This is a genomic window from Pseudomonas reactans (assembly GCF_013387025.1).
In the GTDB taxonomy this organism is placed as follows: domain Bacteria; phylum Pseudomonadota; class Gammaproteobacteria; order Pseudomonadales; family Pseudomonadaceae; genus Aquipseudomonas; species Aquipseudomonas reactans.
Map to the genome: position 1 here is coordinate 57,297 of NZ_JACAQP010000018.1, position 55,509 is coordinate 112,805.

The 55,509-nt window shown below is 61.1% G+C and carries 59 protein-coding genes (2 of these 59 running past the window's edge); 14 read left to right on the forward strand and 45 right to left on the reverse strand.

Features of this window, described 5'->3' with window-relative positions:
- From HX793_RS19135 to HX793_RS19150, 4 genes are all read right to left on the reverse strand, one after another.
- On the reverse strand, positions 1–96 hold the 5' end (the start) of the coding sequence (locus HX793_RS19135; RefSeq protein ID WP_177097453.1) for an alpha/beta hydrolase. Its footprint begins 624 nt before the window's first position; only the first 96 of its 720 coding nucleotides appear in the window; the start codon lies at positions 94–96; its stop codon lies beyond the left edge, outside the window.
- Positions 97–107: 11 nt separating this feature from the next.
- Entirely contained in the window at positions 108–863 is a 756-nt protein-coding gene (gene cobF, locus HX793_RS19140) for a precorrin-6A synthase (deacetylating) (RefSeq protein ID WP_177052211.1), read from the reverse strand.
- A gap of 45 nt (positions 864–908) precedes the next feature.
- A complete protein-coding gene (locus HX793_RS19145) occupies positions 909–1,463 on the reverse strand; it encodes a histidine phosphatase family protein (protein WP_177052209.1) in 555 nt (184 codons plus the stop codon).
- A 132-nt stretch (positions 1,464–1,595) separates the two neighbouring features.
- Positions 1,596–2,504, reverse strand: coding sequence for a LysR family transcriptional regulator (locus tag HX793_RS19150; RefSeq protein WP_177052207.1), 909 nt, complete (start codon positions 2,502–2,504; stop codon positions 1,596–1,598).
- A gap of 205 nt (positions 2,505–2,709) precedes the next feature.
- Between HX793_RS19150 and HX793_RS19155 the strand changes: the two genes are divergently transcribed.
- Positions 2,710–3,108 carry a helix-turn-helix domain-containing protein gene (locus tag HX793_RS19155; RefSeq protein WP_016977268.1) on the forward strand — a complete coding sequence of 133 codons (399 nt, stop codon included), beginning with the start codon at positions 2,710–2,712 and terminating at the stop codon, positions 3,106–3,108.
- Between the two features lie 58 nt (positions 3,109–3,166).
- The gene (locus HX793_RS19160; protein ID WP_177052205.1) at positions 3,167–5,929 is read left to right on the forward strand and encodes an ATP-binding protein; all 2,763 of its coding nucleotides are present in this window, start codon (positions 3,167–3,169) and stop codon (positions 5,927–5,929) included.
- On the opposite strand, the gene HX793_RS19165 is transcribed toward HX793_RS19160, so the two are convergent.
- Together HX793_RS19165 and HX793_RS19170 are read right to left on the reverse strand one after the other, a co-directional pair.
- Entirely contained in the window at positions 5,876–7,399 is a 1,524-nt protein-coding gene (locus HX793_RS19165; RefSeq protein ID WP_177097455.1) for an ATP-binding protein, read from the reverse strand. The two genes, HX793_RS19160 and HX793_RS19165, sit on opposite strands and share 54 nt — an antisense overlap.
- Positions 7,400–7,494: 95 nt before the next feature.
- A complete protein-coding gene (locus HX793_RS19170; protein WP_177052202.1) occupies positions 7,495–8,445 on the reverse strand; it encodes a GlxA family transcriptional regulator in 951 nt (316 codons plus the stop codon).
- Between the two features lie 180 nt (positions 8,446–8,625).
- Between HX793_RS19170 and HX793_RS19175 the strand changes: the two genes are divergently transcribed.
- The gene (locus tag HX793_RS19175) at positions 8,626–9,348 is read left to right on the forward strand and encodes a pirin family protein (RefSeq protein WP_095015706.1); all 723 of its coding nucleotides are present in this window, start codon (positions 8,626–8,628) and stop codon (positions 9,346–9,348) included.
- Positions 9,349–9,493: 145 nt separating this feature from the next.
- A complete protein-coding gene (locus HX793_RS19180; protein WP_028616658.1) occupies positions 9,494–9,880 on the forward strand; it encodes a hypothetical protein in 387 nt (128 codons plus the stop codon).
- A gap of 61 nt (positions 9,881–9,941) precedes the next feature.
- Here HX793_RS19180 and HX793_RS19185 read toward each other — a convergent pair whose 3' ends face one another.
- Positions 9,942–10,946, reverse strand: a complete 1,005-nt coding sequence (locus HX793_RS19185) for a quinone oxidoreductase family protein (protein WP_177052200.1) — start codon at positions 10,944–10,946, stop codon at positions 9,942–9,944.
- A 101-nt stretch (positions 10,947–11,047) separates the two neighbouring features.
- Here HX793_RS19185 and HX793_RS19190 point away from each other — a divergent pair, with 101 nt between their 5' ends.
- Positions 11,048–11,911 carry a LysR family transcriptional regulator gene (locus HX793_RS19190; RefSeq protein WP_177097457.1) on the forward strand — a complete coding sequence of 288 codons (864 nt, stop codon included), beginning with the start codon at positions 11,048–11,050 and terminating at the stop codon, positions 11,909–11,911.
- Positions 11,912–12,088: 177 nt separating this feature from the next.
- Here HX793_RS19190 and HX793_RS19195 read toward each other — a convergent pair whose 3' ends face one another.
- The 6 genes from HX793_RS19195 to HX793_RS19220 all read right to left on the reverse strand — a co-directional run bounded on the left by HX793_RS19195 (position 12,089) and on the right by HX793_RS19220 (position 18,614).
- Positions 12,089–13,441, reverse strand: coding sequence for a Fic family protein (locus HX793_RS19195; protein WP_177052196.1), 1,353 nt, complete (start codon positions 13,439–13,441; stop codon positions 12,089–12,091).
- A 73-nt stretch (positions 13,442–13,514) separates the two neighbouring features.
- A complete protein-coding gene (locus HX793_RS19200; RefSeq protein WP_177096844.1) occupies positions 13,515–14,303 on the reverse strand; it encodes an ABC transporter ATP-binding protein in 789 nt (262 codons plus the stop codon).
- The gene (locus HX793_RS19205; RefSeq protein ID WP_177052192.1) at positions 14,297–15,286 is read right to left on the reverse strand and encodes an ABC transporter permease; all 990 of its coding nucleotides are present in this window, start codon (positions 15,284–15,286) and stop codon (positions 14,297–14,299) included. Before HX793_RS19205 ends, HX793_RS19200 begins: the two co-directional genes overlap by 7 nt.
- Entirely contained in the window at positions 15,273–16,331 is a 1,059-nt protein-coding gene (locus HX793_RS19210; RefSeq protein ID WP_095015700.1) for an ABC transporter substrate-binding protein, read from the reverse strand. Before HX793_RS19210 ends, HX793_RS19205 begins: the two co-directional genes overlap by 14 nt.
- Before the next feature lie 22 nt (positions 16,332–16,353).
- Complete coding sequence (locus tag HX793_RS19215; protein ID WP_177096843.1) at positions 16,354–17,679, reverse strand: LLM class flavin-dependent oxidoreductase; 1,326 nt, start codon at positions 17,677–17,679, stop codon at positions 16,354–16,356.
- Entirely contained in the window at positions 17,676–18,614 is a 939-nt protein-coding gene (locus HX793_RS19220; protein WP_177096840.1) for an aliphatic sulfonate ABC transporter substrate-binding protein, read from the reverse strand. The genes HX793_RS19215 and HX793_RS19220 overlap by 4 nt, the downstream gene beginning before the upstream one ends.
- Positions 18,615–18,859: 245 nt before the next feature.
- On the opposite strand from HX793_RS19220, the gene HX793_RS19225 reads away from it, so the two are divergent.
- Positions 18,860–19,804 carry an aliphatic sulfonate ABC transporter substrate-binding protein gene (locus HX793_RS19225; RefSeq protein ID WP_177062287.1) on the forward strand — a complete coding sequence of 315 codons (945 nt, stop codon included), beginning with the start codon at positions 18,860–18,862 and terminating at the stop codon, positions 19,802–19,804.
- A gap of 28 nt (positions 19,805–19,832) precedes the next feature.
- On the opposite strand, the gene aqpZ is transcribed toward HX793_RS19225, so the two are convergent.
- From aqpZ to HX793_RS19245, 4 genes are all read right to left on the reverse strand, one after another.
- Entirely contained in the window at positions 19,833–20,540 is a 708-nt protein-coding gene (gene aqpZ / locus HX793_RS19230) for an aquaporin Z (protein ID WP_177052185.1), read from the reverse strand.
- 90 nt (positions 20,541–20,630) lie between these two features.
- Positions 20,631–21,815 carry a sugar transporter gene (locus HX793_RS19235; protein ID WP_177060555.1) on the reverse strand — a complete coding sequence of 395 codons (1,185 nt, stop codon included), beginning with the start codon at positions 21,813–21,815 and terminating at the stop codon, positions 20,631–20,633.
- Between the two features lie 122 nt (positions 21,816–21,937).
- Positions 21,938–22,297 (reverse strand): type 1 fimbrial protein, encoded by a 360-nt coding sequence (locus HX793_RS19240; protein ID WP_177060553.1) that lies wholly within the window; start codon positions 22,295–22,297, stop codon positions 21,938–21,940.
- Between the two features lie 86 nt (positions 22,298–22,383).
- Positions 22,384–23,382: a bile acid:sodium symporter family protein gene (locus tag HX793_RS19245; RefSeq protein WP_012724877.1), complete on the reverse strand. Its 999-nt coding sequence runs from the start codon at positions 23,380–23,382 to the stop codon at positions 22,384–22,386.
- 86 nt (positions 23,383–23,468) lie between these two features.
- Between HX793_RS19245 and HX793_RS19250 the strand changes: the two genes are divergently transcribed.
- Complete coding sequence (locus HX793_RS19250; protein WP_177060551.1) at positions 23,469–24,257, forward strand: AraC family transcriptional regulator; 789 nt, start codon at positions 23,469–23,471, stop codon at positions 24,255–24,257.
- Here the strand turns inward: HX793_RS19250 and HX793_RS19255 are convergent.
- The 7 genes from HX793_RS19255 to HX793_RS19285 form a co-directional block, all read right to left on the reverse strand.
- Positions 24,254–25,489 (reverse strand): Zn-dependent hydrolase, encoded by a 1,236-nt coding sequence (locus tag HX793_RS19255; RefSeq protein WP_177052178.1) that lies wholly within the window; start codon positions 25,487–25,489, stop codon positions 24,254–24,256. The two genes, HX793_RS19250 and HX793_RS19255, sit on opposite strands and share 4 nt — an antisense overlap.
- Positions 25,482–25,964 (reverse strand): L-2-amino-thiazoline-4-carboxylic acid hydrolase, encoded by a 483-nt coding sequence (locus HX793_RS19260; RefSeq protein WP_016977290.1) that lies wholly within the window; start codon positions 25,962–25,964, stop codon positions 25,482–25,484. The genes HX793_RS19255 and HX793_RS19260 overlap by 8 nt, the downstream gene beginning before the upstream one ends.
- Positions 25,965–26,081: 117 nt before the next feature.
- Positions 26,082–27,221 (reverse strand): branched-chain amino acid ABC transporter substrate-binding protein, encoded by a 1,140-nt coding sequence (locus tag HX793_RS19265; protein ID WP_095015688.1) that lies wholly within the window; start codon positions 27,219–27,221, stop codon positions 26,082–26,084.
- 63 nt (positions 27,222–27,284) lie between these two features.
- Entirely contained in the window at positions 27,285–27,989 is a 705-nt protein-coding gene (locus HX793_RS19270) for an ABC transporter ATP-binding protein (protein ID WP_438810855.1), read from the reverse strand.
- A gap of 4 nt (positions 27,990–27,993) precedes the next feature.
- Entirely contained in the window at positions 27,994–28,767 is a 774-nt protein-coding gene (locus HX793_RS19275) for an ABC transporter ATP-binding protein (RefSeq protein ID WP_177096838.1), read from the reverse strand.
- On the reverse strand, positions 28,764–29,849 hold the full coding sequence (locus HX793_RS19280) for an ABC transporter permease subunit (protein WP_177052167.1): 1,086 nt from the start codon (positions 29,847–29,849) through the stop codon (positions 28,764–28,766). Before HX793_RS19280 ends, HX793_RS19275 begins: the two co-directional genes overlap by 4 nt.
- Positions 29,846–30,793, reverse strand: a complete 948-nt coding sequence (locus tag HX793_RS19285; protein WP_177052165.1) for a branched-chain amino acid ABC transporter permease — start codon at positions 30,791–30,793, stop codon at positions 29,846–29,848. The genes HX793_RS19280 and HX793_RS19285 overlap by 4 nt, the downstream gene beginning before the upstream one ends.
- Positions 30,794–30,965: 172 nt before the next feature.
- Between HX793_RS19285 and HX793_RS19290 the strand changes: the two genes are divergently transcribed.
- A complete protein-coding gene (locus tag HX793_RS19290) occupies positions 30,966–31,862 on the forward strand; it encodes a LysR substrate-binding domain-containing protein (protein WP_177052163.1) in 897 nt (298 codons plus the stop codon).
- Positions 31,863–31,982: 120 nt separating this feature from the next.
- On the opposite strand, the gene HX793_RS19295 is transcribed toward HX793_RS19290, so the two are convergent.
- The gene (locus HX793_RS19295; protein ID WP_177096836.1) at positions 31,983–32,984 is read right to left on the reverse strand and encodes an ABC transporter substrate-binding protein; all 1,002 of its coding nucleotides are present in this window, start codon (positions 32,982–32,984) and stop codon (positions 31,983–31,985) included.
- 164 nt (positions 32,985–33,148) lie between these two features.
- Between HX793_RS19295 and HX793_RS19300 the strand changes: the two genes are divergently transcribed.
- Complete coding sequence (locus HX793_RS19300; RefSeq protein WP_177052159.1) at positions 33,149–33,577, forward strand: hypothetical protein; 429 nt, start codon at positions 33,149–33,151, stop codon at positions 33,575–33,577.
- On the opposite strand, the gene HX793_RS19305 is transcribed toward HX793_RS19300, so the two are convergent.
- Complete coding sequence (locus HX793_RS19305; RefSeq protein WP_177052157.1) at positions 33,578–34,327, reverse strand: SDR family NAD(P)-dependent oxidoreductase; 750 nt, start codon at positions 34,325–34,327, stop codon at positions 33,578–33,580. It lies immediately after the preceding gene.
- Between the two features lie 147 nt (positions 34,328–34,474).
- On the opposite strand from HX793_RS19305, the gene HX793_RS19310 reads away from it, so the two are divergent.
- The gene (locus HX793_RS19310; RefSeq protein WP_177060541.1) at positions 34,475–35,341 is read left to right on the forward strand and encodes an AraC family transcriptional regulator; all 867 of its coding nucleotides are present in this window, start codon (positions 34,475–34,477) and stop codon (positions 35,339–35,341) included.
- Here the strand turns inward: HX793_RS19310 and HX793_RS19315 are convergent.
- Genes HX793_RS19315 through HX793_RS19330 form a run of 4 tightly spaced genes read right to left on the reverse strand, consistent with a single transcriptional unit; the run spans position 35,338 to position 37,939 of the window.
- On the reverse strand, positions 35,338–35,802 hold the full coding sequence (locus HX793_RS19315; RefSeq protein WP_177060539.1) for a nuclear transport factor 2 family protein: 465 nt from the start codon (positions 35,800–35,802) through the stop codon (positions 35,338–35,340). The two genes, HX793_RS19310 and HX793_RS19315, sit on opposite strands and share 4 nt — an antisense overlap.
- Before the next feature lie 19 nt (positions 35,803–35,821).
- Entirely contained in the window at positions 35,822–36,781 is a 960-nt protein-coding gene (locus tag HX793_RS19320; RefSeq protein ID WP_177052151.1) for a saccharopine dehydrogenase family protein, read from the reverse strand.
- The gene (locus tag HX793_RS19325; RefSeq protein ID WP_177060537.1) at positions 36,778–37,179 is read right to left on the reverse strand and encodes a VOC family protein; all 402 of its coding nucleotides are present in this window, start codon (positions 37,177–37,179) and stop codon (positions 36,778–36,780) included. The genes HX793_RS19320 and HX793_RS19325 overlap by 4 nt, the downstream gene beginning before the upstream one ends.
- Before the next feature lie 16 nt (positions 37,180–37,195).
- On the reverse strand, positions 37,196–37,939 hold the full coding sequence (locus tag HX793_RS19330) for an SDR family NAD(P)-dependent oxidoreductase (RefSeq protein ID WP_177060535.1): 744 nt from the start codon (positions 37,937–37,939) through the stop codon (positions 37,196–37,198).
- A 138-nt stretch (positions 37,940–38,077) separates the two neighbouring features.
- Here HX793_RS19330 and HX793_RS19335 point away from each other — a divergent pair, with 138 nt between their 5' ends.
- Positions 38,078–38,962, forward strand: a complete 885-nt coding sequence (locus HX793_RS19335) for an AraC family transcriptional regulator (RefSeq protein WP_025999803.1) — start codon at positions 38,078–38,080, stop codon at positions 38,960–38,962.
- A 56-nt stretch (positions 38,963–39,018) separates the two neighbouring features.
- Here the strand turns inward: HX793_RS19335 and HX793_RS19340 are convergent, their stop codons facing one another.
- From HX793_RS19340 to HX793_RS19370, 7 genes are all read right to left on the reverse strand, one after another.
- Complete coding sequence (locus HX793_RS19340; RefSeq protein ID WP_016977308.1) at positions 39,019–40,761, reverse strand: ABC transporter substrate-binding protein; 1,743 nt, start codon at positions 40,759–40,761, stop codon at positions 39,019–39,021.
- Positions 40,762–40,920: 159 nt separating this feature from the next.
- Entirely contained in the window at positions 40,921–41,193 is a 273-nt protein-coding gene (locus HX793_RS19345) for a DUF2160 domain-containing protein (RefSeq protein WP_016977309.1), read from the reverse strand.
- A gap of 10 nt (positions 41,194–41,203) precedes the next feature.
- The gene (locus HX793_RS19350; RefSeq protein ID WP_177096834.1) at positions 41,204–42,004 is read right to left on the reverse strand and encodes a carbohydrate ABC transporter permease; all 801 of its coding nucleotides are present in this window, start codon (positions 42,002–42,004) and stop codon (positions 41,204–41,206) included.
- A 10-nt stretch (positions 42,005–42,014) separates the two neighbouring features.
- Positions 42,015–42,881: a carbohydrate ABC transporter permease gene (locus HX793_RS19355; RefSeq protein WP_010209674.1), complete on the reverse strand. Its 867-nt coding sequence runs from the start codon at positions 42,879–42,881 to the stop codon at positions 42,015–42,017.
- Entirely contained in the window at positions 42,878–43,975 is a 1,098-nt protein-coding gene (locus HX793_RS19360; RefSeq protein ID WP_177096832.1) for an ABC transporter ATP-binding protein, read from the reverse strand. The genes HX793_RS19355 and HX793_RS19360 overlap by 4 nt, the downstream gene beginning before the upstream one ends.
- Positions 43,975–45,069 carry an ABC transporter ATP-binding protein gene (locus tag HX793_RS19365; RefSeq protein WP_177096830.1) on the reverse strand — a complete coding sequence of 365 codons (1,095 nt, stop codon included), beginning with the start codon at positions 45,067–45,069 and terminating at the stop codon, positions 43,975–43,977. Before HX793_RS19365 ends, HX793_RS19360 begins: the two co-directional genes overlap by 1 nt.
- Positions 45,070–45,212: 143 nt before the next feature.
- A complete protein-coding gene (locus HX793_RS19370; RefSeq protein ID WP_177052009.1) occupies positions 45,213–45,416 on the reverse strand; it encodes a hypothetical protein in 204 nt (67 codons plus the stop codon).
- Here HX793_RS19370 and HX793_RS19375 point away from each other — a divergent pair.
- Positions 45,415–47,232, forward strand: coding sequence for a sigma-54-dependent Fis family transcriptional regulator (locus HX793_RS19375; RefSeq protein ID WP_177096828.1), 1,818 nt, complete (start codon positions 45,415–45,417; stop codon positions 47,230–47,232). The two genes, HX793_RS19370 and HX793_RS19375, sit on opposite strands and share 2 nt — an antisense overlap.
- Here the strand turns inward: HX793_RS19375 and HX793_RS19380 are convergent.
- From HX793_RS19380 to HX793_RS19410, 7 genes are all read right to left on the reverse strand, one after another.
- Positions 47,229–48,161, reverse strand: coding sequence for a FecR family protein (locus tag HX793_RS19380; RefSeq protein WP_177096826.1), 933 nt, complete (start codon positions 48,159–48,161; stop codon positions 47,229–47,231). The genes HX793_RS19375 and HX793_RS19380 overlap by 4 nt on opposite strands.
- Entirely contained in the window at positions 48,158–48,700 is a 543-nt protein-coding gene (locus tag HX793_RS19385) for a sigma-70 family RNA polymerase sigma factor (RefSeq protein WP_177096824.1), read from the reverse strand. Before HX793_RS19385 ends, HX793_RS19380 begins: the two co-directional genes overlap by 4 nt.
- A gap of 75 nt (positions 48,701–48,775) precedes the next feature.
- Positions 48,776–50,893: a TonB-dependent receptor family protein gene (locus tag HX793_RS19390; protein ID WP_177096822.1), complete on the reverse strand. Its 2,118-nt coding sequence runs from the start codon at positions 50,891–50,893 to the stop codon at positions 48,776–48,778.
- 116 nt (positions 50,894–51,009) lie between these two features.
- On the reverse strand, positions 51,010–51,273 hold the full coding sequence (locus tag HX793_RS19395) for a hypothetical protein (protein WP_025999805.1): 264 nt from the start codon (positions 51,271–51,273) through the stop codon (positions 51,010–51,012).
- Positions 51,274–51,407: 134 nt separating this feature from the next.
- A complete protein-coding gene (locus tag HX793_RS19400) occupies positions 51,408–52,121 on the reverse strand; it encodes a hypothetical protein (protein ID WP_177096820.1) in 714 nt (237 codons plus the stop codon).
- A gap of 421 nt (positions 52,122–52,542) precedes the next feature.
- A complete protein-coding gene (locus HX793_RS19405) occupies positions 52,543–52,860 on the reverse strand; it encodes a hypothetical protein (protein WP_177096846.1) in 318 nt (105 codons plus the stop codon).
- A gap of 5 nt (positions 52,861–52,865) precedes the next feature.
- Positions 52,866–53,027: a hypothetical protein gene (locus HX793_RS19410; RefSeq protein WP_016977319.1), complete on the reverse strand. Its 162-nt coding sequence runs from the start codon at positions 53,025–53,027 to the stop codon at positions 52,866–52,868.
- Between the two features lie 193 nt (positions 53,028–53,220).
- On the opposite strand from HX793_RS19410, the gene HX793_RS19415 reads away from it, so the two are divergent.
- Together HX793_RS19415 and HX793_RS19420 are read left to right on the forward strand one after the other, a co-directional pair.
- Positions 53,221–54,084 (forward strand): sensor domain-containing diguanylate cyclase, encoded by an 864-nt coding sequence (locus HX793_RS19415; protein ID WP_177052138.1) that lies wholly within the window; start codon positions 53,221–53,223, stop codon positions 54,082–54,084.
- 134 nt (positions 54,085–54,218) lie between these two features.
- Positions 54,219–54,962, forward strand: coding sequence for a haloacid dehalogenase type II (locus HX793_RS19420; protein WP_177052136.1), 744 nt, complete (start codon positions 54,219–54,221; stop codon positions 54,960–54,962).
- 17 nt (positions 54,963–54,979) lie between these two features.
- Here HX793_RS19420 and HX793_RS19425 read toward each other — a convergent pair whose 3' ends face one another.
- Positions 54,980–55,509, reverse strand: partial view of a PucR family transcriptional regulator gene (locus HX793_RS19425; RefSeq protein ID WP_016977322.1) — the end only. It continues 1,036 nt past the right edge of the window; the window shows 530 of its 1,566 coding nt (coding positions 1,037–1,566); its start codon lies beyond the right edge, outside the window; the stop codon is at positions 54,980–54,982.

Consider the following 55,509-nt stretch of genomic DNA (forward strand, 5'->3'; position numbering starts at 1 on the left):
TTCCAGGTACGACAGCGGCAAGTCAGTGTGTAACCTATCGTCGGCATGGGCAGTGCCGACGACCAACGTCAGCGCCAGGACAAACAGTTTGAGCATGGGGCATCACCTCAGGGCTTGCGTAACAGATAAGTGTCCATGATCCAGCCATTTTCCAGGCGTGCCGCCTTGCGCACCCGTTCGATTTCGTCCGCGACTTCGCTGACGTTGCCGCTGATCAGGATCTCATCCGGTGTGCCCAGGTAGGCGCCCCAATAGATCTCCAAGTCTTGGTCCGCCACGCTGCGGTAGGAGTCTTCGGCGTCGAGCATTACGACCAACGTGTCGGCATCACTCGCCTGCCCCGCCGCCAAACGGCGCCCGGTGGTGATCTCAACAGACTTGCCGATGCGATTCAGTGGCACTTTGTGTTGGGCCGCCAGGGCCTGCACGCTGGTGATGCCAGGGATCACTTCGAACTCGAACTCACTGCGGCCGCTGGCGAGGATCGCCTGCAGGATGCGAATGGTGCTGTCGTACAGCGCAGGATCACCCCAGGCGAGGAAAGCGCCCACTTCACCGTCAGCCATTTCTTCGTTGATCATGCGTTCGAAGGTCTGCTGCTTGTCGCGGTTGAGGTCCTGCACGGCGGTGGTGTAGTCAACCTCGCCACGCACACGCTCGGGGCAATCGGCCTCGACGAAGCGGTAGCCGGGCTCGGTGATGTAGGTCTCGCAGATCTCACGACGCAGGTCGATCAACTTGTCTTTGCTCTGGCCCTTGTCCATCAGGAAAAACACGTCGGTGCGGTTGAGCGCCTTCACGGCCTGCATCGTGATGTAGTCAGGGTTGCCGGCGCCAATGCCGATGATCAGGATGCGTTTCATGGGTTGCTCTCATTGCGGGGCGTGGATTTTGCCATGTTCAGGCGGCTAGGCGTGAGTTTCCAGGCGCAGGCGCCAGACGTTGTTGAAACGCAGCTCAGTGGCGGACAGCGGTTCGACATCGATCCGGTAGAACATCGACAGCGGAAACTGCATGACGTGCCACATCGCGGCACGGATCACAAAGGGATGGGTGATGGCCACGACATGACCGGGCTGGGTTTCAAGGGTTTTCATCCACTCACCTACCCGCAGGCAGATCTGCTCCACCGATTCGCCACCGTGGGGCGCGTACGTGGCGTCGGTGAGCCACGTATTCAACGCGTCACGCTCCAACTGACCGATGTCCTGGCCCTTCCACTGCCCGAAATCAGCATCGCGCAACGCAGCGTCGATCACCGCGTCATCGCCGAACAAGCCTGCCGTCTGCCGCGTCCTGGCCTCGGGCCCACACAATAGTCGCCGGGTTTTCTTGTAGCGCTCAGCCAGCGACAACGCCGAGCCTCGCCAATCCATCGCCACCGCCTCGTCATCGGGAAAACGCCCCTGTTTTTGCAGAGGCGTGACGGCGTGGCAAATGAGTGTCAAACGAGTGGTGTGCATTGCAGCGTGCTTGAGACCAAAAGATAAGGCCCCAAGACTGGCGCAGTTATCGCTGAGGTGCAACGCCTTGTGCCAGATTGAGCACCTGGTAACCCAAGCCTGGATGCGCCGCATCCAACGCTATGTACCGAGTCAAACCACCCGCGCCATATGCTCCCCAATCCGTGCCCGTAACCACCGCTCCGCCGGATCATTGTCGTGCACACCACTCCACACCATCGACAACTGCGCCTCCTCGATCGCAAACGGCGGATCCTCTGCCCGCAAAGAGGTGCCTTCGGTCAACGCACACGCCGCATAATCCGGCACCGTCGCGATAATCTGTGTGCCGGCGAGCAACGCCCGCAACCCACTGAACTGCGGTACCGCCAACACCACCCGCCGCGCCCGGCCGATCCGCGCCAAATCCAGATCGATATTGCCACTCAAGTCCCCCGAGAACGACACCATTGCATGAGGGCGTTCACAGTAATCATCCAGCGTGAGCGGCTCGACACCACCATCCCCACGCAAGACCTTGCACGGAATGTCCCGCAGCTTCTTGCGCTTGGCATTCGCCGGCAACTCAGTGGTGTAACTCACCCCCACCGAAATCTCGCCACTGGCCAGCAATGACGACATCAACAGGTAATTAGCTCGGCGTACGACCACGACGATCCCCGGCGCCTCCTCACGCAATTGACTGAGCAACGGCGGAAACAGACCAAACTCGGCATCGTCCGAGAGGCCAATGCGAAACACCGCACAGCTGCTGGAAGGGTCGAAATCCTTGGCACGACTGACCGCACCGGAAATGATGTCCATGGCCGGTTGCAACTCCTTGAGTATCGCCACGGCACGTGGCGTGGGCTCCATGCCCCGCCCATTGCGCAACAGCAACGGGTCGTCGAACAGGTCGCGCAGACGCCCCAACGCCGCGCTCACCGCCGGTTGGCCCATGAAGAGTTTTTCGGCGACCCGGGTCAGGTTCTTCTCGAACATCAGTGCTTCGAAAATCACCAGCAGGTTCATGTCGACGCGGCGCAGGTCGTTGCGGTTCATGGGAAACATCCAAACGGTTGGCAAGCGCACAGATAAGCATGCAAAACCCGACCGTCATTGCATGCCTGTGCTGTCTTTTCCACCTCGGCACCTGGCGAAATTAACAACGATTAACTCGTCAGCCGGACGGTCCGGCAACAAGATTGGCCCCGTCTACACTGCATCCATCCACCGGGAACGCTCCCATCGACTGCGGATATTTGTCATGGCCCGACTCGAGCAATATGCCCCTCGTTTGTCCGCCACCGGAGGCCTGTGCCCTCGGCGCGAGCGTATCGCCAAGCAACTGATCCTGGCCAATCTCGGCGAAAGCCTGGCCATTGCCGACCTGGCGCAGGCCTGCGCGTTGTCGCGCAGCCATTTTTCCCGGGCCTTCAAGTGCACCACCGGGTTGTCGCCACAGGAGTGGATCCGTCAACAACGTATCCAGCGCGCCAAGGAACTGATCACCGGCTCGTCCCTGAGTCTGACGCAAATCAGCCTGGAATGCGGTTTTTGCGACCAGGCGCACTTTTGCCACATGTTCACCCGCAGCGAAGGCGTCAACCCGATGACCTGGCGAAATCACCACTCGCGCCACAAGCCTCAAGTGATCGCAGCCTAGTGGTCGGTGCGTACCTGGAATATGCTGGGCGCTCCCCTCTTTCCGAGCACGGCCACCCATGAGCGACCCCGGCGACCAGGCCGTGCACTTCGGCCCCTATCGCATCCACCCGCGCCAACGCCTGGTGCTGGAGGCGGGTCGCCCTTTGCGCCTGGGACGGCGCGCGGTGGAGATCCTGCTGATCCTGCTGGAGCAGGCCGGCAATGTGGTGAGCAAGCAGGAATTGATCGCCCGCGTCTGGCCCAAAAGCGTGGTGGAAGACGGCAACCTGCGGGTGCATATGGCCGCGTTGCGCAAGGCTCTGGGCGATGGCCAGGCCGGGCAGCGCTATATCGTGACCGTGGCCCAGCGCGGCTACAGTTTTGTTGCGCCACTGAGCATCGAACCGATGACGCCGCCCACCGAAGGTGCCCCACAACGTCCCTGCCACAACCTGCCGTTGCGGCGTACGCGGATGATCGGCCGCCAGGCCTTGATCGACAGCCTGGTGCAGCAACTGCCGGAACAACGCTTCATCACCCTGACCGGCGCCGGCGGCATCGGCAAGACCACTGTCGCGCTGCGGGTGGCGGAATTGTTGATCGGCCATTACCGCGACGGCATCCGGCTGTTCGACCTGGCGCCGTTGAGCGCGCCATCGATGATCCTGCCCAACCTGGCTGGCCTGCTCGACGTCACTTATGCCGAGCACGAACCCTTGGCGACCTTTGCGCGCAGCCTGCAGGAACGCCAGTTGCTGCTGGTGATCGACAACTGTGAGCACCTGCTCGACGACATCGCCCTGATCAGCGAAACCCTGCTGCGCCATGCGCCCAGGCTGCACATCCTGGCCACCAGTCGCGAGGCATTGCGCGCCGAAGGCGAATCCGTGCAGCGCCTGGAGCCCCTGGCCTGCCCGCCCGTCACCGGCAATCGCGCCCAGGCGCTGGGCTACCCGGCCCTGCAATTGTTGATCGAGCGGGCCATGTCCCATCAGGACAGCTTTGAGCTGAGCGAAGCCGAACTGCCGCTAGCGATTGATATCTGCCAGCGCCTGGACGGCATTCCGTTGGCGATCGAGTTGGTGGCGGCGCAGATCGAGCGCTTTGGCTTGCCAGGGCTATTGGTGCAGATGGAGGATAACTTCCGCCTGCTGACCCGTGGCCGGCGCAACGCCCTGCCCCGCCATCAAACCTTGCGCGCCACGCTGGACTGGAGCTTTGAGCTGCTGACCGGCTGCGAACAGATCTGCCTGCGTCGCCTGGCGGTGTTTCGCGGCGGTTTCAGCCTGGCCAGTGCGGCGGCGGTGATTGCCGGGGAACAGGTAGCACCCGCCGAAGTGCTGGGCTCAATCACTCAATTGGTCGCCAAATCCTTGCTCAATGTCGAGGCCGGTGATGACGAGATGGTGTATCGCCTGCTGGACATCACCCGTACCTACGCCCTGGAAAAGCTCAGCGTCGCCCAAGAGCTTGACGCCACCCGCGAACGCCATGCCGAGCGTTGCCTGGCGCTAATGGAACAGGCACGCGACGATTGGGATTCGGTCGCCACCCAACCCTGGATCGACCGTTACGCGCCGCTGCGTGAAGATATCCGCGCAGCCCTCGACTGGGGGCTCGCGCAGGCAGGCGAACACCTGCTGGCGATCCGCTTGACCGTCAGCGCAATGCCGCTGTGGCAAGAGTTGTCGTTGCTCAGGGAACACCGCTTGTACGTGAACAAGGCGCTGGCGTTGATGGACCAGGCCGCATCGCCCTGCCCCCGTTTGTCGATGCAACTGCAATTGGCGCTGGGCAGCCTGTCCTATCACGCCATGGGCGGGGCCCCGCAGACCATTGCCGCGTTCGTCCGTGCACGGCACCTGGCCGAAGCACGCGAGGATGTCGCGGGGCAACTGCGCGCGGTCTCCGGGCATATGGCGGTGAACCTGTGTGCAGGCCAGTATCGTCAGGCGCTGGTGCAAAGCGTGCAGTTTGATCGCCTCGACCCACGCACCGACCCGCAACTGGATATCAGCGCCCAGCGTCTGCGGGTGCTGGCCCAGCATTACAACGGCAACCAGGCACTCGCCCGGCACAATGCCGAGCAAGTGATCCAACGCATGGCGCACAGCGGCCACCTCAACCGATTTGCCCACGGCATCGGTGTGCAATACGACCAGAGCGTTGCCTCTCTCACGGTGCTGGCGCGAATCCTGTGGTTGCAAGGCTTTCCCGAGCAAGCCTGGCGCACCGCCAACCAAGCGTTGGAACTGGCGCAGCAGATCAATCATGGCACCTCCATCTGCTACACCCTGGCGTTGGCAGGCGTGGTCATCGCCCGTTACAACGGTGACGAAGACACCGCCCAGACCCTGCAGGCACTGCTGTTGGAACATGCCCACAAGCATTCGGTGCAGTTGTTCAAGACGTGGGCAGGTCACTACGCGGGAATCCTTGGGCACAAGGACCTGCAAGGCCTGGGGTTGATTGAGGATATCCTGGTCACGCTGGGTTCCCATGCACTGGACGAGCCTGGGTTCGAACGCGCCCGCGCGGGCGACGCGGGTTGGTGCACCCCGGAGATCCTGCGGATACGCGCCGAAAGCATGACCGATGCCCGTGCGGCCGAAGCACTGTTGCTGGAGGCCCTGGGCCTGGCTCACCAGCAAGGTGCGCTGGCCTGGGAGTTGCGCTGTGCGACGTCGTTGGCACGGCTGTGGCAGGCGCAAGGCCGTGTGCGGCCGGCCCGCGATCTGCTGAGTTCGGTCTACACGCGGTTCACGGAGGGCTTTGCCACCCAGGACCTAGTCCGCGTACGCGGCCTGCTCGACGAGTTGCAGGACAAACGGCCGGCCTGAAAACGGTCCCAGGTAATGCCCATAGCCTTGCTGCAAACGCGCGACCTGCATCGGGTCGCGCAACTGCGCCAACGCATAGCTGCGCACGCAATTGAGCAAGCGGTAGCGGGCATTGCCGGGCCCGGGTTCGAGGGTCAGCAGCGAAGTGCTCACCAGACGCCCCAGCAGGTAGGCCAAGTCGGCATATTCCAGCTCGGTGCCAGCGACCAGTTCGCTCAAGGTGGGCAAGGTGACCGCCATCTTGAACAAGCCCAATTGCAGGAACAGCCAGCGCTCCGGCAGGCTCAGGCGCTGGTAGCTCCAGTCCAGGGCGGCGCTCAGGGATTGATGACGTTCCACCGCCGTACGCCGGCCCCGGCTCAGCACTTGCACGCCTTTGCACAGTTGCTGCTGCAATCCACGCACGCCAAGGGCATCCACTTGAGCGGCCGCCAGCTCCAGGGCCAGGGGAATGCCATCCAGGCGTCGACAGATGTCACGCAGAGGGGCCAAGTCTTGCGGTCGCAGCACAAAGCCTTGCTGAGCAGCACGTACTCGGGCGACGAACACTTGCACCGCGGGGTAAACCATCGCTTCTTCGACACGACTCAACGCCGATGGCGCAGGCACCGCCAGCCGAGGCACGCGTTGTACCCATTCGCCGGGGACTTGCAGGGCTTCACGGCTGCTGATCAGCACACTCACTTGGGGCGCCGCTTCGCGTAGCACGCGCACCAGGTGACGGCAGGCACCGAGCAGCAGGTCGGCACCGTCGAGCACCAGCAACAACTGGCGGCCCGCCAATTGCCGCCCCAGTTCAGCGGCATTGGCGCAGGGTTCAAGGTGCAGCACCGAAGCCAGGTGGCGCAGCATGCTCATCGGCGCTTCCACCGTGGCCAGGTCGACCCACCACACGCCGTCCCGATAACGCGGCAACACTCGCTCAGCCAACGCCAGGGCCAGGCTGCTCTTGCCCACGCCGGCACACCCAGTGAGCGTCATCAGGCGTTGACCGGACAGGCGTCGCACCAGCACACCCAACAGTTCATCACAGCCCATCACCGGGCTAAGGCGTACGGCGAGGTTATGCCGGGGTAACGTGGCTGGCACAACGCCGTGCACAGGGGCGGCGAAACAGTAGCCACGCTGCGGATCGTTGAGAATGAAGCGCTGCCCGTCAAGGGCGCGACGCAGTGCAGCGATGTGCACCCGCAGGTTGTTTTCTTCCACCACGCTGTTCGGCCAGACGCGCTCGATCAAGGTGGCCTTGCTGATGTACTGCCCAGCCGCTTCAAGCAGCACAGTAAGGATATCCAGCGCCCGCCCGCCCAGAGGCACCGGCCAGCCTGCCTTGCTGACCAGACGCTGTTGTCGGTGAAAGACATAGGCGCCGAAGCGCACCGTGCCATCAGCGTCAATCGCCTGAGGGTTGTTCATCTGTGTAAAAGCGCTGAAACACCCGACCTTGGGCGTTCGCGCATCCTTTTCCATGGGCTTGCCGCTATCTTGCCAGTTGGCGATGACAGGACAATGCTGGCACGGGGAGCGATACGGACATTCGGGTGCGTCAGACGGACATTCTGTCGTTAACTGAACTGCTGTCGGTATTGGGTCGGGTTGAGGCCCAGTTTTTCGCTGAACAGAAAGCGCATGTGCCGCACGCTGCCAAAGCCCGCGTGGAACGCCACGGTCTTGAGCGGCAAGTCGGTGGTTTCCAGCAATTGCCGGGCGCGGTCGATGCGCGCGCCCTGCAGGAATGCCATGGGTGTCATCTGCACATCCTTGGCAAACAACCGCGCGAAGTGGCGCGCGCTCATGCCGGCCAGTTCGGCCATGGACTCGATGGTGAACGGCTGATCGAGATGCTCCAGCACATGCTTCTGCACGCGGGTGATCGCCGTTTCCTGAGGCGCCACCGCCGCCGTCATCGGACTGAATTGGGCCTGGCCGCCCTGGCGTTTCATCACCACCAGCAACACCTTGGCCACTTCGACGGCGACCTGCTTGCCGTGGTCCTGGGCCACCACCGACAGCGCCAGGTCGATACCGGCGGTGACGCCACCCGAAGTGATCAGCCGCCCGTCCTGCAAATAGATACGGTCGGTTTCCACAACAGCCTTGGGGAACGCCTTGATCAGCCGCTCGGTGTAGTGCCAGTGGGTGGTCACGCGGTGACCATCCAAAAGCCCTGCATACCCGAGTACAAAGGCGCCGGTGCAGATGGAACCAACGCGCCGTGCCCGTGGCGCTGCGGCCCTGAGCCAGGGTAACAGCGCGGGGTGGCATTCGTTGTAGGCACCAGGGCCGCCGGGCACCAGCAGCAGGTCGTAGGCATCCTGGGCCTGGTCCAGCAGCAAGTCGGTGTGTACCGCGACACCATTGGAGGCGCGCAACGCGCCAGGCTCGGTGCCAAGGGTAAGGATCTGATAGTGATCCGCCGCTGGCAGGTAGCGGTTGGCAATGGAAAACACTTCGAGCGGCCCGGCCATGTCGAGCAGGAGGAAGTCCGGAAACAGCGGCATGGCCACGGTTTTCATAGCGAGAAAAGTCCATCGAGAAGGAATGCGGCCGCCATTATTACACGTTCACAACTGTCAACCTAAAGGAGACAGTTATTCAGATTCCAGCTTATTAATGAATCATTCATTAACCATTAACCTTCTTCTCAACGCCGGAGCACTGCATGCCGCAGCCCGCTCCCACTTGAGGACAAGACCATGCTGACCCTTCGCAAAGCTTCCGAACGCGGCGCCGCCAATCACGGTTGGTTGAAGTCGTTTCACACCTTCTCGTTCGCCAACTACTGGAACCCGAAAGAACAAGGCTTTTCCGACCTGCTGGTGATCAACGATGACCGTGTTGCAGCCGGTAAAGGCTTTGGCCAACACCCGCACCGCGACATGGAGATTTTCTCCTATGTGCTGGAAGGCGCGCTGGAACACAAAGATACCTTGGGCACCGGTTCGGTGATCCGCCCCGGCGATGTGCAACTGATGAGCGCCGGCAGCGGCGTGGCCCACAGCGAGTTCAACCACAGCCAGACCCGTGGCGTGCACTTCCTGCAGATCTGGATCGTGCCGAATGAAGCCGGCGCCGAACCGCGTTATCAGCAGGAGCACTTCAGCGAGGCGCAGAAACGTGGGCGCTTGCAGTTGATCATCTCGCCGGACGGCAACGACGGTTCCCTCAGCGTGCGCCAGGACGCACGGGTGTATGCCGGGCTGTTCAACGGCGACGAAGCCGCCACCCTGGACCTGGCGCCGGATCGTCATGTGTACATCCATGTGGCCCGAGGCAGCGTTGAAGTCAACGGCCAGCGCTTGCAGGAAGGCGACGGCGCCCGCGTGCGGGATGAACGGCAGATCCGCCTGGGCCAAGGCGAGGACGCCGAAGTGCTGGTGTTCGATCTGCGCCCGCAAGAACTGCCGCAGATGCCATGACCAGGCGTGCGATGGCTCGTCGCAACGAGCCATCGCTGGCGTCGATAGTCACCATCAGCCCAATGAAGTTCTCTTAAAAAATGCAACGCGTAACATCAACCCCATACCGGCAACACCCCAACTAAAATACTTGGAGCACACCAACATGAAACGCCAAATCTTGCTTAGCCTCGCTTTCTCGGTACTTGCTGCAAACGCATTTGCTCACCCAGTTGTCGCTGAAGGCGGCTCGGATCGCCTGATCGAAAGCCGTGTTGCAGAAGGTGGCTCAGACCGCCTGCAAGGTAACCGCGTTGCCGAAAACGGTTCGGACCGCCTGCTGGAACGTCGTGTCGCCGAAGGTGGCGCTGATCGTCTGCAAGAACGTGGTCTGGCCGAAGGCGGCGCTGATCGCCTGCAAGAGCGTGGTCTGGCCGAAGGTGGCGCTGATCGCTTGCAAGAACGTGGTCTGGCCGAAGGCGGTGCTGATCGCCTGCAAGAACGTGGTCTGGCCGAAGGTGGCGCTGATCGCCTGCAAGGCAACAACGTTTAACCCCGCGCTGCTGGCGGGAACCCCAAACCGGCCTGATCAGCCGGTTTTTTTTCGCCCTCGATTAATGCAGGCCGCGATCGACCCACAGCACCGCCTTGCCAATCTGTTGCCGCGCTTCGATGCGTGCGTGCACCTGCTGAACGGTTTCCAACGTGTAGTGCCCCTCGATCTCCACCGTCAACGCGCCTTCGAGCATCGCCGCAAACACGGCATTGGCCCGTCGCTGCACCGTAGCGCCATCGGCCATGTGGTCCGCCAACCGGGGGCGCGTCAGAAACAATGAACCGGCTTCGCCCAGTTCAATCGGGTCCAGATCCGTCAGTGAACCCGATACATTGCCGTAATTGACGATCAAGCCACGTGTGCGGCAAGCGCGAAAACTGCCGCGTAACGTACTTTTGCCCAGGGAATCAAAGACCACATCCACGCCCCGCCCATTCGTGACCTGCAATGCCCGGTCGGCGAAGCGACCGTCGTCGTACAGCCAGGCTTGATGGGCGCCACGTTCACGGGCAATCGCACACTTTTCGGCGGTGCTTGCGGTGGCGAACACCGTAGCGCCCAAGTGCCGGGCCATCTGCACCAACAGTTGGCCGATGCTGCCGGAGGCGGCGTGCACCAGGCAGGTGCTGCCAGCGCCCAGGCGCGCCACATCATCTATCAGATAATGCGCGGTGCAGCCCTGGAACATCGCCGCAGCCGCCTGATCGAAGGCGATGGCATTAGGAATCTGCGCGACCTTGGCGGCGGGTACCAGTGCATATTCGGCGTAGGCACCCCAGGCGATGCACCAGGCGACCCGGTCACCCATAGCCAGATGATCGACACCTTCGCCCACTTCCACCACCACGCCCGCGCCCTCCATGCCCAAGGTGCAAGGCAGGCGCACCGGGTAGGTCGTCGACTGGGCGTATTTGCCCTGACGCGTATGAATGTCCATGAAATTGATCCCGGCGCACGCCACTTTGATCAGCACGTGGCCCGCCAACAACTGCGGTTTGGGCACATCCAGCTGTAATTGCGCGACTTGCGGGCCGCCGTAGGTTTGCAAGGTGATGGCTTTCATTGGGAACAACTCCGTTTGCACTGGAAGGCGGCCATGGTAAAACGACGCCATCAGCGTGAAAATTCCCCAAACCGTCCCAGCCTCTGTGCGGAAATAACCCGATGTTCGACTGGCAGGATCTGTACTACTTCACCGTACTGGCACGCACTCAGTCGCTGTCGGCCGCCGCCCGTGAATTGCAGGTGGAGCACGCCACGGTCGGCCGCCGCGTAGATGCCCTGGAAAAATCCCTGGGCGTAAAACTGGTGGACCGTCTGCCGCGCAGCCGCCCTCTCACCGCACAGGGCATCGCCCTGGCTGAACTGGCGACTGGCATGGATGACCTGGCCACACAGGTCATGCGTTTGTCGCGGGTGGCGTCCATCGAAATGGCCGGCACCGTGCGGGTCAGTTGCCCACCGTCCATTGCCAACCACTGCATCGCGCCGCATGTGGCACGCTTGCGCGCCGACTACCCACAATTGAACCTGGTGTTGATGCCCTCCACGCAATTGGCCGCACTGGACAAAGGCGAGGCGGATATTGCCCTGCGTACCGTGCGTCCCGATGAAGAGGCATTGGTGCGCAGGAAGGTCGGTGTGGTGCGATTCGGGCTGTATGGGCCGCCAGATTTCCTGCAAAAGCCCGCCGAACGATGGACATTTATCGCCTACGACAGCAGCCGCGACCACCTGCCTCAGCAGGTCTGGATGCATCAGTTGCGCGGCCACCGCGAAATCGCCTTTGCCGCCAGCGACCTGATCACCCAACAGATGGCGGCACGCGCCCAGGTAGGCGCCGTGGTATTGCCGACCCTGGTGGGCGATCACGACCCGCTGCTGGCCCGTCTACCCACCGCAACCGACGGCCCGTTACGGGACATCTGGCTCACGGTATACCCGGATATGCGCCGGTCGCCCTTGGTAAAAGTGGTGATGGAGTTTCTGGTGGCCTGCATCGAGGGCGAAGTGCAGCTACGCCGCTGAATCATGCAGGGAACTAAAACTGAGAGCACCCTGACCCTGGAGGATTTTGTAAGGAAACTAGGGCTAGATGAGACGTCGCCGCCAACACCACAATGGCTCAGCGACTGAGCGCATAGCTGTGATTAGATGAGATAAACGTACAACTGCGGCAGGAAGAGAGGCTTGAGTGCGGAAGCACTAACGTGCGCCTGCCAGTTTTTTCAAGTTAGCTTCAGCGTCCTCTCTGGCTAGGTACAAGAAACCCTTACCCTCTTGAACCTTAAACAAGACTTTCATGGCAACCAACTTCTCTAGGTCCTTACGTGCAGTATTTTCTGTCACATCATAATCATGCGTCAGCTCCTTAGGAGTAAAAGCTCGCCCTGGATTACCTAAAACCTTTTTCAAAAAGTGCCCCTGCCGATAGTTCAATTTGTCTCTTATATTCAGATCCTCCAACCACTTCATCAACTCAACAGCCTCCTCCCTCCTGCATTCAAAATAATCCATAAACTCATTGATGGCACGCTCAATTATTTTCAACTGATAAATCACAAAATACGTCAAATCGAAAGAATCTGTCTCTGTATAGATATATGAGCGTCCGTATTGCACAGGCGCCTCCTTTAACAGAGTACTTATAGAAATATACTCAAAAGGCCAGTAATCACTTTTTAGCATAAACCAATAAAACAAGCAGCGCGCCGTACGCCCATTACCGTCTCGAAAAGGATGCTCATAACCGATCATAAAGTGCAATATAATAGCTTTCACCACTGGGTGGATGAAAGCTCGGCCATCAAGACCGTCATGCCTATCGTTAGCAAAAAGACATAAGGCATTCAGCCTAGCGGGCATCAAGGCAGCCTTGGGCGGCTGGTGAACTACCTCATCACCTGCCCCACCGACAAAAATATCATCAGTGTCTCTGACATGTCCCGGCTGGACATCCTCTTCATTTACGCCTGTCGTCGCAATGCTATGAAACTCACAAATAAGTTCGATTGAGAGATTTTCATCCTTATTGTATTTAGCACTCTTCATGAGGCGATAGTTATTGAGGATCATCCTCTCATCATCATTTTGGGGCGCGCGCTCCTTGGCCAACATGTCTTTTGCAACCTTCCGCGTCGTAGCAGCTCCTTCCAACTGAGCACTGGAAATCGCCTCTTCCATCATCAAAGAGTCGACCAGGTATTTATTATCATCACGGTGCTTATTAGATGATACCGCCTCACCACCCAGCCTGGAAGCCACCAATTCAATCCCATGAATAACCGCACTACAATAATCGGTCACATAAAACAAAAATGGGTTGCCGCACTCGCTCCGAAGTTCGAGTGTTTTACTTCCATAAGACCGAGACATTTTGATGGCCGCCCAAGCAGCCTCTTTATTGACTCCGGGTGCAGGATGCCTTCTAAATTCGTCCCAGTGCAGGTACCTACCCTTGTCGTCAACCGCTTTATAGGTTTTTGCAAGCTCAAAAATCTCTAAACCATGTTGTTTTAGCAACACGCCAAAATCTTTGGGTTTTTGGATCTTAGCCATCTCTGAAACTCAATTTTTGAAAATTGAGTTGATCGTTACGCGCTCGCTTCAGCGTGTCAAGACTTACGCCTTCTCACCAGTTCTCCCCCAGCCCCAGCAGGCCCAGAATCTGCCGTCGCAAGTCCACCAGATAAGGATCATCCCGGTGTCGGGGGTACGGCCGGTCAATCGTCAACTGCGCGAGGATGTTCGCCGGGCGGTCGCTGAACACCACCACCCGGTTGGTCAGCAACAAGGCTTCTTCCACATCGTGGGTCACCAGCAAGGCCGTATAGCCCTGGCGCTGCCACAAGTCGATCAGTTCCTTTTGCATAGTGATACGGGTCAGGGAGTCGAGCTTGCCCAACGGCTCGTCGAGGATCAGCAGGCGGGGTTGATTGACCAGTGCGCGGGCCAGCGCAACTCGTTGCGCCATGCCACCGGACAACTGCCGTGGAAAAGCGCGAGCGAACTGGCTGAGACCGACTTTTTCCAGGGCTTCGTCGACCTTGGCCGAATGCGTCTTGAGCAGCCCCTGCGCTTCCAGGCCAACGGCGACGTTGTCCCACACGCGGCGCCACGGGTAGAGCGTCGGGTCCTGGAACACCACCACGCGGCTAGGGTCCGGGCCGATGATCGCGTCACCGTCCGCCAGCAAGCGGCCAGCGTCCGCCGGTTCCAGGCCGGCCACCAAGCGCAGCAAGGTCGACTTGCCGCATCCTGAAGGCCCGAGCAAGGCCACGAACTCGCCGGGCGCTACGTCCAACGAAACCCGCTCCAACACCGGCAGATGCTGGCCGTCCAGGGCAAAGCCATGGCTGAGGTTTTCTATGCGCAGCGCCAAACCTTCCGACGCCGATACTGCGTGTGCCAGCGCTACCATTTCATCGATCCTTTCTGCCAGGCCAACAACCGGTCACGCACCAGGAACAACCCGGTGATCAACCCCGAACACGCGAGCGCCATGATCAGCAAGGCAGCGTACATATTCGCGTAGGCGGCCCAGCCCTGGGCCCATTGCAGGTACCATCCGATACCGGATTTGACGCCCATCATCTCCGCCACCACCAAGGTCGAAAACGAGGCGCCCAGGCCCATGAACAGGCCGACGAATACATGAGGCAACGCGGCGGGAATCGCTACCTTGAAAATCAGAAAGCCTTGCTTGGCGCCGAGGGTGCGGGCTACGTCGTAATAGGCTTTGTCCACACTCGCCACGCCGGACCACGTGAGCACCGTGACCGGGAACCAGGTAGCCAGGGCGATCAAAAATACACTGGCGCTCCAACTGCTGGGAAACAGGAAAAAGCACAACGGCAACAACGCCGTCGACGGCACCGGACCGAGAATGCGCAACACCGGGTGCAACCAGTAGCCGATGCGCGTGGACCATCCGATCGCCACCCCCGCGATAAACCCGGTGATCGCGCCCAGCGCCACGCCCGAGCCCAGTAGCAACGCCGAGTGCAACAGGCTGTCGGCCAGCCGTGGGTAGTCTTCGACATACACGGCCAACAACGCCTGTGGCGGTGCAAAAAACGGCACTGGCAACAGCGCCAGCTTGGCGGTGAGTAGTTCCCAGATACCCAGCAGCACTGGCAAGGCGATCAGCCAGGGACCTGCGTTGCGCAGGCGCTGGCCCAGCTTCGCTACCTTGCGCCCCAGCAGGCTCAATACGGTGAACAGCGCCGCGATGCCCACGCACAGATTGGCCAGGCCTTGGGTCATCGGCCAGTTGCGCGTCGCGTTGGGCCAGTAGCAGATCAGCAGCGCGACGGCCAACCAGGCCCCCACCACCGCCACGCCCTGCCACCAGACCTTAAACGCCAGGGACGGGTTGAGGGTTGCCGCATCAACTGAAGACATCGGCGGTGATCTCCTTGGCAAACTCCACCGGGTCGGTGCTCTTGCTGATCACTTCGACGGTTTTCAGGTCGGTCACGTAGGTGAGGATTTCCTGGGTCAGCGCCGCGCCTACCGCATGGTGCCCGTGGGTGTGGTCGTGGAGGATCGCCTGCACTTCCTCTACCGACGTATTCAACGCATGGGCCTGGAAGCCTTTGGCAACTTCTTCGGGGTGCTGCACGGAATAGTCGTGGGCCTCCAGAATCGCCTGGGTCAAGGCCGCGACCACGCGTTTGTCTTCGCGCACCAGTTTGCCGGTGACGCCGACCACGCAGCAACTGAGGTTGGCGTACTCCTCCACCAGGTTGGTGGACAGTTCACGCGCCACGCCGGATTTGATCAGGCGGTACATGAACGGGTCACTGCCACTCACCGCCTGCACTTCGCCGCGCTCCAGGGCCGTGCCGAGCAGGTCGGCCGGGTACAGGCGCCACTCGACGTCGCGCACCGGGTCCACGCCGTGTTTCTTCAGCAGGATCGAGAAGAAATTGCGATCCGGACTGGCCATGTCGGTCACGCCGATAGCCTTGCCCTTGAGGTCTTCGAGTTTGGTCACGCCGCCATTCACCGCACTGAGCAGACGCAGGCAACCGCCGTGGGTGCCCGCCGTGAGTTTCACGTCGAACCCCTGCTCCAGCGCCTTGAGCCAACGCAGCGCCATACCCACGCCCGCGTCGGCTTTACCGGTGGCGATGGCCTCCAGCAGTACTTCGGTTGAGTTGCCGAAGTTGACCAGTTCCACGTCCAGGTTGTGCTTGGTGAAAAAACCCTGGCCGTGGGCGATCACCACTGGCGCCAGGCATACGGCATTGAGGTTGACTGCCAGTTTCAACTTGCGTGGCGCGTCGAGGCGAATGAACTCGCCGGTGCCGGCGGGTTCCTGTGAAGTGTTATGGCCAGCGTGTTCGTCAGCGGCGAACCCCAGGCGTGGCAGCGACAAGCTGGCCAGGGTGATACCGGCCAGGCCGAGCAGGCGACGGCGGGTTAAACGATCGAAATCAGCCATGCGAAATATCCCTTTTATCAATTCAGTTGTTGAGATCAGCCAATCCCAAATGCTCACGCAACGTCGCCCCTTCATACGCTGTGCGGAACAACCCCTTGCGCTGCAAATGCGGAATCACACTCTCGACAAACTCGGTGAACGACCCCGGCAGATACCCCGGTGAAATCACGAACCCATCGCAACCGCCCTGCTCAAACAGCTCGGCCAATTGATCGGCCACCTGCGCCCCCGTACCCACCAACTGCGGTACGCGCACGCTGCTGGCAAAGATGCGCCCGAGTTGTTCCAGGGTGGTGTCCGGGCCTTGCATCAACAGCTTTTCGGCTGCCGCCGGGTGGATCAGCGGCGACTGGGCGATCTCGGCCAGGGTCGCGGACAGCGGGAATGGCGACAGGTCCACATTCAACTGTGAAGCCAATGTCACCAGCCCCAATTCAGGTCGCGCCAAAGCGTTGTGTTTGTCGCGCTTGGCCCGGGCTTCGGCCTCGCTGCCCCCAATAAACGGCATCACCGCCGTCAGCACCTTGCAGCTGTCAGCCTCACGGCCTTGCTGCACCACCTGCGCACGCACGTCATCGCGAAACGCACGCATCGCCGCCAAATGCGGGTGAATGGTGAAAATCGCCTCGGCCCACCGCGCGCCAAAGCGCCGGCCCCGCCCGGACGAACCGGCCTGGATCAGCACCGGTCGGCCCTGAGGCGTGCGCGGAATATTCAACGGGCCTTCAACCCGGAACCACTCGCCCTGATGCTGCACCGAACGGATCAACTCGGGGTCCGCCAGCACGCCGCTTTGGCGGTCCAGCTTCAGCGCGTCCTTGCCCCAGCTGTTCCAGAGTTTGAGCGCGACTTCGACAAACTCATCGGCGCGGTCATAGCGCAGATCGTGTTCCAGGTGCTTGTCCTTGCCGAACAGGCGCCCTTCGCTGTCGTTCATCGAGGTGACGATATTCCACGCTGCACGGCCCCTGGACAGGTGGTCGAGGGTGGCGAATTCACGGGCGATGTGCGCCGGTTCGTAATAGGTGGTGGAACGGGTCGCACCGAGCCCCAGCTTGGAGGTCTTGCCGACCAGGTAAGAGAGGATCGGCAGCGGGTCCAGCCGCGTGGCGTCCTGGGCGCCGTAGCGCAAGGCGAACTCGCGGGAGCCACCCATCTGGTCACCCACGGCCAGGCGATCAGCGAAGAACAGGAAGTCGAACAGCCCCTCCTCCACCACCTTGGCCACCCGTGCGTAGTACTCGGGGTCGAGGTAATTGCCGACGGTTTCCGGATGGCGCCACACCGCGTGGCTGTGCACCACCGGCCCACTCAACAGGAACGCGGATAAATGGATTTGGCGGCTCATGGTTTTGGCGTCCACACAGTGATTGCGCTGACCTTCAACGGCTTGGGGATCAGCTTGGCGGCGTAGTAGGTGTCGGCGATGCGCTGTTGCTCGGCGAGGTTGTCCAGCTTGACCGGGATGATGTCGTAGCTGCGGCGGCTATTAGCGCGCTCTACCGTGGCCGGGGCGATGTTGCCCCACAGCGGGCCGAGGATTTCGGCAGCTTCCTTGGGGTGGGCCTTCACCCATTGGCCGGTCTCGCGCAGGGTGTCGAAGGTCACCTGCAACACGTCCGGATGAGCCTTGGCGAATTTCGTCGTAGCCAGGTAGAAGCGGTTGTAGTCGGCCAGGCCGTCCTTGCCATCGGCAATCACCCGCACGTGGTGATCCAGTTGCTGGGTGGCGAGGAACGGGTCCCAGATTACCCACGCGTCCACGCTGCCATTGGCGAAGGCGGCACCGCCGTCGGGTGCTTCCAGGTAGCGCGGAGTGATATCGGCCAGGGTCAGGCCGGCTTTCTTCAGCGCGGAGATCAGCAGGTAATTGCTGCCCGAGCCCTTGGACACGGCGACGGTCTTGCCCTTGAGGTCTGCGATGCTGTGGATCGGCGATTGGTCCTGCACGATGATCGCCTGGGCGCCCGGCGATGCGTTTTCCTGGGCGTAGTAGGTCAACGGCGCGTCGGCGGCCTGGGTGAACAGGGCAAAGGCATCGGCCACATCGGCATGGAGGTCGACGCTGCCGGCATTCAAGGAACTGAGCAAACCGGTGCTGAATTCATGCCAGTTCACGGTGAAGCCCAGCGGTTTGAGGCGCTGTTCCAACTGGCCATTTTGCTTGAGCAGGATCCACAAGGTGGACGAACGCTGGTAGCTGATGTCCAGGGTTTTCTCGGCATGGGCCGCCGCCGCGGCGAATAGCAGACTGGCGGCAACGATAAGTTTCTTGAACGTCATGGAAGGCCTTGGCGTGAGAGAAATAGAAGGAGCTGCATATGCCAAAAAACCGCGTAAGGCCTGGCAGAAAAACTCATTCGATTATATTAACGACGAGAAATGATGAAAGAATCTTATAATTCTATGGTTATGCCCAATTCGTCGGATTCACGGAAAAGCGCCCTAAGCTAAGATCGAAAGAGTATTTAACGAATGGTTTTTAGAACTTTAAGCTCGACGCTATTTCGTTGAAGATCGAGCTCGCCATGTCCTTACGTCGTCCCCTCGCCGCGGTACTCGGGTTGCTGGCCTTTTCTGTCGCCGTGAGCGCCGAGGCCCAGGAAACCGTGCGCATCGGTTACCAGAAGTCCTCGACCCTGATCACCCTGCTGAAAACCCAGGGCACCCTGGAAAAAGCCCTCAAGGCCGACAACATCGACGTGAGCTGGCATGAGTTCCCCAGCGGCCTGCCACTGCTCGAAGCGCTCAACGTGGGCAACGTCGACATCAGTGCCGACGTGGCCGACACAGTGCCGATCTTCGCCCAGGCCGCCCAGGCCAAACTCACCTACTTCGCCCAGGAAGCACCCTCGCCGTCAGCCCAGGCCATCGTGGTGCGCAAGGACTCGCCGATCCAGCAGTTGGCCGACCTCAAAGGCAAGAAAATCGCCGTGACCAAGGCGGCGGGCACCCACTATTTGCTGATTGCCGCGCTGGCCAAGGCAGGTCTGGAATTTTCGGATATCACACCGGCTTACCTGACACCCGCCGATGGTCGCGCGGCGTTCGAGAACAACAAGGTCGATGCCTGGGTCACCTGGGAACCCTTCCTGACCAGCGTGCAGCGCCAACTGCCGACGCGCACCCTGGCCGACGGCGCAGGTTTGGCCAGTTACAAGCGCTATTACCTGACGGGCACGCCCTACGCCAAGGCGCATCCTGAGGTGTTGAAGGTGGTGTATGAGCAACTGGAACAGGCCGGCACGTGGGTGAAGGCCAACCCACAGGACGCGGCCAAGATTCTCGGACCGCTGTGGGGCAACCTGGATGCGGCCACGGTTGAAGCCGCCAATGCGCACCGTAGTTACCAGGTGCAGCCGGTGACGCTCGACCAACTGGGCGAGCAGCAGAAAATCGCCGATGCGTTCTTCAAGGCAGGACTACTGCCCAAGGCCGTGGATGCCAAGGATGTGCAGACCTGGAAGCCTTGAAAAGTTTCATTTGGCAAGCTAGACGGGGTCAGTCTTCCCGCGATATCTGCGTCAGCCCCCGCGCCGCCAACGCCCCCATCACCCCGCCCACCATCGGCGCCAACCAGAACAGCCAAAGCTGCGCCAAGTACTCGCCGCCGGCAAACAACGCAGGCCCGGTGCTGCGTGCAGGGTTCACCGAGGTATTGGTTACCGGAATCAACACAAGGTGAATCAACGTCAGCGCCAGGCCAATGGCAATCGGCGCAAAGCCCGGCACAGCGCCCGCTACGGTCACGCGCATGATGATGAACAAGAAGAAGAACGTGGCGATGAATTCCGCGAGCAACGCGGCCTTCATATCAAAGAGGCCAGGACTTAGTGGGCCATAACCATTGGCGGCAAAACCACCCACTGCAAAATCCGCCTGCCCATTGGCAATCAGGTACAACGCCGCCGAAGCGCCAACCGCGCCGGCCACCTGCGCCGCGATGTACGGCAGCACATCACCACACGCCACACGACGCCCCGCCCATAAGCCAAGGGTCACCGCCGGGTTGAAATGCCCACCTGAAATACCGCCTACCGCATAGGCCATGGTCAGCACCGTGAGCCCGAACGCCAGCGAAACGCCGACAAACCCAATGCCCAATTCCGGGAAAGCCGCCGCCAGAATGGCGCTGCCACAGCCGCCGAACGTCAGCCAGAAAGTACCGATAAACTCGGCGGTCAAACGCTTTTGCACAATAGACTCCATTGCTGTTCAAGTGCCGTCACCACAGGCTGTGGGCGGTCCTGGGCGACGGTAGCAATGGGTATCAAAATGCTGTGTAAGCTTTGTCCTGTTTTATCGGGTTACAACACCCTGCCCAAACCGGCGGATCGCCAGGCAATACCCAATCAACGCCACCGCCGCCAGCAACCCACCTGCTGCGCCGATCCAGGCGAAGCCGAACTGGCTGCCGACCCAACTGCCCATCAGGGCGCCGCCGCCGATGCCGATGTTGTAGATGCCGGAAAACATCGCCATGGCCACGTCGGTGGCATCCGGCGCCAGCACCAGTACCTTGGATTGCATCGCCAGGCCAAACCCCATGATCGCCATGCCCCAGAAAATGCTCAGCACCACCAGGTAGGATTCTGCTCCGCTCAACGGCAGCAGCAGCGCCAGGCATGCGGCGAGGATGAAGACCGCGCCGACCACGAACAGGTGCGGGTTGAAGCGGTGCACCAGGCTAAACAACAGCGAGCCGATGATGCCGGCGCCGCCGAACACCAGCAGGATCAGGGTCACCGCGCTGCTGCTCATGCCCGCCACCCCTTCGACGAAGGGCTCGATGTAGCTGTAGGCGGTGAATTGCGCGGTCACGGTCATCGCGGTGAGCACATACAACGCCACCAGCGCCGGGCGCTTGAACAGCAGCGGCAGGCTGCGCAAAGAGCCGGAATTCTGGCTCGGCAGCAGCGGCAAGGTGCGCGCCAGCCAGAACACCAGGGCGGCGGCGAACGCGCCGATCACCAGGAACGTGGTGCGCCAGCCCATGGCTTCGCCCAGCAGGCGGCCCAGTGGAATACCCAGGACCATCGCCAGAGAAGTTCCGGTAGCCAGCAGGCCGAGGGCTTGCACCTGCTTGCCTTCCGGCGCCAGGCGCACTGCCAGCGATGCAGTGATCGACCAGAACAAGGCGTGGGACAAGGCAATGCCAATGCGACTGAGCATCAGCAGGCCGAAACTGTTAGCGACGCTGGAAAGGATGTGGCTGACGATAAACATGCAGAACAGCACGATCAGCAGCTTGCGCCGTTCGACGTTGCGGGTCAGCAGCATCACCGGCAGCGAGGTCAGGGACACGATCCAGGCGTAGATGGTGAGCATCAGCCCGACGCTGGACACGGGCATGTCGAAGCTGGCGCCGATGGCGCTGAGCAGCCCGACGGGCACGAATTCGGTGGTATTGAACACAAAGGCGGCCAACGCGAGGGCGATGACCGGTTGCCAGTTGGCTTGGGGCGTTGCGGCTGAAATGCTCATTGAAGGGCGCGGTACTCGGACGATGATCAGACGGCCACCCAGGACAAGCGCCGCCGCCGAGCATTCTATAGGTTTCTGGCGCGGCTGTTGACGCCGATCCGGCTCAAAACAACCTCAGGGCGTCACGGCGCGGTCAGGGTGACCACGTAGGCCCCCGATTGAATGGGCTTGCCGAGGGTGTCCACCAGCAGATACCGCTGGTCGTAATAGCGCCCATCACTGCGATCGGCGACCAACTTGACGTTAACCTGCGCAGTGCCCAGCGCCGTCACCGTGCGCACGGGCTGCACCGCTAACTGGCTGCCACGCAAGGCCTGGGGGCAGCCCTTGAGTTCCAGCGCCGACCCACTTGGCGCAGCCGCATGGCAACTCGGCTCGACGATACTGCCGTGAAACTGAATGACGCCTGAGGGGCCCGCTATGCCAGCACCTGCCCATAGCGCAAGAGCGCCGGTAACCAGTGACAAACGCTTAACGTTCATGTCGACGCTCCTTCTTGGGTAGTTAAGAAGGTAGTCGTCTGGGCCGGCGTTTACTTGAGCCTATTCGCCGAAGGTTGTGACAGGGATCATGGATCCACCTGCCCCATCAGTTCCGGAATGCTTTCCGGCCGCTTGGCATAACGCTGCGCCAGCGCCGCGCAGACCATCAGCTGGATCTGGTGGAACAGCATCAGCGGCAAAATCAGCACGCCCATGGTTGCCCCGGCGAACAACACCTGGGCCATCGGCACGCCAGTTGCCAGGCTCTTCTTCGAACCACAGAACAGAATGGTGATGCGATCTTCCTGGTTGAAGCCGAAAGCTTTGCCCAGCACGGTCGAAGCCACCAGCACCAAGGCGAGCAACACACAGCACGCCACCACCAACCCACCCAGCTCCCACAACGGGATCTGGTGCCAGATGCCTTCGTTGACCGCTTCGCTGAACGCGCCATAGACCACCAGCAGAATCGAGCCCTGATCAACGAACTTCAGCCAGGATTTATTGCGGCCGACCCACTCACCGATCCAGCGACGGGCGATCTGCCCGGCAATGAATGGCAGCAGCAATTGCACGCTGATTTTCAAGATCGCGTCGACGGTAGAGCCGCCCTCGCCGTGCACGTTGAGCAACAGTGTCACCAACAACGGCGTAAGAAAGATCCCGAACAGGCTGGACGCCGCCGCACTGCAAATCGCCGCCGGGATATTGCCCCGCGCCAAGGACGTGAAGGCAATCGCCGATTGCACCGTGGCCGGCAAAGCGCAGAGGTAGAGCATGCCCATGTACAGGTCTTTGCCGATCAACGGCGATAGCACCGGCTTGAGCGCCAGGCCCAACAGCGGGAACAGCACGAAAGTCAGGCTGAACACCAACAGATGCAGGCGCCAGTGCCCGGCACCGGCAACAATCGCCTGACGCGACAGCTTGGCGCCGTGCAGGAAGAACAGCAGCGCAATCGCCAGGTTGGTGACCCAACCGAAGGCCACAGCGGTTTGACCGCTGGCGGGCAGCAGGGAAGCGAGGATCACCGTGGCGATCAGCGTCAGGGTGAAGTTGTCGGGCAGAAAACGGGGGCGAGTCATAAGCAGGATCTTCCGGGGGTTGCCAAGAGCGTCGTCGCGACTCTAACGTAACGGCTTGTTACCGACTAACGCCAATGAGCCAGTAAATGCCGCCTAAAGGACATGACAAGACCGTCCGCCGCAGTGTGCCCGGGCTTTCCAGCCTGCCACGGCCGGTGTACGGACGCACCGAATCCTTGCCCAATCGTGCGCTGACGCGTCGTCACAGCCACCCGTGGGTGCAATTGTCCTACGCGATTTCCGGGGTGCTGGAGATCCAGACCAGCGTCGGCCGCTTCGTCGCGCCGCCTCAGCGGGCGGTGTGGATTCCGGCCGGCATGCCGCACCGCGTGTTCAGCTCGCCCTACACGGAAATGCGCAGCCTGTACCTGGATTGCAGCGTCACCACCTGGGCGGATGAGCGCTGTCATGTGCTGGAGGTGAGCAGTTTGCTGCGGGAGCTGATCCGCAGTTTCAGTGAATTGCCGGTGGAATATGCCGAGGATGGGCCGGATGGGCGTTTGGCCCAAGTGGTGCTGGACCAACTGGCGGCGGCGCCGCAAGTCGACCTGATGCTGCCGCTGCCAATGGACCCGCGCTTGCGCCAGATCTACCGCAGCTTGAATTCACACCCGGAGCAGCAGACGACCTTGGGCCAGTGGAGCCAGAAGCTGGGGGTGAGTGAGAAAACCCTCAGCCGCCTGTTCCTGAGCGACACCGGGCTGACCTTTCGGGCGTGGCGTCAGCGTTTGCGATTGCTCACCGCCCTGCCCGCCCTGGAGCAGGGCGAGCGGGTGACGGATGTGGCGCTGGGGTGTGGGTATGAATCCACTTCGGCGTTTATCAATGCATTTCGCCAGCAGTTCGAGGCCACGCCGGGGGAGTTCTTTCGCTAGGCAGAGGCCTTCGCCAGCATCGCCTGGAGCAACACATCCGCCCCCGCCGTCGACCATTCCTGGGAAATGTCTTCCGCCTCGTTATGGCTCAACCCATCCACACAGGGCACAAAAATCATCGCCGTCGGCGCCACTTGGTTCAGGTAGCAGGCATCGTGCCCGGCGCCGGAAATCATCGGCCGATGGCTGTAGCCCAATGCCTCGGCCGACGCCCGCACGACCTCGACACAGCCCGCGTCAAAGGCAATCGGCGCGTACTGGAAAATCTGCTTCACGCTGTGCTGCAAGCCGATCCCGTCGGCAATCTGCGCCACGGCATCGCGCAACTGTTGGTCCTGGCGCGCCAGCACCGCTTCGTCCGGGTGACGGAATTCCACACTGAAAAACACCCGCCCCGGCACCACGTTGCGTGAGTTGGGGAAGATATTCGCCATGCCCACCGTGGCCCGCCCTTCGGCGCCCTGCTCCAGGCCCAGCCCGTTGACGGCCTCGACCACACGGGCAAAACCGAGCAAGGCATCCAGGCGATGATCCATGGGCGTAGTGCCGGCGTGGGCACTGCGGCCGCTCAGTTCCACTTCGTACCAGCGCTGGCCCTGAGCGCCAGTGACCACGCCGATGGTAATGCCCTGTGCCTCTAGAATCGGGCCTTGTTCGATGTGCAGTTCGAACGCGGCGTGGATCGCTTGGCCACCCACCGGTTCGGTGCCTGCGTAGCCGATTTGCTGCAGCGCCTGGCCAATGGTCACGCCGGCTTTGTCTTCACGGGACAGCCCGTACTCCAGGTCAAACACGCCCGCGTAAACGCCCGACGAAATCATCGCCGGCGCAAAGCGTGAGCCTTCTTCGTTGGTCCAGTTGACCACTTCGATGGGCCTGTCGGTCTCGATCCCCAGGTCATTCAGGGTGCGCAGCACTTCCACGCCCGCAAGCACACCGTAGATGCCGTCGTACTTGCCGCCAAAGGGCTGGGAGTCGCCGTGGGAGCCGGTCATCACCGGGGCCAAATCGTCGAAGCGCCCCGCGCGACGGGCGAAGATATTGCCCATGGCATCCACGCGAATGCTGCAACCGGCCGCCTCGCACCACTGCACGAACAGGTCGCGGCCACGGCGGTCTTCGTCGGTCAGCGCCAGGCGCGAGACGCCGCCTTTTTCGGTGGCGCCGATCTGCGCCATTTCCATCAGCGAAGCCCACAGGCGTTCGCCGTTCACACGCGCCAGCTTACTCATGGGGTTTGGCCCGATAGCGGAAGTCACAACGGTGATCGCCGCCCATGATGGTCTGGGTGCGGGTCAACTGGATGTCCGGGTTGTAGCCGACGATAAACAGCTCGTCACGGTTGCACGACAGCAGGTGGCCGATCTCGCCCAGGCCCATTTCGTGGTACATCTCGGCGTAGCGGCAGCGCTTGACGTCGTAGTCGTAGTGCTCGGCGTCACTGGCGATGATCTCGACCTTCAGCGCGTCGTCCTTCTCCCACAGCACTTGCAGCTCGACGAAACTCTTGAGGTCGGCGCCCTGCTCTTCCAGCGACGCAAAATGCTTGCCGGCCTGGATCGCGGCATTGCCCACGGCTTCACCGATCACGGCAGCAGCAAAGTCCTTGCCCTGTTCGCGCTTGAGGATCTCGTAGATCGGCTTGATGATTTCGGCCTCGATGCGCCGCCGGGCGAGGATGCCCAGTTCACCTTCCAGTTTGCTCATGACTGCTCTCCATTAGCCCTTGTAGGAGCGAGCTTGCTCGCGAAAAATGTACAACCGACGCTGGCATGCGCCTGAAATACTTTCGCGAGCAAGCTCGCCCCTACAAAGGATCGGGTTTTATTGACCGCCTGCCACGCTCACCGGCTGCCATTGATTGGCCTTGACCTGGTAAACGGTGAACGACGGTTTCTTCAAGTTGCCTTCACCGTCAAAGGCGATGGTGCCGGTCACGCCCTCATAGCTAATGGCGCGCAGCACCGGCAGGTATTTCTGTGGGTCCACCGAATCTGCTTTCTCGATAGCCGCCACCAGCACGCCTACACCGTCGTAGGCGAACGGCGCGTGCAGCTCGATATTGGTTTTATAGCGGTCCTTGTAAGCCTGTTCGAACGCCTTGCCGCCCGGCATCTGCGCAATCGCCAGGCCCGGTTCCAGGGCGATCACGCCCTCGCCTTCGTTCTGTGCCAACTGCAGGAAGGTCTGGCTGACGAAACCACCGGCGCCCATCAATGGCGCCTTGATCCCCAACTGCTTGATGCGACGGGCCAACGGCGCGGCCTGGGCGTCGACGCCGCCGAAGAAGATCAGGTCCGGGTTCTGGCTGCGGATATTGGTCAGCACGGCGCTGAAGTCGATAGTCTTGTCATCCACGTATTCGCGGGACACCACCTTGGCGCCTCCGGCTTCGATGGACTTGACGAACTGGTCCGCCAGGCCCTGGCCGAACGCGGTGCGGTCGTCGATCACGGCGATACGCTGGGCTTTCAGGGTTTTCAAGGCGTAGTCGCCTGCTACCTGACCGCCATCGTCGTCATGGCCCATGATTCGGAAACTGGTGTCGAACCCTTGCTGGGTGTAAGCGTGACCGGTAGCCACCGGTGCGACCTGGGCGATGCCCGCGTCGTGGTAAACCCGTGCCGCCGGGATGCTGGTGCCGGTGTTCCAGTGGCCGACCACGCCCACCACGCCTTCATCCACCAGGCGCTGGGCCACGGTGACGGCGGTGCGTGGGTCGGACTGGTCGTCTTCGGACACTAGCTTGAAGGTCACGGCTTCACCGTTGATTTTCGGGTGCTTGGCGTTGGCCTGGTCGATGGCCAGTTGCGCGCCGTTTTCCAGGTCCTTGCCGATCCTGGCCGACGGGCCGGTAAGCGGACCGGCGAGACCGATCAACACAGTCTGGTCGGCCTGGGCCACGGCGCTGGCCAGGCTACTCAGGGCCAGGCCGATCAATGCGGTTTTCTTCAACGTGTTCATGGATTATTCCTGCTAAGTGTCGGGCGGGTCGGAACACGCCGGGCGTCCGGTAGCGTCATGGTTTTATTCACCGAGGTAGGCACTGCGCACCTCGGGGTGTTCAAGCAAAGCCTGGGAGGGACCGGTCAAGGTGATGCGCCCGGTGTCCATCACGTAGGCACGATCGGTGACTTGCAGCGCCAGCCGTGCGTTCTGTTCCACCAGCAACAGGGTCATGCCCTGGCGACAGACGTCGTCGATCACCTGGAAAATCTTCTCGACCATGATCGGCGCCAGGCCCATGGACGGCTCATCCAGGATCAACAAGCGCGGGCGTGACAACAGCGCACGGGCCAGGGCGAGCATCTGTTGCTCGCCACCGGACAACAGGCCGGCGGACTGATGCAGGCGTTCTTCCAGGCGCGGGAAGTGTTCGAACAACTGGCGCATTTCGCGCTGCACTTGCGCGTTATCGCGACGCAGAAAGGCACCAGCCTGCAGGTTTTCCAACACGCTCATGCGCGCGAAAATCCCGCGGCCCTCGGGGACCATGGCGATGCCTTGGCGCAGCAGGTGTTCCGGGGCCTGGCCGAGAACCGATTGCCCGGCAAAACGGATCGAACCCTTGGCCGCCGGCAACAAACCGGTCAAGGCCTTGAGGCTGGAGGACTTGCCTGCGCCATTGGCGCCGATCAGCGTGACGCGCTCGCCTTCAGCGATATGCAGGTCCAGGGATTTGACGGCTTCGATGGCGCCGTAGCGCACCTGCAAACCTTCGACATTCAACAAGGCTTCAGACATGCGCACTGGCTCCCAGATAGGCCTGGATCACCGCCGGATGCTGACGCACTTCGGCCGGCGGGCCGACGGCGATGACCTGGCCGTAGTCGAGCACGCTGATGCGGTCGCATACGCCCATCACCAACTTGACGTCGTGTTCGATCAGCAACAGCGTGTGGCCGTCGTCGCGGATCTTTTCCAGCAGGCCGCGCAATTGTACTTTCTCGCTGGCGTTCATGCCCGCCGCCGGTTCATCCAGGGCCAACAGGCGTGGCTCGGTGGCCAACGCGCGGGCGATTTCCAGGCGGCGTTGATGGCCGTAGCTGAGGCTGTCGGCGCGGTAATTGGCAAAGCCGGCCAGGCCTACATACGCCAACAAACGGTGGGCATGGGCGCGGGTCTGTGCCTCTTCTTCCTGCGCGCGGCGGTGACGACTCAAGGCCGCCCACACGCCGCTGCGGGTGCGCACATGGCGCCCGACCATAACGTTTTCCACGGCGCTCATCGCATTGAACAGGCGGATGTTCTGGAACGTGCGGGCAATACCGGCTTCGGCCACCTGATGCACGCAGGTGGGCTGGTAGTCGCGGCCATCTAACTGGAAACGCCCGGAATCCGGGGCATACAAGCCGGTCATCACATTAAAGAACGTGGTCTTGCCCGCGCCGTTCGGGCCGATCAACCCGTAGATCTCACCGGGCTGGATGCTCAGGCTTACATCGGTCAGCGCCGCGACGCCGCCGAAGTGCTTGTTGACCTGGTCTATCTGCAACAGCGGTGCGTTCATCGTGCCACTCCTTTGGGCCACAGCCCGGCCGGTCGATAGAGCATCGCCAGGATCAGCGCCAGGCCGTAGAACAACTGGCGGATGATTTCCGGGTCCACCAGCACCTGGCCGAACAGCGTCTGCTGCAGCGGGCCCATGCTGGCGCGCAAAGCTTCGGGCAAGGCCGCCAGCAGCACGCAGCCGAGGATCACGCCGGGGATATGGCCCATGCCACCCAGCACCACCATGGCCAACACGGCGATGGACTCGTTGAGGGTGAAGGACTCCGGCGAAACAAAGCCCTGGAACGACGCAAACAGCGCCCCGCTCACCCCACCAAACGCGGCACCAATGGCAAACGCCAACAGCTTGAGGCGCACCGTATTCACGCCCATGGCCTGCGCCGCTTCTTCGTCTTCACGGATCGCCACCCAGGCGCGGCCGATGCGCGAGCGCTCCAGGCGGATGCAGGCAAACAGGATCAGCACCACCAGCGCAGCAAACAGGTAGTAATAGAGGTAGACCGACGGCAGGCGCAGACCGAACAGCTCCTGGGTGCGACCGAGGTTCACGCCCAGCAGGCTGACCGGATCGACCTGGGCAATGCCTTTGGGCCCGTTGGTGATATTCACCGGGCGATCGAGGTTGCGCAGCAGGATGCGAATGATTTCGCCAAAGCCCAGGGTGACGATGGCCAGGTAATCGCCGCGCAGGCGCAGGGTCGGCGCGCCGAGCAGCACACCGCAACCGGCAGCCAGCAGCGCGCCCAACGGCAAAATCAGCCAGATCGAGGTGTGCATCCCTGCCGGCAACAGCGCGACCAACGCCGGAAACTGTTGCAGCAGATGGGGTGACGAGAGCAACGCTGCCAAGTAGGCACCCACCGCGTAAAACGCGATGAAGCCCATGTCCAGCAGCCCGGCGTAGCCAACCACGATGTTCAGGCCGAGGGCGAGCATGATGTACAGCAGGGCAAAGTCCAGGGTACGCACCCAGGTGTTGCCGCCGGCATGCCCGACTATCCAAGGCGCCAATACCAGGGCCACAGCGAACAGCAGCAAGCCGAGACTCGCACGCTTGTTGGGAGACAGAGACTTGATCATGCGCGGGTCGCCAAACGTTCGCCCAACAACCCCGAAGGACGGAACACCAGCACCGCGATCAACACGATGAAGGCGAACACATCCTGGTAATTACTGCCGAACACGCCATTGGTGGCCGCGCCCAGGTAACCGGTACCCAAGGCTTCGATCAACCCCAGCAGCAGGCCACCAAGCATGGCGCCCTTGAGGTTGCCGATACCGCCCAGCACCGCGGCGGTGAAGGCTTTGATGCCGGGCAAAAAGCCCATATAGAAATGCGCACTGCCGTAGTTGCTGGCCATCATGATCCCGGCGAGTGCCGCCAGGGCGCCGCCGATGGCGAAGGTGATGACAATAATCCGATTCGGGCTGATGCCCATCAGGCTGGCGACCTGGGGGTTTTCCGCCACGGCACGCATGGCGCGGCCGAAGCGCGTGCGCTCCACCAGCACCAGCAGCGCGACCATCACCGAGAGCGCGATAGCGATAGTAGTCAGCGCCGTGACGTTGGTAATCGCCGGGTGCGCCGAGGCACCGGCCAACACTTCAATCGGCGCCAGTGGCAGCAGTTGCGGGAACATCTGTGGGTTGCGGGTCCACACCAGCATGGCGATGGTTTGCAGCAGCAGCGACACGCCAATCCCGCTGATCAACGGCGCCAGGCGCGGCGCATGGCGCAGGCGGCGATAGGCAACGCGCTCGATCACCACCGCAAGCACCGCGCAAAACGCCATGGCAACGACGGTGGCACACAGCAACACCAGCACCGGCGGCAGTTCTGGAAAGCTCGCCTGCAACAGGCGAATCATCGACAATCCGACCAACGCGCCAATCATCAACACGTCGCCATGGGCAAAGTTGATGATGCGCAAAATGCCATAGACCATGGTGTAACCCAGGGCCACCAGCGCGTAGAGACTGCCCGTCATCAGACCGTTGAGCAGTTGTTGGAGAAACCCATCCATCAGGACCAGAGACCTCAGTGCGTACAAGGGCGGCACACTAAGCATCTATTCTGTTTTTATCAAATATCAGAAAGTCATATGCATATACCAAACGAATAACAGGCTGTTTATGCCAAAAATACGGCATTTATGGCTCTTTATTCAGGTTGAAAGTTAGTATTTAATTCAATACATGAATAAATCAGAACAGTTAGCCAACGACCCTCCCCTGCGTGCCGTGCGCACCTTCGAAGCGTTCGCGCGCCATGGCGGCGTGAATGCCGCCGCGCGCGAGTTGGACGTGTCCGCCTCGGCCATCAGCCATCAATTGCACTTGCTGGAAGATTTCCTGCAACAGCCGCTGACCTTGCGTCAGGGCCGCAACCTGGTACTCACCGATGAAGGCCGCGAGTATTACCGCGCGATTCGTTCGGCCTTCGCCGTACTGCGCAGCGCCACCGAGCACGTGCGCGAAAAAAGCGCTACGCGCCAGGTGACCATCAGCCTGATCCCGCTATTTGGCATCAACCTGTTCATCCCGCGCCTGGCGGATTTTCTGAAGGACCACCCGGCGCTGGACATCAACGTGACCTACGCCAACCACCGCAGTTACCCCAGCGATGCGGCCGACCTGTCGATCCGCTTCGGCACCGGGCATTGGCCGGGTTATCACAGTGAGCCGCTGATCTCCGGCGCGGTGACGCCCTATTGCAGCCGCGATTTCCTGGCGCAACACGGCCCCATCGATTCACCCGAGGCGCTGAGCCAACTGCCACTGCTGCACGACGAAGAACGCGGCACCTGGAGCCAGTGGTTCGAAGCGACCGGTGTCGACACCACGGCGCTGAACGGGTTGTTGCTGGAAGACGGCCAACTGGCGCTCACCGCAACTCTCACCGGCCTCGGCTGCGCCTTGCTGCGCGAGCCGCTGGTGGCTCCATTGGTGGCCAGTGGCGAGTTGGTAAAGTTGTTTGAACGGAAGGTCAATGATGGCCGCCAGTACTACCTGTGCCGGCGGGCCAACAGTGAATTGTCGAGCGAGGGGAATGACTTGTATGACTGGATCAAGCGCAGTCTGATCGCCGTTTAACCCAACCTACTGTAGGAGCGAGCTTGCTCGCGAAGAACCCAAGAGCGCCGCGTCAAACCCGATGCGCTGCGTTATCGTTAACGACCTTCGCGAGCAAGCTCGCTCCTACAGAAAGCGATTTTAGCTGCCATTGCCGCCATGGGCTTCTTCGAAGAAGTAGTCCTTCCAACTGGCCGCCTTGTTTTTCAGCACACCGAGTGCCTGCAATTTTTCGGCGTAGATGTAAGTGCGCTGCGGCACGATGGTGAAATCGATTTCCGGGTCCTGGACGATTTTTTCTACCAGGTCCAACGGCAATTTCGACTGTTCTACGCGAATATACGCCTTGGCAGCAGCCGGTTTGTCGGCCTTGATAATTTTCTCGGCCTCGGCCAGCGCGTCATAGAACGCCTTGTAGGTTTTGGGGTTCTCGTCGTGAAATTTCTGCGTGGTGTAGAGCACGTTGAACGTCGCCTGGCCGCCCAGGATGTCGTAGGAACTGAGCACCTTGTGCACGTTGGGATTCAACAGTTCCTGGTACTGGAACGGCGGGCTGGAGAAGTGCGCGTTGATCTCCGAACCGCCGGCAATCAGCGCGGCAGTCGCATCAGGGTGGGCCAGGCTGATGGAGATGTCGTCGAACTTCTTGTAGTTGGCATCGCCAAACTGCTTGGCGGTCTCGATCTGCAGGGTGCGCGACTGGAAACCCACTCCGGCGGCGGGCACGGCGATGCGGTCTTTTTCGGTGAAGTCCTTGAGGGTTTTCACGTTGGGGTTGTTGGTCAGCAGGTAGTTGGGCATAGAGCCGAGGGAGGCGATGGCCTTGACGTTCTGCTTGCCCTTGGTACGGTCCCACAGCGTTAGCATCGGTGGCACCCCGGCCGAGACCACGTCCAAGGCGCCTGCCAGCAGCGACTCGTTCATCGCGGTGGCGCCGGAAATGCTGTTCCACTCCACCTTGATATCCAGGCCCTGTTCCTTGCCGTGCTTCTCGATCAGGTTCTGGTCACGTACCACATCGAGGATCAGGTAGCCGATGCCGAATTGCTGGGCGATGCTGATCTTGCCTTCGGCCTGGGCGCCGATACTGATCAAGGCTGTCGCAGCAGCCAGCAGGGTCAGGGAAGAACGCTTGAACGTCATAGGAATCTGCCGGGTTTTTAAGAAGGTGATGGAGCCTAGCGGCGATTTTTAAGACTGGAAAAGAATATCGGGATCTATTGTTATGCAAATAACCCACAAACAGGCGCTCGGCTGGTATTGTGCCGCGCTTTGAAAACCTGCCGCACACTGCGAGGAAATGGACGTTGAACACTGACGAAAAAATGACTGGGGACCTGTTCGAGGTGGATAAGCGCCTGTCACTCAAACCCGTGGTGGACTTCAACGCCTACTTGCGCAGCGCCTTCGGCGAAGGCCCGTGCAGCTGTATCCGCTGCACGGCCAGCCAAGGTGATGAAACCGGCTATGAGTTCCAGCACACCTTCACCTTTGACGGCAAACCCACCCACCGCCGCTTCGCGTCCACGGCAGGCAGCGATGTACTGCAAGCGTTGAAGAAAGCCTGGTTGTCGTACACCAAGGCCGAGCTGCCGTTGAGCGGCGTGCTGGCGCTGGACACGGTGAAGGAGTTTGTCGAACCGCAACTGCACAAACGCCTGGCACCGCTGTTTTTGGCCAGTGGGTTGGTCAAGGAGGTAGAGGGGGTGTTGCAGGTTCAGCCGCAGGCGGCGTGATCAGTAACCCACACCCCGCACACCACCGGAAGCCCGGATCGATTCGCCGGTCACCCAATGAGCCTCATCGGAGGCCAGGAACACAGCTACCGGCGCGATATCTTCCGGCTCACCAAAGCGTCCAAGGGGCGTACCGGCGATCAGCGACTGGCCAAATTCGCCAGCAAAATTGCCATCGGTGGCCGGCGTGTTGGTATGGCCCGGCAGGATCGAGTTGACCCGGATCCCTTTCGGCCCCAGCTCACGCGCCAGGGCGAAGGTCAGCGTGTCCACCGCGCCCTTGGTGGCCGAGTACACGCTGGAGGCCAGGTAGGGGTCGGTGCTGAGGATCGAGCTGATGTTGATGATACTGCCGCCCTGCCCCAGCAACTTCACTGCTTCCCGCGCCGCCAGCAGATAACCCAGCACGTTGAGGTTGAACTGTTTGTGAAAGGCCTCTTCGGTCAGGTCTTCAATCATCTGGAACACCGCGACGCCAGCGTTGTTGACCAGAATATCCAGCCTGCCGAATTGCTCACCGACCGTTGCGAACAGCCGCGTAACGTCGGCGCCTACACTCATGTCCGCCTGCACACTGATCGCTTTGCCGCCGTGCTGCTGGATATGCGCAACCACTGCGTCGGCGTCGGTTTGACTGGTGGCGTAATTGACCACCACGGTCGCGCCGGCTGCCGCCAAGCCTTTTGCGATCCCTGCGCCGATGCCTTTCGAGGCACCGGTGACCACTGCAATTTTTCCGTCTAGCTTCATGATTCTGGTCTTCCCAAGGTTGAGTGATGTCGCTTGCCACCAGTATTCGGCCCGCCATAGGAATGCCGGTTGCCGGTTCTTCTCCCATGCTTGCCTATTCTTCTCAGCCGGCTTGCTTTGCCCGTCGACCTGGCTCAAGGTCGCTGCATGAACAACGACCTGGACGAACTGCGCCGCCTTGTGATGCGCGCCGACAACAAATGGACCGACACCGGCTTGCCTCGCGTGGCGATGGTGCGCGCCGAAGCGTGCGCGGATCAGGTGTATCAGCCGATGCTGCACCTGGTGCTGCAAGGTTCGAAGACCCTCTCCATCGGCGATCAGGTCGCGACCTACGGGCCGGCCAGCTATTTCGTGGTGCCAGTGGAGGTGCCAGCTACCGGCCAGGTCCATCCCTCGACAACCGCCTTGCCCTACCTGGCGCTCAGCCTGACCCTGGAACCCTCGATGATTGCTGCCGTGCTGGCAGACGAGCGTCAACCCGCCGAACGCCCGCGCACGCAACGGTTCGCGGCGGTGCAGGCGTCGGAGGAAATGCTGGATGCATGGCTGCGCATGCTGCGGTTGATGGATAAGCCCAACGAGGCGGCCGTACTGGCGCCCCTGATCGAGCGGGAAATCCTGTTTCGGGTCCTGCAGGGCCCGCTGCGCGAAACCCTGGTGGACATGGCGCGTCCCGATGGTCGCCTGGCGCAGATCCGCCGCGCCACCGAGTGGATCCGCCAGCACTACACCGAACCTTTTCGCGTAGAGCCACTGGCGGCCATGACCGACATGAGCGTGGCGGCGTTCTACCGGCACTTCAAAGCCATCACCGCGATGACGCCAATTCAGTACCAGAAACGCTTGCGCCTGTTGCGGGCGCGTTGGTTGCTGCTGTTCGACACCCTGGATGCGGCGTCCATCGCCTTCACCGTGGGTTACGAAAGCGCCTCGCAGTTCAGCCGCGAATATGCGCGGCTGTTTGGTTTACCGCCGGTGAAGGACGCGGCCCGCTTCAAGGTGCCGGGTTAAACGCCGGACAATACGCTGATGTCACCGGAACGCCAGACGTTATCCACCGTCACCCGCCGGATCAGCCAGACGCTGGCCTCCCTGACCAACTCAACGTCATAACGGTTCTTCATCAGGTAGTGCCGCGACGGATCGCTTTGCGGCACATGTTGCGCCTCCACCAGCGCGTCCAGGCGGGCGCTGTCGCCGTCCAGCGTCACCCGCGCGTTGCTCACGGAGTGCGTGGTGTCGAGCTGGCTGAGCGCCCCCGACAGCGCGGCGACGATGGTGTCGCGGCCTTCCAGCACGGGGTATTCAAAGCCGGCCTTGGCGGCCGCCGGACGAAAGTCCGACACGGCGTTTTGAGTGAAGGCCGAAGCCAGCAGGGCCGGATCGTTCTGGTCGATGCCCGCAGCAAAGCGATGCAGGGTGTCGATCACCGCGAACGTGTCGGCGGTGGTTTGAAACTCAGTAGACGTCATGGGGCGATTCCTGTGGCGATTAATAATCGATGATCTGGGTGCCGGCAATCGTCTGGGCAAAGCCCACGCCGAACAGTTTGGCCGGGGTTTCGAAACCGGCCCGGCGTTCGCCGCCGAGCACACGGCGTGCCGCTTCCACGGCGGCCAGTGGGGTGTAGCTGTAGCCGTTGACAGTCTCGATGACCGAGCGCGCCACCGAGCCGTCGAGGCCGGTGACTTCGGCCACGGCGCGCGCGCGGTGGGCGTCACGCTGAGACTGGGTAGGGCCGTCGGGCAGCAGCGACAAGTCGCCCTCGGGGAAGGCTTCGCCGGTGATGTGTACGTACATGGCGATCGTCGGGATGGCGCTGGAGTGCCAGGCAGTCACCAGGTCGCCAAACGACAACGGCGCGCACAGTGCCGGTCCGTCGCCAAAGTCCAGGTGCTGAGGCTGGGCGTCCGGTGTGGCGACCAGTTCGCCATCGATGCGCGTCATCACTCCTGCGCCGATGATCTCGCCGACGCTCAGGGCCGACCCACGGGACATGGCGCCGGGCACCTGCAGGGCGATTTTTATCGACTGCGGCTGTTGCACACGGCTGGCGACGTGCATGGCCAGGCAGTCGGTGGGCACCACGTCCCAGCCCACGCCGGGCAGCAACATCACGTCCGCTTCGGCGCCGAGTTGCTCGGCAAGGCGGTACACGTTGATTTCGGCGGTGATGTCCAGGTAGTCGGTGCCATTGGCGATACAAGCGCGCATCAGCGCTGCGGCGGTCTGGGCGAACGGCCCGGCGAAATTGAGCAGGACGTCGATCCCGTCCAACTGGGCGGCATCCGCTGTGAACACGCGGTAAGGCGCGTCCAACTCAGCGGCCAGCGAGGCCAGGCGCTCGGCGTTGCGGCCGGCCAGCACCAGGTTGAGTCCGAGTGTTTTCGCGTGGTGCGCCGCCATGCGTCCGGTGTAGCCGGTGGCGCCGTAGATCATCAAGGTTTTCATGAGGTGTGCTGCCAGTTCTTGTAGACGAATTCGAGGCTGTAGCCGTCCGGGTCCAGCACGTTGGCCGCGTAGTAGTTGGGGTCGTAGTGCAGGCGTGCGCCCGGTGCGCCGTTGTCGGTGGCGCCGTTGGCCAGGGCGGCGGCGTAGGCGTTTTCCACCTCGGCGCGGTTATTGGCGACAAAGCCCACATGCACCGCTCGCCCTTCCACCACGCCTTCGCGCAGCCAGAAAAACATCCGGCCGTGGGCGCCAAAGCCCTTCAGGTCCGGATGGCCGGGCGGGCCGTCCTTGCCGTCGTAGTCATGCCGCGCGTTGATGCCGAGCGGCGTCAGGGTGGCTTCGTAGAAGCGGATTGAGCGTTGGATATCGCTCACCGAGATAAACAGATGATCGAGCATGGTGGAGCCTCCTGATTCAGATGATGTAGCCGCCCGCGACCTCGACGGTCTGGGCATTGATCCAGCGGCCTTCTTCCGACAGCAACAGGGCGATAACCCGTGCCACATCTTCCGGTTCGCCTACACGGCCGAGGGCGGTTTGCCCGGCCAGCAGCGCTTCGAATTCATCGTTCAAGCCGCCGCCCAGTTCGGTGCGAATCGCTCCGGGCGACACCGCATTGGCGCGGATACGTCGCTCACCGAACTCCTTGGCCATGTAGCGCGTGAGCACATCCAGGCCGCCCTTGAACGCCGCGTAAGGCGCGACACCCGCCGTCGCGACGCGAGTGGTGGCGCTGGTGAGGTTGACGATGCTGGCGTGTTCTTCCAGCAGCGGCAGCAGGGTTTGGGTGAGGAAAAACGGCCCCTTGAGGTGCACGTTGAACAGGCCGTCGAACTGCGCCTCGGTCACCGACTCAAGGGGGTTGAACAAACCATAGCCGGCGTTGTTCACCAGCCCACTCAAGGTGCTTGCGTCCCAGGTGGTGTGCAGGGCAAACGTCACCGCCTCACGGAATGCAGGGAATGTGCTGACAGCCGCAACATCCAATTCCAGCGCCACGGCTTTACCGCCGCTGGCCTCGATGCGCTGGACCACCGCCTGTGCCGCATCCGGGTTGCGGTTGTACGTCAGGATCACGCCATGTCCCTGACGTGCACACAGCTCGGCGGTGCTGGCACCGATCCCACGGCTGCCTCCGGTAATCACGATAACGCCCATGGCCTGCTCCACTGCTGAAAAGTTGAGTGACCACAGTAGTCATCGCCCTACTCTTCGACGCAGCCGTTCCTACTCCAATCCTGCCTGTTTCTGCTTTTTGCTTGCGCAAGGTTCAATGGAAGGCACAGCATGGTCGCCATGAATACTCAATTGATCGAACTGCGCGCCTTGGCTGCCAAGGCCGAAAACCGCCGCACCGAGACCGGCATCCCCCGCGTGGCGATGGTCCAGGGGGCGATTCCCGAGCATATGCTCGCGGCGGTGTATGACCCGATGATCAACCTGATCCTGCAGGGCAGTAAGTGCATGACCGTGGGCGACCGCACGCTCCATTACGACCCGGCGACGTATTTTGTGATGTCCATCGAGTTGCCCGCAGTCGGCGTGGTGAACCCGGCGATCACGGGCGAACCCTACCTGGCGGTGAGCCTGACGCTTGATCCGACCGTGCTGACCACCCTGCTCAACGACCTGCCGGCCCCCAACGGGCGTTGCGAACAGGAAGCCGGTTTCTCCGTGGCGGCCGTCACGCCCGCCTTGATGGATGCCTGGGTGCGCATGCTGCGCCTGATGGGCGACCCGGTGGCGATTGCCGCCTTGGCGCCCGCGTACGAACGGGAAATCCTCTACCACGTGCTGCAAGGCCCGCACGGCTGGATGTTGCGCGAGATTGCCGCGCCGGATACGGCCATGGCGCGGGTCAGCCGAGCGATCCAGTGGATCCGACGCGACTATGCCGAGCCGATTCGTGTGGAGGCGTTGGCGCAGAAGGCTGCAATGAGTGTTTCGGCATTTCACCGGCACTTCAAGGCGGTGACCAACCTGAGCCCGTTGCAGTACCAGAAACGCGTGCGGCTGTTGCAGGCGCGCACGTTGATGGTGGCCAGTGCCAGCAGCGTGACCAGTGCGGCGTTTGAGGTGGGGTATGAAAGTGCGACCCAGTTCAGCCGCGATTATGCGCGGGTGTTCGGGTTGCCGCCGGCACGGGACACGGCGCGAATCTTGGCGGCGGCGCGAGGCTGATGTGGCGAGGGAGCTTGCTCCCTCGCCACAGGTTCAGCGTCAATGACTCAATGCGTTTACTTGCGCGCAGCCTCCCACTGTTTGAGCAAGTCGCCGTAAGCCACGGTCTCGCCCTTCGGCTTCTCGTTGGCCAGTTTCGGTTTCGGCGCGCCCGGCTGGTCGAACCAGTATTGCGCGTCACGCTCGGGGTTCATTTTCGGGCCGCACACCGGTTGCACCTTGGAGCGCTCCAGGCGCGTCATGATCGCGTCCTGTTCCTTGGCCAGGTTGTCCAGTGCTTGCTGCGGGGTTTTCTCGCCGCTGGCGGCGGCGGCGATGTTGCTCCACCACAGTTGTGCCAGGCGTGGGTAGTCCGGCACGTTGGTGCCGGTCGGCGACCATTCGGTACGGGCCGGGCTGCGATAGAACTCCACCAGTCCACCCAGTTTCGGCGCCATGTCGGTCATCGCTTGGGAGTTGATGTCGGACTCACGGATCGGCGTCAGGCCGACGATGGTTTTCTTCAGCGAGACGGTTTTCGAGGTCACGAACTGCGCGTAGAGCCAGGCCGCGAGTTTCTGCTTCTCAGGCGTCGACTTGAGGAAGGTCCAGGATCCTACGTCCTGATAGCCCTTCTTCATGCCCTTTTCCCAGTAAGGTCCTACCGGCGAAGGCGCCATGCGCCACTTCGGCGTGCCGTCGGCATTCACCACCGGCAAGCCCGGTTTGACCATGTCGGCGGTAAACGCGGTGTACCAGAAGATCTGCTGGGCGATGTTGCCTTGGGACGGCACCGGGCCGGATTCGGAGAAGGTCATGCCCGCCGCTTCCGGTGGCGCGTAGGCTTTCATCCAGTCCACGTATTTCTGGGTGGCGTACACGGCGGCCGGGCCGTTGGTGTCGCCGCCACGGGTGACGCTGGAGCCGACCGGGTGGCAGTCCTCCACGCGAATGCCCCACTCGTCCACCGGCAAGCCATTGGGCAAGCCCTTGTCGCCGCCACCGGCCATGGAGAACCAGGCATCGGTGAAGCGCCAGCCCAGGGACGGGTCTTTCTTGCCGTAGTCCATGTGCCCATACACGCGCTTGCCGTCGATTTCCTTGACGTCTTCGCTGAAGAACTTGGCGATGTCTTCATAGGCCGACCAGTTCACCGGCACGCCGAGGTCATAGCCGTATTTTTCCTTGAACTTGGCTTTCAGGTCCGCGCGCTCGAACCAGTCGGCGCGAAACCAGTACAGGTTGGCGAACTGCTGGTCGGGCAACTGGTAGATCTTGCCGTCCGGCGCGGTGGTGAATGAGAGGCCGATGAAGTCCTTCAGATCCAGGGTCGGCGAGGTGTAGTCCTTGCCCTCATTGGCCATCAGGTCAGTGATGGATTCGGTCTTGCCGTAGCGAAAGTGCGTACCGATCAGGTCCGAGTCGTTGACCCAGCCGTCATAGATGTTCTTGTCGGACTGCATCTGGGTTTGCAGCTTTTCCACCACGTCGCCTTCCTGCAGCAAGTCGTGGGTCAGCTTGATCCCGGTGATTTCACTGAAGGCCTTGGCCAGCACCTTGGACTCGTACTCGTGGGTGGTGAGGGTTTCCGACACCACGTTGATCTTCATCCCACGGAACGGTTCCGACGCCTTGATAAACCACTTGAGCTCCTCAAGCTGCTGTTCAGCGGTGAGGGTGGACGGTTTGAATTCGCTGCCGATCCATTTTTTCGCGGCATCTTCGTACGCATCGGCCCAGGCCGAAGCGCTCAAACCGCTGAGGGCCAGTACGGCGGCCAATGAAATGCTATGTCGCAGCTTATTGTTCTTATTCAACATAGAGACCTCCAGGTTAATTTCAAAAGGGACCTGCGAACACAACCACTGTAGGAGCGAGCTTGCTCGCGAAAAGCTCACAGACACCGCGGGCTACCTGGAGCGCTGCGTTATCGTTGACGATCTTCGCGAGCAAGCTCGCTCCTACAAGGTGTCGGGCCACTAGCCCCAACGCATCACACTCAACAGCCATACCAGGGAGAGCGCGGACGCCACCCAGATGCTCCAGTCGGTAGCGCCGATCACCAGCAAATGCAGGTAGGCGCTGCCGAGAAGACCGATAAACAAACGATCACCACGGGTGGTGCTGATCGGTAACAAACCGCGCCGAGGGATGCTCGGCGAACGCAATTCCCAGGTGGTCATGCCCGCGAGGATCAGGGCTATGGCACCAAAGAACAGCGCGGTGGGGGTGGTCCAGGCCATCCATTCCATCATCGACTCCTCAGACCCGGCCCAGGGCAAAGCCCTTGGCCACGTGGTTGCGAACAAACCAGATCACCAGCATGCCGGGAATGATAGTCAACACCCCCGCCGCCGCCAGCACGCCCCAATCGATACCCGACGCCGAGACCGTGCGCGTCATCACCGCCGCGATGGGCTTGGCGTTGACCGAGGTCAGCGTGCGCGCCAGCAGCAGTTCGACCCAGGAAAACATGAAGCAGAAAAACGCGGTCACACCGATGCCGGAGCCGATCAACGGGATAAAGATCTTCACGAAGAACTTGGGAAACGAGTAGCCGTCGATGTAGGCGGTTTCGTCGATTTCCTTGGGCACCCCGGACATGAAGCCCTCCAGGATCCACACCGCCAACGGCACGTTGAACAAACAGTGCGCCAGCGCCACTGCGATATGGGTGTCAAACAAACCAATCGACGAATACAGCTGGAAGAACGGCAGCAAAAACACCGCCGGCGGCGCCATGCGGTTGGTCAGCAGCCAGAAGAACAGGTGCTTGTCGCCCAGGAAGCGGTAGCGCGAAAACGCATAGGCCGCCGGCAGCGCCACGCTCAGGGAGATCACCGTGTTCAGGCTCACGTAGTACAGCGAGTTGAGGTAACCGGTGTACCAGCTCGGGTCAGTGAAGATCACCTTGTAGTTAGCCAGGGTGAAGTCCTGCGGAAACAGCGTCAGCCCGCCAAGGATTTCGGTGTTGCTCTTGAAGGACATGTTCAGCAGCCAGTAGATCGGCACCAGCAGGAACAGGATGTAGATCAGCAGCGGAATAACCTTGCGCTTGCTCATGTTGGCGGCCTCAGCGGTTGGCGTCGGAGTGGGTCATGGCGGTGTAGAACAGCCAGGACACCAACAGGATGATCAGGAAGTACACCAGCGAGAAGGCGGCCGCCGGGCCCAGGTCGAATTGGCCTACGGCCATCTGGGTCAGCGTCTGACTCAGGAACGTGGTGGCGTTACCCGGCCCGCCGCCAGTGAGGACGAACGGCTCGGTGTAGATCATGAAGCTGTCCATGAAGCGCAGCATCACCGCGATCAGCAGCACGCTTTTCATCTTCGGCAACTGGATATGTCGGAAAACCGCCCAGGGCGATGCCCGATCAATCCGCGCGGCCTGGTAGTACACGTCCGGAATCGCCCGTAGGCCTGAGTAGCAGAGCAGCGCCACCAGCGACGTCCAGTGCCATACGTCCATTACCAGCACCGTCACCCAGGCGTCCATGGTGTTGGCGGCGTAGTTGTAGCTGATGCCGAGGGCGTTGAGGCTGTAACCCAGCAAACCGATATCGGCGCGGCCAAAAATCTGCCAGATCGTACCCACCACGTTCCAAGGGATCAGCAGCGGAATCGCGAGGATGATCAGCACCAGCGACGACCAGCGGCCCTTGGTCGGCATGGTCAGGGCGATGGCGATGCCCAGCGGGATTTCGATCAGCAGCACGCAGGCCGAGTAGATGAACTGGCGCAGCAGCGAGTCATGCAAACGTGGGTCGAGCAGCACCTGCTTGTACCAATCGGCGCCGACAAAGTAGCGGCTGGACTGGTCGAAGATGTCCTGCACCGAGTAGTTGACCACGGTCATCATCGGGATCACCGCACTGAACGCCACCAGCAGGAACACCGGCAACACCAGCCACCAGGCCTTGTTGTTCTGCACCTTGTTCATGGCTGCACCTCCAGCAGATAATCGTCCGCGTACACCATCAGCCACTGCGCGGGAAAGCTGATGGAGGCCTTGCCTTCGGGCCCCGGTTTGTCTTCGGCCAGGCGCACCTTGAGCAACGCGCCATCCAGGCTGAGGGTGATGATTTTGTAGGTGCCAAGGTCTTCCAAGTGTGTGACATCGGCCTGCAGGGCGTCGGGATTGTGCTCGTCCCACACGTGGATGAATTCCGGGCGGATGCCGACCTGCAGTTTCTTGTAGTCGGTGCTGGCGATGCGTTGCTGCAGCGCCTCGGACAACGGCAGATGGGTGCCGGCAAAGCGCACTCCGCCCGCCTCCGCCTGCACTTCGATCAGGTTCATCCCAGGGCTGCCGATGAAATAGCCGACAAAGGTGTGGCTAGGCCGTTCGAACAGATCCCGGGGCGTGCCGAATTGCACAATCTGCCCGCCGTACATCACCGCGATCTTGTCGGCGAAGGTCGAGGCCTCCAACTGGTCGTGGGTGACATAGACCATGGTGATATTGAACTGCTCGTGGATCTGCTTGAGCTTGCGCCGCAGTTTCCACTTGAGGTGCGGGTCGATCACCGTCAGCGGTTCGTCAAAGAGGATCGCCGACACGTCGTCACGCACCAGCCCACGGCCCATGGAGACCTTCTGCTTTTCGTCGGCGGTGAGGTTGCGCGCCTTTTTGGTCAGCAGGTTTTGCAGGTCGAGGACCTCGGCAATTTCCTGCACCTTGCTGTGAATTTTCGCCTCGGCCATGCCTTGGTTACGCAGCGGGAACGCCAGGTTGTCGAACACCGTCATGGTGTCGTACACCACCGGGAACTGGAACACCTGGGCGATATTGCGTTTTTCCGGGGTGAGGTCATTGACCACTTTCGTGTCAAACAACACCTGGCCTTCAGACGGGCTGAGCAGGCCGGAGATGATATTGAGCAAGGTCGACTTGCCGCAGCCCGACGGCCCGAGTAAAGCGTAGGCCCCACCCTGCTCCCACACGTGGTTCATTTCCCGGATGGCGTAGTCCTCCGGACCACTCGGCGTAGGGCTGTAGCTATGCGCCAGGTTCTGCAAATGGATCTCGGCCATCAGGCAACCCTCGCGACACGGCGCCCGGGGGCCTGGACCAAACGGCCCTGACCATCGAACACAAACAGTTTATGGGTGGGGATGTACACACGGATCGGCGCGTCGACGTCGTACTCGTGCACCCCAGGCAGGTGCAGCACCAGCAGGAAATACTCGCTGCGCACGTGCAGGAAGGTTTCCGAGCCGCTGATCTCCGCGACTTCTACGGTCACCGCCAGCTCCAGGTCGTCATCGTTGCTCGGCACCAGGCTGATATGGCTGGGGCGTACGCCGAAACGGAACTCGCCCTCACCAATGGGGCGCAGATCGACGTTCAGCGGGAAGTGCACGAAATTGGCGAAGCTCACTTCATTGCCACTGATACGCCCCGGCATCAGGTTGATCGGCGGCTCGGAAAACAGCTCGGCGGCCAACACCGTCTGCGGCTGGTGATACACCTCGGCGGCCTTGCCGCTCTGGATCACCCGGCCTTCGTGCAGGATGGTGGTGGTGCCACCGAGGGCGAGGGCTTCGTTGGGCTCGGTGGTGGCATAGATGGCAATGGTATGGCGCGCGGCGAACAGCTCGCGCATTTCCTGACGCAGCTCTTCGCGCAGTTTGTAGTCCAGGTTCACCAGTGGCTCATCGAACAGGATCAGCTCGGCGTCCTTGACCAGCGCGCGGGCCATGGCCGTGCGTTGCTGCTGGCCGCCGGAGAGTTCCAGCGGATGACGCTGGAGGAATTTCTCGATGCGCAGCATTTTCGCGGTTTCCAGCACCTTGCTCTGGATCACGTCGTTAGACACACCGGCCTGGCGCAACGGCGAGGCGATGTTCTCGAACACGGTCATGGTCGGGTAGTTGATGAACTGCTGGTACACCATCGACACGTTGCGCAGGCGCACCGGTTTTTGCGTGACATCCACGCCGTTCATCAGGATGCGACCGCTGTTGGGCTTGTCCAGGCCGGCCATCAGGCGCATCAGGCTGGTTTTGCCGGACAGGGTGCGGCCGAGCAAGACGTTGAAGGAACCGGCTTCGAAACGCAGGGTGGCGTCGTCGATCCAGGTTTGGCCTTCGACAACGCGGGAGACATTTTCCAGGGTCAATGACATGACACGACCTTTTTTATTATTGGAATGAATCTGGCCAGTTGTCAGAGCGAGTTTCGTGCCAAAACGGCAAGTGGTTGATGTGCAAAGAAATGGGGGAAGCGGGATGTTCAGGAGTGAACAATCCGGGTGAACAACTGAACAGGTCAGGGGGTTGACAATGAACAGTTATGAACAACACTGAACAAGATTTTGCATTTCTCTGTAGGAGCGAGCTTGCTCGCGAAGCGCTCAAGGACACCGCGTAAAATCAGGATAGGCGCGTTATCGTTGAATATTTTCGCGAGCAAGCTCGCTCCTACAGCGGAAATCCCCCCCATAAAAACAATAAAAAGCAGAAGGTCGCCCATGGCCGAACCCTTGGCTCACGACACCCTTATCCAGGAATCCTGGCGCCGTTGCCGCGCCTTCGGCCTGGACCACCAGAGCACGCCCAGCTTCGACCAGCTCCCCGCCGAGGGCATTAGCCAATTGCTGGAAAGCCAGCACTCGCTGGTGCAGACCACCCATCAGGAAGTGCTGCCCTACTACGAGAACATCCTCAGCAATTCCAATTGCCTGATCATGTTGGCCGACAACCAGGGCCAGGTACTGACCAGTTGGGGCACCCAGCGTTTTATCGAGCCCAAACTGGCGCGCGGTTTCAACCCTGGCGCCAGTTGGATGGAGCGCTCCAGCGGGACCAATGCCATCGGCACCGCGCTGGCGTGTGCCCAGGCGGTGCATATCGAACACGATGAACACTTCCTCAAGGCTAACCGCTTCATGACCGGCTCGGCGGCGCCGATCTTCGATGCCCAGCGCGAGATCATCGCAGTGCTGGATGTGTCCAGCGACAGCTACCTGCCGCCCTCCCACACCCTGGGCATGGTCAAGATGATGAGCCAGACCGTGGAAAACCGGCTGATCCTCAACCTGTTTCGCGGTGAGCACTTCCAACTGACCTTCAACACCGGCCTGAGCAACCTCGACAGTCAATGGGCGGGCTTGTTGATTTTTGATGAGAGCGGCCAGGTGTTGTCGGCCAACCGGCGTGCCGACAACCTGCTGGGTATCAGCTTGTCGCGGGTGATGATCGACAGTTTGTTCAAGGTGTCATTGCTGGAGTTGTTGAACCAGCCGGAAGGGCTGCCCTTCTCCCTGCAAGCCGCGGGACGCAACCGTTTCCAATGTTTGTTGAGACGCCCCAAGCAGGTGCCCGTGCAGGCACGCGTGTTCACCGAGCCGAAGCCGCCGAAGCCTGCGTCGATCGGTCTCAAGACCCTGCACTTCGGCGATGTGCGCGTGGAAAAAGCCGTGCGCCAGGCCGAACGTTTACTGGAGAAGGACATTCCGCTGCTGATCCACGGCGAGACGGGCGTGGGCAAGGAAGTGTTTGTCAAAGCCCTGCACCAGGCCAGCTCGCGCAGCCAGAAGGCATTTATCGCGGTGAACTGTGCGGCGATTCCGGCTGAGTTGGTGGAGTCGGAACTGTTCGGCTACGAAAAAGGCGCTTTTACCGGCGCGAATCAGAAAGGCAGCATCGGCCTGATCCGCAAGGCTGACAAGGGCACGCTGTTTCTCGATGAGATCGGTGACATGCCGCTGCCGACCCAGGCCCGTTTACTGCGGGTGTTGCAGGAACGCTGCGTGCAGCCGGTGGGCAGCAGCGAGTTGTTTCCGGTGGACTTGCGCATCATCTCGGCCACCAACCGTGCGCTGCGGGATTGGGTGCAGGCCGGGCGTTTCCGTGAGGACCTGTACTACCGCATCGGCGGCCTGACCCTGGAACTGCCGCCGTTGCGCGAACGCACCGACAAGCAGGCACTGTTCCAGCAACTGTGGCAGCAACACCGCGAGCCGACTCAGTGGGCGGGCCTGAGCGCCGAAGTGCTGGCGCTGTTTGAGCGGCATCCGTGGCCGGGGAATCTTCGTCAGGTGAGCAGCGTGTTGCAGGTGGCGCTGGCCATGGCCGAAGAACAACCGATCCGCGCAGAGCATCTGCCGGATGATTTTTTTGTGGATTTGAAGGTGGAGCCGCCGCTGCCCGCCAGTGAATACCTGGATGACAGCATTGACCTGAACCAGCGCTTGAAGGCCGCCGGCGGCAACATCTCCCACCTGGCGCGAGAGCTCGGGGTAAGCCGCAACACTTTGTACAAGCGCCTGCGCCAGCACGAAAGCTAGCGCGGCTTGACCACCACCAGCAGGTCGGTGAAGTACTCCACCTGGATCGGCAGGTTGTCCGCCAGTGACGAAAGCGCCGCCGCCGTGTCGTCCAGCTTGAACACGCCGGACACCCGCAGGTTCTGCAAGGCCTTGGGATCGAAGCGCAGCATGCCGTGGCGGTAGCTGGCGAGGGTTTGCAGCACCTCGCTCAGGGGTTGGTCGTTGACCTTGAGCAGGCCACGGGTCCAGGCGTCCGGGTCATTGTTGCCGATGGCTTGCGGCGCTTGGGCGCGACCGTGGTCGAGGACCGAACGCTGGCCAGCCGTGACCTTTACACCGTCACTGGAATCACCTTGGACCGCGACAGTGGACTCGATCACCGTGACCAGCGTGGTGCCATCCGACGCACGCTTGACCAGATAACGCGTGCCCAATGCCGTGGCCGTGCCTTGGTCGGTACGCACCACGAAGGGCCGTTGCGCATCTTTGGCCACGTCCACCCAGAGTTCGCCTTGCAGCAGTTCGATGACCCGTTGATGGCCGTCGAACTTCACGTCCACCGCCGAATTGCTGTTGAGCTGCAACTGGCTGCCGTCTTCGAGGGCGATCTGCCGGCGCTCGCCGACGCCGGTGCGCTGGTCGGCCATCCAGACCGGCAGGTGTTGCAGGCCCAACCAGCCGCACAAGACTACGCCGAGCAAGCCCACCACTTGCGCACCACGCGGACGTCGTGGGGCGAATGCGCGGTTCAGGGCCATGCGTGCGGGTTTGGCCGGCAGCGTATCGAGGCTGCCCCAGAGTGCGCCCATGCGTTCGATAGCCACGGAGTGACGCGGGTCGGCCGACCGCCAGGTGTTGAACGCCTGGCGGTCGGCTTCGGTGACGTTTTCGTCGTGCAGGCGGGTCAGCCACTGCGCCGCTTGCTGGATGATCTGTTCGGAACTCATGCCAGCGGGTCTGCCGGGTGCAGGCTGTGATAACAGTGCACCAAGGCGCTGGAGATATAGTTTTTGACGGTGCTGGAGGACACGTCCAGGCGCGTGGCGATTTCGCTGTAGGTCAGCCCATCGAGACGACTCAACAGAAACGCTTCGCGCGCCTTGGCCGGTAACCCGGCGAGCATTTCGGCGATGCGCTCCAGGGCTTGCAGTGCCACATGAATCGCCGCCGGGTCAGGCATGCCAGCGTCTTCGCACTGGATCACCAGGGCTTCCATGTAGGCTTTTTCGATGCGACGGCGGCGGGCGCCATCGATCAGCAACCGCCCTGCCGTGGTGGCCAGGAACGCGCGCGGCTCTTTGATCTGTTGGGGTTCGGCCAGCATCAAGACACGAATGAAGGCGTCATGGGCGAGGTCCGCGGCATGCTGGGAACACCCGAGTTTCTTGCGCAGCCAGCCATGCAACCAACCGTGGTGCTCGCTGTACATCGCCGTGAGGGTCTGCTGCCGGACGGAGTCGCCCAGCACGGCCGGAATGTCATGCATGCGCAAAAAGATCTCAAATGGGAATAGTTGCCAATTGCGCAGACAATGCCAGTAAAAAGGGGTTTGGGCAAGGGCTCAGCGCCAGCTCCAGGAGACGCCGGTGTAGATGCCACGGCCATCCGCCGGGGTGGAACGCGCGACATCCAGGCCTTTATCGTCGTACCCCGGCGTGACGGTATTGGCGTAACGGCGGTTGGTGAGGTTGCGCAGGTCGACCCAGGCTTGCCAATCCTGCTGGGGGGCGTCGTAGCCGAACGTGGCGCCGATAAGGGTGTAGGACGCGGCGTAGTAGGAGTTGGCGTAGTCCACCGCCACTTTTGATGAATGCTCGGTGTTGAGGCTGGTGTAGAAACCGGTCGGATGGCTGTAGCGCACTTGCGCCTGATAGTAGTGCTTGGGGATGCCCGGCAAGGTGTTGTCGCCGAAACGGTCGTCATCACGGTAATGGAAGTCGCTGAAGGTGTAGGCCTGGCGCAGGGTGAGCTGGCCGTTGCGGCCGCCCTCCCACAACGGGCTCAGCAGGCTCAACTCGACGCCCTGGTGAATCGTCGGGCTGGCGTTGTTTTCAGCGACGATGGCGTTGCTGGTCGACGTCTGGGCCTGGGTTTCCACGGTGAGCAATTCGTGGCGAACTTCGGAGCGGTACAGCGCCAGGTCCCACTGGCCGAGCCATGCTTCACCACGGCCGCCGATTTCCAGGGTAGTGGCGGTCTGGTTTTTCAGGCTCACGCCTTCGCGCTGCAGGCCGGTGGCCGCTCCACTGCCTGCGGGGAAGTATTTGTTGGAACCCCAGATCATCGACCACGCATGTGGCGGCTCGACCGAACGGCTCAGGTTGCCGTACACCTGCAACTGCGGGGTGAAGTCATAACGCAAGCCGACACGCGGCGCATAGTCCCAGTCATGTTGGCTGAGCGGCGCCTGGCCTTCGGGATAAGTGACCTGGGTTTCGCGACGGGTGTAGATTGCCGCCAGACCAGTCGTCAGCCACAGATCCGGGACCAGTTCCAGGTCGTTGCCGATATGCAGCACGGTGTCGGAACCCAGGTAGCTATAGTCGCGGGTCTTGGTGCCCGGCGCGTAGGTTGCCGTGTTGCCGGCCGGCGTGCGCACATACTCCGACGCGCCGTTATTGGGCATCGCCTGGGTGGTGCGCAGGCCGACGGTGGTTTTGCTGTCGTGGTCGAACAGCGTGTCCTGGCGGATGTAATTGAGGGTGCTGCTGATATCGGTGTAGGCGACTTTCAGGCGATTGGTACCTTCGCGCAGGTCCATCGGGTAGTCGTGGTACGCCAGGCCGACTTCGACCCGGGCATTGTCATCCAACTGCAGGGTGGTCTTGTTGGCGATCCAGGTGGAGCCCGGTTGCAGGCGCTTGGAATCGCGGGCGGCGTTGAGGCTGTTGGCCGCGCGTGGGTCATGGCTGATCTGGCTGCGCGTGAGTTTGCCGGGAGTGTCGTTGGTGGTTTCGCGGTAGCGGAAATAGAAGCGGGTTTCCAGGTCCGGGTTGAAACGGTAGCCGAAGTTGGCGGCCACGCCCTTGCCGGTGCCGGCGCTCTGGCGCTGGTAGCCGTCGGACTCGGAGTCAGTGAGGCTGATGTAGTAGTCGGCATCCCCCAACACCTGGCCTGAACTGATTTCGCGCTGGGCATAACCTTTGCTGCCGGCTTCATAGCGCAGTTGGAGCTTGGGCGCGTCGTAGCCGGTGCGCGTCACGTAGTTGACGGCGCCACCGAGGGCCAAGGCACCCTGGTCAAAACCGTTGGCGCCCCGCAGCACCTCGACGCGGCTTTGCCACAACGGGTCTTTCAGCTCATAAGGTGTGCCGCCGGGGCCGGTCAGCGGCAGGCCATCAAACATTTCGTATAGACCGGAGGCATGGGAACCGGGGCTGCGGTTCAGGCCCGAACCGCGAATCGAGAGTTTCACCCCTTCGTTGTTCGCCGCCTTGGCGTATACCCCGGCCTGGTACTTGAACACGTCTTCGTTGGTGCTCACCCGCCCCTGCTGCACGCTGTTCATGTCGATGTAGTTGGTGCCACCGGGCACGCTCTTGAGCTGCGCCTCGGCCACTTCACCCGCACTGGCTTCGCTGCTGGTGACTTCGACCGGGGCCAATTGCAGGTCTTCGGCATGCACCAGCGAGCTTAACGTCAGGGCGGCAAACAGCAACGGAGGGTGGCGCAACAGCATCAGGCAGGTCCTTGGAATTCGGGGGGGCACGGGGTGGGAAGGCTGGGACGCCCGCCAGGTCACTCCTTATTAACGGACTGGGTCCCTGCAACTACAGCGTCGGACGGGATTATTCGTTAAGTCTCCATCAGCGCTTGCATCAGTTCTGCGGCTTCCGACCCTGGCGCAAGCCTGAAACCCTCCATTTCATCCGTTGCCAGGATCTCGCCAAGCGCATCGAGCAATTGCGCCTCGGTGGGCGAGTCACGCAGCAGTTTGTGCGCAGGCAACAACAGTTCCGCGCAAACACCCTGAACACTCGCCGCATCGACCACGGCAAACAGGATAAAGCGCAAGCGTATTTCTCTTTCAGTAGGCCAAACCGTTTTTCGCTTACCCATGGTAAAGGCCTCAGATTTCAGAAAAATCCGAGGCTATTGATGAGCGTGAAGTGTTTCAAGCATGGGGCGGCAAGATAGGCCGAGTCCTACACGGAAAAGGGAAGAACCGTACATTTATCCTGACGCTGACCCGTTTACTGCACTGGCAAGAAATTCATCAGCAACAAACTCTGCGCATAGTTCAGACCAATGCGCCGGTAGCGCTCGTCGAGCATTTGGGTCAGCAGGTCAAGGCGCGCGACAATCTTGCCGAACTCCACCGCAAAACTGAGGTTGCTGCCCTCCTCCGAAATTTCGTTGGAAAACAATAGCAGCACGCCATTCGCGTCCTGGCGCTTACTCAGCAGCCAGGTGGCCTTCTCGATATTGCGCGCGGCATTACTGACAAACTGCGGATTGATCGAGTCGGTGATGTAGAACTCGGTACGTCCACCGTGGGCGGTCACGAGCATGCTGCCGATGGCATAGATGAAAGCGCCGACCCGATCACCTTTGAAATCCGGCCCCAAGGAGTAGCTCAGCGCCGCCAGGTCACGACGGTCACCCAGCGCGGGCAGGGATCGACGCTGCTCGATGGCCTGGCGAATCTCTCGCGCCGCCGTCACCGCATCCGGGTACCCCGACTGCCGCCACTGGCTGGGATTACGCAGATAGAGCTTGTTCATCAACACATACAGGCTTTGCAGATTGTCACGCATGCCCAGCGTCGCCATGCGATCGACACTGGTCTGGAAGAACTCATCGGGCTTGCCATTGCTGAACTGCTTGGCGATATCCCGCCCCTGTTGCTGGCTGCAACCGCTGGCAGAGAGCATTAACAAGGCTGCCAGCAGCATGGGCTGATACATTCGTCGACGATTGAAACAAGGAAACGTGCGATCCATCGGCACCCGATCTGGTTCATCTGCCCACGCGGGGGATCGGCGGGGCTGGGACAAGGATAGAGCGGAGAATTCCAGAAAAGTGCAATGGCTGGGGTAGATAGTTGTAACCAAAGACCGCTGGGCAGATGAATGGGCTTGATTCTGAATAATTCTATTCAGTCTCTATACTCATTAAAACGGCAGTACATAAGGGTGACGGCAATGAAACATCCAATTCGTGCACAAATGGTTGTTCAGATGATTTGCCTGCTTTCGGTGGCACAGCTTTTTTGCTGAGCTGCGTGTCATCGATTTAATACCCAGCTGCAATTGCGGCGCTGGAAGGTATTGTCAACGACCCACCTGAACCTGGCCCGACATTCGAATGCCGGGCCAGAACGTGCAGCTACAGCAAGACAGTGGCCAGCATGCCCAGAGCGCCCAGGCAAAACCCGATCAATGCGCCTCGCCCGGGAAACTCCTGGAACAGCGCCCAGATCACGATCGGTTCCAGCAGCAATAACGACGTCACGGAAACCACCGTGACCACCCAGATATCACCGACCGCTAGATACCCCAGCCAATAAGCGCCCAACAGACAAAGCCCCGCGAAGCACATCACCGCCACCGGCATGATGAACGCCTGCCATGAACCGTCACTGGCTTGAGCCAATCTGGCGGTTACCACCTCACTGTAGATTGCACAAAACTCACCAACGATCATCAATCCTAGAGCAGAAACTCCGAGTAATTCTTTGGACATATCAAAAACTCCTTCGTATTCAACGCACTGTTTTTCAACTCCCAGCGGGCAATGCCGCTGCCGAGGGTTTCGTCGCAGAGATACGAAGCAGCCTTGAACAGGCCTGAATTGCCGAAGTGCTTTTGCATGCTCATGTCCTTATATCAGGGGTGAGTCTCGGCGCCTCGATAAGGCGCTGGCTCCGATCATACGGCTGGCCGGCGGTTTTGAACACTCGGGGCATAATTGGCATGAACGGCATTAAAAATGTGCAATCCCCCTAGCCGCCTTACGTGATGATCGGGCTATGATCGGCCATCTGAACCGGACGCCCTATGCCCCATGCCTGTTGACCTGCAAGCCCTTTATCCCAAACTGATCCACTTGATGCTGGATACGGTCTTCGTCGTCGACAGCGATAACCAGATTGTCTTCGTGAGCGATGCCTGCGAGGCCTTGCTCGGCTACCGTGCCCAAGAGCTGACCGGCACCCTGATTACCGACTACATGCACCCTGAAGACCTGGCGCGCACCCGCGCTTCCATTGTGCGGGTCATGAATGGCCAACCCCACGTCGACTTCCGCAATCGTTACATCCGCAAGGACGGCAGCGTCGTGCATATCCTGTGGGCGGCCTTCTGGTCCAAGGACGTCGGTGCGCGGATCGGTGTCGCGCGGGATGTGACGGCGCTCACCCAGGCCGAGGAAGAATTACGCTTTCTGGCCCATCATGATCCGCTGACGGCACTCACCAACCGATCGCTGTTCAATCAGCGCCTCGACAGCGCCCTGCACACCGCAAAAACTCATAACCACACCCTCGCGCTGTTGTTTCTGGACATCAATGACTTCAAGGGCATCAACGATGTACATGGCCATGCCATGGGCGATCGCGTGCTCTGTGTGATTGCACGACGACTGGAGCGCTGCGCGCGCGAGAGCGACCTGGTGGCCCGGATGGGCGGGGATGAATTCACGGTACTGATTACGGATACCCCGTCGCAGAATGCAGTGGCCGGAAAGGTAGAGCGGATACTGGCGGTCATGGCGGAGCCACTGGGTGCCGAGTTTGGCGGGGTGAAGATGCCGTCCTGCAGCGTCGGCGTGGCGTTTTACCCGGCGGATGGGGAGGACGCGGATACACTGTTGAGTCATGCGGATGGGGAGATGTATCGGATCAAAAGGTTGCGGCTTGCGGCTGAATGATGGAAGCACACCGCTCAAGATTCCTATCTTTCCTAGGAAACCCGCCCGAGAACGACGCGCTATGATCACCTGCTGCTATAGCGCCTGATCAACCCTGCGCACCTTTCGAGAACAGGCGACGAATGAGGCCGAACATGAAACTGACAGATTTTGAGGTCCTTAGCTTTGACTGCTATGGCACGTTGATCGATTGGGAAACCGGAATATTCAACGCTCTGAAACCACTGGCTGCGAGATCCGGGAAAAACCTCACGCGCGATCAGATTCTCGAGGTGTTCGGCCGGCATGAATCACCTCAGCAAAAAACCACACCTACGGCCCTCTACTCGGACATTCTGCGCAAGGTCTACGACCGCATCGCCAAAGAATGGAAGCTCGACAGCGACGAGAAGGAGCGCGAGGCCTTCGGAACATCAGTGAAAGACTGGCCGCCCTTCCCCGACTCCCTCAATGCGCTGCACTATTTCAAGCAGTATTACAAACTTGCCATCTTATCCAACATCGATCGTGGCGAGTTTGAATTCAGCAAGGTCAAGCTGGGCGTCGAGTTCGATTGTGTCGTCACCGCTCAGGATGTGGGCTCCTACAAACCCGATCCGAAGAATTTCGCGTACTTGATGGACGCCCTGTACACCCTGGGCTTCGAAAAAAAATCCATCCTCCACGTCGCGGAAAGCCTGTATCACGACCATGTGCCGGCCAACGCGGCAGGCTTGGCAAGCTCATGGATTCATCGTCGCCATGACAAAGAGGGTTTTGGTGCTATTCATGTCCCGGCGACCGAAGCGACCTATAACTTCCGCTTCATCAGCTTGGCCAAAATGGTCGAAAGCCATCAGAAGCTGGTCGGTGAACACGCCCGAAATGCCAAGGCGTAGCGAGGCGATTGCCACGCTCACTCGTCATGTTCCAGTCGATACATTTCTGCCGCCACCTGTATTTGAAAGCGTGCTTCCGGGTTTTCCAGGGAGAGATCCAGGATTTTTTCAATGCGCGCCAGCCGATAGCGCAACGTGCTGATGTGCACGTCGAGCGCTTTGGCCGTATTGGCCAGTTGGAAGCCTTCTCGCGACAGCGCACAGACCGTCTCAAGCAACAGGGTGCCGTTCTTGCGATTGGCCAAGGGCTCGATCATCTGCTGAAGGAGCATCACCCTGGCCTTCTTGTCGCCCATCAGGGCGCGAGGAAACAACACCTCGTTAAACACATGCAGGCGCCCTGGGCGGAGCAGGGGCACCAGGGCCGCGACATCTTCAGCGCCCTGCGCCATGCCTGAAATCCCCCGATGCGTGCGACTGACAGCCATCGCACCGCCGTCGTGACGCAACTGCTTCCACAGCGACTCAGGCGCCAGGGTTGCCGGAATGATGAAGCTGATCTGATTGAGTGAAACCGAAATCAACGGTGAAACACTGTTCGCCACCA

Coding starts and splice junctions, on each gene's coding strand:
- cobF (WP_177052211.1), bottom strand. CDS start 863: ATGAAACGCATCCTGATCATCGGCATTGGCGCCGGCAACCCTGACTAC.
- HX793_RS19145 (WP_177052209.1), bottom strand. CDS start 1,463: ATGCACACCACTCGTTTGACACTCATTTGCCACGCCGTCACGCCTCTG.
- HX793_RS19150 (WP_177052207.1), bottom strand. CDS start 2,504: ATGAACCGCAACGACCTGCGCCGCGTCGACATGAACCTGCTGGTGATT.
- HX793_RS19155 (WP_016977268.1), top strand. CDS start 2,710: ATGGCCCGACTCGAGCAATATGCCCCTCGTTTGTCCGCCACCGGAGGC.
- HX793_RS19160 (WP_177052205.1), top strand. CDS start 3,167: ATGAGCGACCCCGGCGACCAGGCCGTGCACTTCGGCCCCTATCGCATC.
- HX793_RS19165 (WP_177097455.1), bottom strand. CDS start 7,399: ATGGAAAAGGATGCGCGAACGCCCAAGGTCGGGTGTTTCAGCGCTTTT.
- HX793_RS19170 (WP_177052202.1), bottom strand. CDS start 8,445: ATGAAAACCGTGGCCATGCCGCTGTTTCCGGACTTCCTCCTGCTCGAC.
- HX793_RS19175 (WP_095015706.1), top strand. CDS start 8,626: ATGCTGACCCTTCGCAAAGCTTCCGAACGCGGCGCCGCCAATCACGGT.
- HX793_RS19180 (WP_028616658.1), top strand. CDS start 9,494: ATGAAACGCCAAATCTTGCTTAGCCTCGCTTTCTCGGTACTTGCTGCA.
- HX793_RS19185 (WP_177052200.1), bottom strand. CDS start 10,946: ATGAAAGCCATCACCTTGCAAACCTACGGCGGCCCGCAAGTCGCGCAA.
- HX793_RS19190 (WP_177097457.1), top strand. CDS start 11,048: ATGTTCGACTGGCAGGATCTGTACTACTTCACCGTACTGGCACGCACT.
- HX793_RS19195 (WP_177052196.1), bottom strand. CDS start 13,441: ATGGCTAAGATCCAAAAACCCAAAGATTTTGGCGTGTTGCTAAAACAA.
- HX793_RS19200 (WP_177096844.1), bottom strand. CDS start 14,303: ATGGTAGCGCTGGCACACGCAGTATCGGCGTCGGAAGGTTTGGCGCTG.
- HX793_RS19205 (WP_177052192.1), bottom strand. CDS start 15,286: ATGTCTTCAGTTGATGCGGCAACCCTCAACCCGTCCCTGGCGTTTAAG.
- HX793_RS19210 (WP_095015700.1), bottom strand. CDS start 16,331: ATGGCTGATTTCGATCGTTTAACCCGCCGTCGCCTGCTCGGCCTGGCC.
- HX793_RS19215 (WP_177096843.1), bottom strand. CDS start 17,679: ATGAGCCGCCAAATCCATTTATCCGCGTTCCTGTTGAGTGGGCCGGTG.
- HX793_RS19220 (WP_177096840.1), bottom strand. CDS start 18,614: ATGACGTTCAAGAAACTTATCGTTGCCGCCAGTCTGCTATTCGCCGCG.
- HX793_RS19225 (WP_177062287.1), top strand. CDS start 18,860: ATGTCCTTACGTCGTCCCCTCGCCGCGGTACTCGGGTTGCTGGCCTTT.
- aqpZ (WP_177052185.1), bottom strand. CDS start 20,540: ATGGAGTCTATTGTGCAAAAGCGTTTGACCGCCGAGTTTATCGGTACT.
- HX793_RS19235 (WP_177060555.1), bottom strand. CDS start 21,815: ATGAGCATTTCAGCCGCAACGCCCCAAGCCAACTGGCAACCGGTCATC.
- HX793_RS19240 (WP_177060553.1), bottom strand. CDS start 22,297: ATGAACGTTAAGCGTTTGTCACTGGTTACCGGCGCTCTTGCGCTATGG.
- HX793_RS19245 (WP_012724877.1), bottom strand. CDS start 23,382: ATGACTCGCCCCCGTTTTCTGCCCGACAACTTCACCCTGACGCTGATC.
- HX793_RS19250 (WP_177060551.1), top strand. CDS start 23,469: ATGCCGCCTAAAGGACATGACAAGACCGTCCGCCGCAGTGTGCCCGGG.
- HX793_RS19255 (WP_177052178.1), bottom strand. CDS start 25,489: ATGAGTAAGCTGGCGCGTGTGAACGGCGAACGCCTGTGGGCTTCGCTG.
- HX793_RS19260 (WP_016977290.1), bottom strand. CDS start 25,964: ATGAGCAAACTGGAAGGTGAACTGGGCATCCTCGCCCGGCGGCGCATC.
- HX793_RS19265 (WP_095015688.1), bottom strand. CDS start 27,221: ATGAACACGTTGAAGAAAACCGCATTGATCGGCCTGGCCCTGAGTAGC.
- HX793_RS19275 (WP_177096838.1), bottom strand. CDS start 28,767: ATGAACGCACCGCTGTTGCAGATAGACCAGGTCAACAAGCACTTCGGC.
- HX793_RS19280 (WP_177052167.1), bottom strand. CDS start 29,849: ATGATCAAGTCTCTGTCTCCCAACAAGCGTGCGAGTCTCGGCTTGCTG.
- HX793_RS19285 (WP_177052165.1), bottom strand. CDS start 30,793: ATGGATGGGTTTCTCCAACAACTGCTCAACGGTCTGATGACGGGCAGT.
- HX793_RS19290 (WP_177052163.1), top strand. CDS start 30,966: ATGAATAAATCAGAACAGTTAGCCAACGACCCTCCCCTGCGTGCCGTG.
- HX793_RS19295 (WP_177096836.1), bottom strand. CDS start 32,984: ATGACGTTCAAGCGTTCTTCCCTGACCCTGCTGGCTGCTGCGACAGCC.
- HX793_RS19305 (WP_177052157.1), bottom strand. CDS start 34,327: ATGAAGCTAGACGGAAAAATTGCAGTGGTCACCGGTGCCTCGAAAGGC.
- HX793_RS19310 (WP_177060541.1), top strand. CDS start 34,475: ATGAACAACGACCTGGACGAACTGCGCCGCCTTGTGATGCGCGCCGAC.
- HX793_RS19315 (WP_177060539.1), bottom strand. CDS start 35,802: ATGACGTCTACTGAGTTTCAAACCACCGCCGACACGTTCGCGGTGATC.
- HX793_RS19320 (WP_177052151.1), bottom strand. CDS start 36,781: ATGAAAACCTTGATGATCTACGGCGCCACCGGCTACACCGGACGCATG.
- HX793_RS19325 (WP_177060537.1), bottom strand. CDS start 37,179: ATGCTCGATCATCTGTTTATCTCGGTGAGCGATATCCAACGCTCAATC.
- HX793_RS19330 (WP_177060535.1), bottom strand. CDS start 37,939: ATGGGCGTTATCGTGATTACCGGAGGCAGCCGTGGGATCGGTGCCAGC.
- HX793_RS19335 (WP_025999803.1), top strand. CDS start 38,078: ATGAATACTCAATTGATCGAACTGCGCGCCTTGGCTGCCAAGGCCGAA.
- HX793_RS19340 (WP_016977308.1), bottom strand. CDS start 40,761: ATGTTGAATAAGAACAATAAGCTGCGACATAGCATTTCATTGGCCGCC.
- HX793_RS19345 (WP_016977309.1), bottom strand. CDS start 41,193: ATGGAATGGATGGCCTGGACCACCCCCACCGCGCTGTTCTTTGGTGCC.
- HX793_RS19350 (WP_177096834.1), bottom strand. CDS start 42,004: ATGAGCAAGCGCAAGGTTATTCCGCTGCTGATCTACATCCTGTTCCTG.
- HX793_RS19355 (WP_010209674.1), bottom strand. CDS start 42,881: ATGAACAAGGTGCAGAACAACAAGGCCTGGTGGCTGGTGTTGCCGGTG.
- HX793_RS19360 (WP_177096832.1), bottom strand. CDS start 43,975: ATGGCCGAGATCCATTTGCAGAACCTGGCGCATAGCTACAGCCCTACG.
- HX793_RS19365 (WP_177096830.1), bottom strand. CDS start 45,069: ATGTCATTGACCCTGGAAAATGTCTCCCGCGTTGTCGAAGGCCAAACC.
- HX793_RS19375 (WP_177096828.1), top strand. CDS start 45,415: ATGGCCGAACCCTTGGCTCACGACACCCTTATCCAGGAATCCTGGCGC.
- HX793_RS19370 (WP_177052009.1), bottom strand. CDS start 45,416: ATGGGCGACCTTCTGCTTTTTATTGTTTTTATGGGGGGGATTTCCGCT.
- HX793_RS19380 (WP_177096826.1), bottom strand. CDS start 48,161: ATGAGTTCCGAACAGATCATCCAGCAAGCGGCGCAGTGGCTGACCCGC.
- HX793_RS19385 (WP_177096824.1), bottom strand. CDS start 48,700: ATGCATGACATTCCGGCCGTGCTGGGCGACTCCGTCCGGCAGCAGACC.
- HX793_RS19390 (WP_177096822.1), bottom strand. CDS start 50,893: ATGCTGTTGCGCCACCCTCCGTTGCTGTTTGCCGCCCTGACGTTAAGC.
- HX793_RS19395 (WP_025999805.1), bottom strand. CDS start 51,273: ATGGGTAAGCGAAAAACGGTTTGGCCTACTGAAAGAGAAATACGCTTG.
- HX793_RS19400 (WP_177096820.1), bottom strand. CDS start 52,121: ATGTATCAGCCCATGCTGCTGGCAGCCTTGTTAATGCTCTCTGCCAGC.
- HX793_RS19405 (WP_177096846.1), bottom strand. CDS start 52,860: ATGATCGTTGGTGAGTTTTGTGCAATCTACAGTGAGGTGGTAACCGCC.
- HX793_RS19410 (WP_016977319.1), bottom strand. CDS start 53,027: ATGCAAAAGCACTTCGGCAATTCAGGCCTGTTCAAGGCTGCTTCGTAT.
- HX793_RS19415 (WP_177052138.1), top strand. CDS start 53,221: ATGCCTGTTGACCTGCAAGCCCTTTATCCCAAACTGATCCACTTGATG.
- HX793_RS19420 (WP_177052136.1), top strand. CDS start 54,219: ATGAAACTGACAGATTTTGAGGTCCTTAGCTTTGACTGCTATGGCACG.